Below are 56,056 nucleotides of genomic sequence, written 5' to 3'. Positions count from 1 at the left end.
CCCCACCCACATGGACTGGAGGTCCGAGGCCCGCTTCACCAGGAGAGGGCGCTCCAGTACATCGGCCAGATGGCGGCCGAAGGCGCTCTTGCCGGTGCCGGGAGGGCCGTAGAGACAGAGGCGGCCCTCGACCCCCGTCCTGAGTCCGCGCTTCACGGCTTCAAGATCGCAGTCCGTTTGGAGCAGTTCAGGGCGGTAGGTCAGGCTGTTTCCCATGGCCGAGGTCTTCTTCATGGGGGCTCCCATGACCTCCATGGTGTTGGCCACGACCCGGGTGAGCAGCTTGTCGACGCCCTGGTTCTTCAAGGACTTGGGCAGGCTCTGCACCACCCTGACGGCCCGGGCCACCACGGCCGGGGCCAGGTCCTCCTGGGCCACCAGGGGTTCCCGACACATCTCTCCGAGGGAAAGGTCGCCCAGGCAGGTGTCCAGGATCCGGGCCCTGACCTTCCGGGGTGGGATCTCCATGGCGAGCACGTAGTCGAAGCGGCGCAGATAGGCCTCGTCCATGGTTGAGGTGCGATTGGTGATCCAGATGGCCGGGATGGGGTTCTCTTCCAGGATCCGGTTGATCCAGCCCTTCATACCGGATTTCTCTGCCTGACGTCCCAGGATTCCCTCTGCTTTTTCGGGCTTCTGGAAGACATCCTCCACCTCGTCAAAAAGGACGAGCGCCTTGCGGTTCTTCCGGAGGGTGGCCTGGGAGAGGCGGTAGGCCTGAAAGCGCTTGGGGCCGGGAATGGGCTGCCCTTCCATGTTCTCCGTGGCGACTTCGAAAAGCTGGGTTCCCAGGTGCTGGGCCAGGGCGCGGGCGAACTGGGTCTTGCCGGTGCCCGGCACACCGTGGATGAGCACATTCACGCCCTTCTGGCGGCGCTTCAGAGCCCCCCCCAGATGGGCGGTCAGGATACCCAGATCCTCATGGAGATGGTGATAGTCGCTGATGCCGAGGCGGGGTTCCGGGGCGAGGGCGTAGCTGTTCGCAAAGATGCAGTGGGGGTCCGCAAGCTTCATCCAGAGCCGGTCCCCCAGGCCTTCCTGGAGTTCGATCTTGGAACTGAAATCCCAGCGGCGGTTCATGTCGACGGCCAGGAGTCCCGAGGTCGCCAGGGCGCTGGTGGGACGCAACGCCTCCTGGATGACGGCGTAGGAGACACCCAGCAGGCGGGCCAGGGCTGTCACAAGGTTGGCTGCGCTGAGATTGCCGAGGAGGTCGAGGGCCAAGCACAACGTTGGTTCCTGGCTATGCAGCACCAGGAGGAGCAGGAGTTGTCTTTCCACGGTGGACAGGCCCAGGAGGTCCCCGATCCACTGCAGGTTGCGGGTCAGGATCGCCCTTTCGGGCGCCTTGGGGGGTTCCACCCCGTTCTTGCGGGAGAGGTCCCGCAGGGTCTCCAGAGCCAGGGTGGAGGAAAATTCCCCGTCAACCTTGCATTCGCCCAGTCCCAGCCAGTCGGCCAGGGTAGTGTCGCTGAAGAAATGGGGCTGGATGAAGTTCTTGTGGCCCCCGAGTTCGGCAAGGGCCTTGAGTGCCCAGTGGCGGACCAGGGGGCGGAAGGGGTTGCTGATGCTGGAGGTGATGATGGCCTTTTTCCGTCTGCCCATGGAGTCTCCTGAGGATGCTCAGTATGGGGAGCTTGGTGCGACATCTGTTGTCTCACGATGGCTTCCATGCTTGCGCTGGGAGGATGGGGTGATGGATGCTTGCGAGACAGAGGTGAGGACGGAGCGTTTCAATCCCCTGGTGGAAACCCTGCGACTGGCCAAGGTGCCTGCCGTCCCCCTGCTGAAGCAGGCGGAAAACTTCGGTCTGACGCCCGAGGAAATGGTTCGGGAGGCGAGGCGCTTCGTGACCTGTGAACACCCTGAGGCGCAGCGCCTGGCCGCGCTCTGTCTGGTCTTCGGCACGGTCTGCAACTGGCAGCCCCTCCTGGGGGCGCTGTTGCCCCATGCCTCTCTGATTTCGGGGTGCTTCTTCAATCGCTTGAGGTCCCGGGATGAAGCCGATCCCAGGTTGGCAGGCTTGGAGGCCCTGAGGGACCTCGTGGAGGACAGTTACCGCTTCGGGTTCAGGGTGCTTCGGCGCTTGGGATGGCCCGGGTCCCACCGGGGGTGGGCGACCATGCCCCGAAGCCTTGAGTGGTTGGACCAGGGCCGGGACCTTCTGGGCATCCGTCTGGATCTGAATGGGGGCGTGAGTCGGGCGGAGGCGTGGGGCGACCTGTTGGTGGATGAGCTCCATCTGAGGGATTGCCGGGTGCCTCCCCGGTTGAGGTGGACCGAAGGCCATGGATACTATGGCGGCGGATCGCGCTCGCTCAGGCTCTTTCGGGTTCAGGGCCTGAGGGAAGTCTTCGGAGGCGATACGCCGGATATCCGGGTGGTCGCAGTGGACTGCCCGACCCTGGAGCGGGTGCCCGGTCCTGCGGAAGTCCTGGTGCTGAAGGATTGTCCCAGGGTGCGGGAAGTCTTCCTCCCGGAGACGGTGGCCCTGCTGCACCTGGAGTGCTGTCATGGGTTGCGCTCGTTCGATACGGGGGATCGGGGCACCCTGGTCTGCCGCACGGTGGTGCTTGCGGACTGCCGAAACCTGAAGGTGCTTCCGGCATACTTCCACGTTGAAAAGAGCATGACCCTGCGGCGTGTGGCGGGCTTTGACCGATGGCCCACCCATCTGTGGGTCCGGGGTAGCCTGCGCATTCAGGATTGTCCTGATATGGAAACGCTTCCTCCGGTGGAGGTGGGAGGAGATCTGGTGATTTCCGGGGCTTCGGGTCTCCGCGCCCTTTCGCCGGGCTCCATCATCGGAGGGCACCTGGACCTCCGGGCCTGCAATCACTTGAAGGCCATACCCAGGGGCGTGCAGGTGGGTGGCAACCTCTATCTGCCGCCCCATCTGGCCGTGAGGGCGTCCGTACCGACCATGGTTCCCTCAGACCCTCTGCTGGAGATGCCCCGGGATCGGTACCCGGAACTGCACGATCTTCTGAAATCGCTCCGCTTCCAGGAACTGTGCCTCCAACAAGACTGGATCGCGCTCCGGGAGGAGGGTGAGGCCATACTCCTGCGGCTCCGCCGGGAACTGCTGGAGAATCCCCGCGTCCTGTCGGAACTCCTGTGGACGGCCTCGGAGGCATGGCGAGACCTCTCGGAGGAGCGCTGGGAAAGGGATCGGGAGTGGGGCTTCCACTGGGATCGACCTGAAGAGGACTTCCCCAGCGCCTGGTTCCAGGGCCTGTTGATGGGGGCAGAGGCGGCCTGAAGTGTAACCGTCAAGTTCCTATCGGAAGCCGTCCAGCCCGGGGGGAGCTGGACGGCTTCTGCATTCTGTTGCCCGGAACCTACGCTGCATCCTCCTGGCTCAATGCCTCAAGGAATCCCTGAAAGGACGGCATCTCGCTCAGGGTCCTGACCGCCGAGAAGAAACGGAGGTTGGGGAGACCCGAGGAGGGATGACGGTGCTTCTCTGTGCTCCGCCAGGCCCTGCGCAGGGAGAAGACGGCCACTTCCTCAAAGCCCTCCCTGGCGAGGCGCCCCAGGACAACGCCCACGGCATGCCCCATGGGATCCCGCTCCCCGAGGGGCACGCTGGCGGAAACCGTGAGGTGGTCCGCCAGGGCAGTGCCCAGGATCCATGCCTGATCCAGTTGTCCCTGGCTGGGGAGTCTCACGCCTTCGGGGTTTTCCAGGAGCTTGGAGGCTTCGGGAACCACTTCCGCATGGGCCTGGAATGCCTGGAAGAGTTGGGCCGCTTCCACGCCCACGGCCGCCTGGACCATGCGGCCCTTGAGGCGCTCCGGGCTGCAGGGCAGGGCGAAGCCGACCCCCGCCCAGGTTCTCGGCGTGGGCTGCTGAGGGCTGGGGCTCTGGGGATCGAAGTGGTTCAGGTAGCCCGGGTGTCTCGCCAGGAAGGCCCGCACCAGGGGTGAGAATCCCTTCTGGCTCCCTGCCCAGTCCAGCCAGGCTTCGTGGTCTACCTTCAGTTCGAAGTGGGCGCAGCGGTTGCTGAAGGCGGTGTCCATGCTCCGGACGCCCGCCCGGTCCTCCAGGCGGTTCCCCGCCATGCAGACCACCGATCCCTTGGGAAGCGAGAATCCTCCGGAGGTGGTCCTTCCCGTGATGAGTTGGAAGAGGGCGTTGCGTACCGAGGGATCGCAGCGGTTGGGTTCGTCGATGAAGAGCACGAAGGGACGCGTGGGATCCAAGGCCGCCGGGGTGGCCCAGCGGGTGACCTTGAAGGCGTGGTCGCCGCCATCGGGGAGGCGGCGCACCAGTTCCTCCACCGTGGGCACCCCCAGGAGGTCCTCCACGTTGAGTTCCGGTGCGCTGAGGGTCACCACGCCAAGGGTGTCGAGGGCTTGGCCGCATCGCTGGGAGGCCCAGGCCACCAGTCGGCGCTCTGTGCCCAGGGCCTGCACCAGGGCGGTCTTTCCGATGCCTGGACTCCCGTAGAGCATCAGGGCCAACCCGCTGTGGGCCGTGGCCACTGCCAGGTCCGGCAGGTCGCCGGGCAGGATGGCCGGCAGGTAGACAGGTTCAATGGCTTCAGCCATGCTTCACTCCGTTTCAGTGCGGGTTTCGATGGAAAGAGCGTCATAGCCAAACTTCGGCTCCGGGAGAACGCCGGTGCTGACGACCAGAATGTCGAAGGGCCACGCATCGGCCCGGGGCCAGAAGACATAACCATCCGTGAGGAGGATGCCGAAGGTCAGGGGTGTCTGCCCCAGGCCCTCCGGGGTGCCGAGGTATTCGATGACGCAGCGCGGGTCGGTGCCCCCACCGCCCTGAAGTTGCAGATCCCTTGAGCGGATGGAGGCCATCAAGTCCTCGGGATGCTCCAGAACCAAGTCCTCCTGGACCGCCGCATCCCAGGTGATCAGACGCACCGGGGAGCCGGCCCCCTGCAGGATGCCCCCCAGTTCACCCAGGAATGCTCCCAGTTCTTCGGGGCTGATACTGCCCGAGACATCCACGAAGACTCCCACCGGGGCGCGATCGTGCATGGGGCCGGGAAGGACACAGCCGAGGGCGGCGGAGCGACGGCCGGGCCGCGAAAAGGTGCGACGCCTGCCGCAGAGCCGCCCATGGAGCTTCTGGGCCAGCTTTACCTGCCAGGGGATCTGAGGGTTCAGGAGGGGGCCCAGGAGCTTCTGTGCCCAGCCCGGAAGACTGCCCGGGGATCTGTCGCCACTCATGGCCTGTTCCGCTGCCTCCAGGAGGTGCTTCCGCCAGTTGTCCCGCAGGGCATCCCGCTCAGCTTCCGTCAGGCTGCCCCATACGTCGAACCAGAGGTCGCCCGGGCCCGGACCCATGATTCGGAAGAGGGCCAGCAGGCGGTCCCGGGTTGCCTCGTCGCAGGCTTCCATGGTGGAAGGCATCTCGCCCCGGATTCTTTCAGGGATGCGCCGGAGTGCGTCCCAGGCCTGCTGGCGGGTGGATTCATCGAGGGCCTCGGGGTCCATTCCGCGCCCCACGGCCTGCCCGAGGGCGACCTTCTCGCCGCGGGACATATGCTCGACGGCATCCCTGATGCAAGCGCCATCCCCCAGTCCCAGATCGCCGAGGTCCGCCGGGAGGCGGTCGTAGATCAGCTCGGCCGGGAGCCCCCTGAACTGGGGATCCAGCAGGGGTTTGAAGGCCTCCGGGATGGACAGGAAGCCGTCGTAGAATTCGCTTTCATCGATGAGTTGATTGATGGCGAAGTCGTGGGCCAGGTTCCAGCGCAGGGCCTTGCGGTTGCCGCAGCGGGGGAAGGCGTCCAGGGCCAGATGCAGGGCTTCATGCAGCAGCACCGCCCGAAGGGCCGGAAGCTCCAGAGCCTCCAGGAAGGATTTGCTGAAGGTGCAGATTCCCCGGCCATCCACGCAGGCCGTGCCCAGGCGCTCGTCTTCCGTGACCAGCACCGGCATCCGCAGTACCAGAGCACCCAGGAAGGGAGACTTCGTGACCAGGCTTTCCCGGGCCTTGAAAAGCCGGGCCTTGAGATTACCCATCCCCTCGGTCAGGGGTTGGGGTGGGGTCTGGGATTCCGTGAAAACCGATGCCTCGTCCATGGGAAGAGTATCGGATTCGGGTGGCGACAAAGGGTGTCGCAGTATGGGGTCCACATTGGACTGAGGAAAAGGACCGACATGATGGAGCCCAAATTAAGAAACCAGAACCGAATCATCATCGACGGGTGGTCCAACCCGGACAGCAGGGCTGCCTACGAATACGCTTGGCCCATGGAACCCAAGACGGCGGAACTGTATCGATCAGGTCGGCAGTGTCTGGATTGCAGTGGTTATGCGAAGTTCAATGCGGATTGGGGTCTGTGTGCGGGGAATCGATCTCGCCACTTCACAGAGACGGTGTTTGAGCATTTTACGTGTCCGTGGTGGGAGAGGAGGAGTGAAGGTGGGCATGCTTCTGATTGTCGGAAGGCATTCGGAAGTAGGTAAATGCTGATGTGTGGCAATAGATATTGTTGTAGGCATTAATTGGTTCTACAAATCTATTGATATAGTGGTTTGGTTGTGAGTTGGATTTAAACTTGATTTATGATTAATTTGATTGTTTTTGTGCCTAATGTCTAGTGCTTGTGGTATATGTAGTTTGACTTCGGGAGCCGAAAAATGGATTATCAACTTTTGCAGGGATACCTAGACAAGTCCGCTGAACTTCTTAGGCGAAACTATGTTGCATACTACCCTCAAGGGGGTGGATCGGATCCAAATGAGCAAGATATTACTACTGCATTTGCATGCGCTCTAGCATCTGAACAATATTGTATTTATACAGAAGTCCCGCCTATGGGTGGACGGAAGAAGGGGGCCGATGAGGCGATTGATCTACTCGCTCTTCCGGAAGGCAGATCTTTTGTAATGATTGTCGAAAGCAAGAACGTCGAATCAAGTAAGCAAAGAAGCCAGGTAGCAAACGATCTGGACAAAATAAAGAAGTTCAGGCCTGCAAAGCTTCGCCCAGAAGATCGACCATTCCCAGGGAAGGCTGTGCGTGTGATTCTCGCCATGGGATGGACCAGCAAGCAGGAATGTGAAAATCCATTCGAGCGGACTTCTTATAAGAAGTGGTACGATAAACTTGTCGTCACCTATCCAAATTTGAAACCTTTGAAATCTCTAATTAGGTCGGATATGAATTCTGATGCTAAGCATGGCGGCAAATATGCCTGCCAATGGCTAATGGCTCTTGTGGATGAAATTACTCTGGCTGAAGAGTGAGTTTTCTCCGAATTCCATTAGGAAGGGGATGGAGCGCATTCCTTTTATGTTTGATACTATTTTAGGCAATTTATTCCAAGTAACCTTGTCGTACCCAGATTCCATTCCAGCAAGGCATAGCCCCCCGTGGCATTGACGATAGTCGTTCCCCGTTCCTCCATGTGCCCCAAGCCTTCATGCACATGTCCGCAGATCACCAGGGTCTCATCCCAGTCGCGTCCGCGTAGATGCTGTGCCAGCGGCCGGTGGCCGATGTGCTCGCCATGGGCTGCTCGGTCCAGGCAGCCATAGGGCGGGACATGGCTCAGGTATATGCGGGGGCTTGGATTGGCGTGTAGCTGAACCTGGAGTTCCTCATCCAGTTCTTCCTCCTCCCATTCCCGACTCCATCCCCATGCGCCGAATTCTGCCGGGATGCCTTCGAGGCGTACGACCTGTCCGGCCAGGGCAGGGGGCAGGCGGAGGAGCGCGGGGTCACTGAACCCTTCGATTTCATGATTGCCGCGCACAAAGGTCGTGATGGCGAAGTCGCGAATGAAGCGGGAGCGGTAGGTCTGCCAGAACTCCCGCTGGGCCTCCAGGCGCGAGGTTTGGCCTGAAATCCTGGGGAAGTCCGGCAGGATGTCACCGCAGAGAATGATCCAGTCGGGGCGCGTATCGTCGATAATGTCGGAAGCCTCCTTGAAGCCTTTTCCATGCAGGTCGGCAAAGGCGAGGATGCGCAGGCTGAGTGTATTCATGCTTTCAGCTTAATGATCCTGGTGCGACGTTGCTTGTCGCACTACTGGCATCAAGCTGTCCCTGGAGGTGCTTCTTTGCCGCAACTGATCCAGCACATCGATGACATAGCCCGGGCCAAGGGGCGGGATGTCCTCTTCGTCCGCTTCACCCGACTTGCGGAGCTGGATGCCGGGCTCTCCGAGGATGACTGTCTGGAACGGGAAGCCCTGATCGCCTTCCTGGATGAGCAGGGGATCTCCTGGGAGCCTTGTGCCCCTCTCAGCACCTCTGGGTGGATCTGCGGCTATTTCGGGGATATCTACGTCGATACCCCGTACGACACTGAAGGTTCCCAGTACCAGGTCCTCCAGGCTCGCCTGGAGTTTCCGGACGGCACCCTCCGGGATCCGCAGGTACGCTTCCTTCTCCTGCCGCTTGCAAGCTGTCCTGAACCCCAGGCAAGACCAACATGGGAGGACTTGTGAATCCCGGTTGTGGCAGACCATCCGTCATTCCTTCCATCGCAGTCCGTGCTGTCCGGATGCCAAGTCCGACCTGAGCACAGGCTCCATTCCTGGAGTTGCCTTGAACATCAATGAGTCGTTGGAAGCGCTGCTTAGCGATCTTCGGGCTGTCAGTCGGTCCAATCCGAACGAGCGGCTGCCCAAGGAGGAGCAGATGCGCAGTTGTCTCTAGGGGAACTGCTCGGGCGGGATTGGCTATCGGGTCATCCCGCCCAGCAGTTCATCCACCAACCGGGGCACCTCGCAAGAGGCCAGCCCCTTCCTTGTCTCCTTGAATTGCGATCGGATCCTCGTCTCTTCCGCATTGATTTCGAGGGTGTGGGCCTGGCGGGATGCCTGTTGGACGAAGCCGGCGGCGGGGTAGACATTCCCCGAGGTCCCGATGCAGATGAAAAGCCCGCATCGGCTGAGCGCCCGGGTGATCTCGCCCATCTTCATGGGCATCTCGTCGAACCACACGATGTGCGGTCGCAGGGAGGGCTTTCCGCAGGCGGGGCATGGGGTTTCCGGCAGGCAGTCCTCCATCCATGGATGGCTCTGGAGGCACTTGAGGCAACGCACCCGGCGGAGTTCGCCATGCATGTGGATCAGCTTCAGGGAGCCCGCGCGGTCATGCAGGTCGTCCACATTCTGGGTCACCAGCAGGAAATCCCCGGGCCAAGCCTGCTCCAGTCGGGCCAGGGCCAAGTGGGCCGCGTTGGGGCTGACCTCGAAGAGCTGCCGCCGTCGCTGGTTGTAGAACTCGTGGACGAGGGCGGGGTCCCGGCGGAAGGCCGTCGGGTGTGCCACTTCCTCGATGGCGTGGTTCATCCAGAGCCCGTCGGCGTCCCGGAAGGTGGAAATCCCGCTTTCCGCGCTGATGCCCGCCCCTGTAAGGATGACGATGGAAGTGTCGGCGGGGATGTGCATGGATTCTCCTGTCCAGGCTTGGAGTATCCGCTCTCGGTGGAGACAATTCATGTCGCACATGAAATTTGAAATGCAATTGGGTGCGACTTTGGTTGTCGCCTGGAAGGGCGCATGGTATAGGATGTTCTGAAAAGTCCATCCTGCCGTGATCCCCCGATATTTCTTGGGTGTCCCGGTATATAAGTAATGATGGCAAGCTGGCATCCCTCCCGTAATTTGATAACTATCCAATTTGTTTTACAAGTATCGGTCCAAATATTTCGCTATTCATTAACGAAGTCTTAAGTTGATTATTGATTATATTTGAGGCTATAAAATGGTTCAGGAAGTGCATGTTCATCATCCAACTTTCAGCGACTGGCAACCATGGTCAGAGCTCTGTAAAATCACTAAGCTGGATCAACCAGGGGTGTATGCCATTGGTGTTTCAGATGAAGATTTGAGTAATCGTAAATTTTCAATATGTCCTGAAATTCGATATTTTGGGATGACTATATCTAAAGGTGGTTTAGCAAGTCGATTGTCTCAGCTTCATGGGGCACTATTTGATAAGAATGGCCCACACGGTGTCGCATGGCGATTCCGATTTGACTACCCAAATGCTGTGCATTCTATTGAAAGATTCTTTATCAGCGTGGCCCGCTTTGATTGCAACCCGAAGATGAAAACTCCAGGTGATCTTCGAATGATGGGTAAAGTCTTGGAATTCGAGTATGCCTGTTTTTCTGATTATATGGAAGTATTCGGGCATATTCCAAAATATAATGACACTGATTTGCGTCCTAAGAAATACTACGGCATTGGGCCCAACCTATCGTTCAATCCGGACCCAATAGTCAGAACCTTATGAACTTCCCCCTCCATCACGGTTTCTGTTCTCATTGAGGGATCCCATGGCACAAATGCCTGCTGTTGCTGTTGAGCCCATATCGGTCGACGAGGGCAGCGTGCGCGCCCTGCTGATGGCGCTACGCGAAACTGGGTCCCTTGGGATGCTCAAAGAGGATCTGCGGCGGATCCTGGCGGCTCGGGCCGATACGGTCCGAAGCGTGCTGCAGGAGGACCCCCGCCGCAAAGCCAAGGCCTTGGACAAGAAGGTGGAGCGCTGTCTGGCCAGCCTGGAGAGGGACAAGGCGGTGATCGAGCGCCGCAAGGAGGCTTCGAGCCGGAAGATCCGCTTCGTGCTGACCCAGGGGCCCGAATGGGATGAACACATCAGCGGCGATGCCCGCCTGGCGCTCAAGCTCGCAGGGATGACCCTCTCGCAGACGGGCACCAGGCTCTGGCATGAAAAGCTGGAGGTCATCGAGCAGTTTGCCAACCGACACATGACGGATCGGGACCGGAGACTCTTTCATCAGCTCGATTCGGCCGTGAAGGTCTACGGCGGTGTGGAGGATCCCTGTGAGTCCACCCTGGAGGCGGTGCTGGTGCCGCTCCTCCAGGCCATCGAGACAAAACGGATGGTCCGGGTGGAGTACCAGTCCCCGGGGGCGGTGAATACCTTCCTCATGGACGTGAGTCCCCACTCCCTGACCCATGACTTGTTCGCCGGAGGCGCCTATCTCCTGGTTTGGGATCCCAAGGGGGATTCACCGAAGCAGCTCCGCCTGAACCGGATCAGCGAAGTAGAGATTCTGAAAGACCGTGCGAAATTTCCTGACAAGTGGCGCATGAAGAACGCCGTGGACTACCAGATCGGGGCCTGGTGCAGCGGGGATGATCCCTTCGAAGTTGTGGTGCGGATCTGGGGGGCCTCCTGGATCAAGTCTCTGGAGGAGGCACCCCCGGCCCTGCCTGGCTTCCTGCCGGCTCGTGAAGAGGAGGGGAGCCTGTTGGTCCGCTTCAAGGCCAACTGCGAGGAGGGCCCCATTCGCTGGATCCTTCAGTTCGGAGCCTGTGCTCAGGTGCTGGCCCCCCTCGCCCTTCGCCAGCGGGTCCGGGAGGAACTGGAGGAGACGCTCAAGGGATACCGGGACTGAACAGGGAATTCTTAGTGCGACGGTTGATGTCGCAACCGTGGGCCTACCCTGATGGTGGAATGTTTGACACATTCACCGGGTTTAACGCCCCATCTATCAGGAGGTCCCATGTCCCAAATCGAGAAGCTCATCTCTGACTTGGTCGAAGAGCTTGAATCTCGTTTCCGCCACTTGCCCGATGGCTTCCATTCAACTTGGGACTACACGGAGACCGGCAACGCCTTCTCCCATCCCGTTACCCTTGGGCTGATCACCGCCGCCCTGGGGCGCTTGTGCCCGGACCTGCTGGTCTCCATTGACACGCGCTTCAATACGGATGTCAAATTCCAGCCGGACATCACCCTCCTGGATGGTGAGCTCAACCCCTGCCTCTACATTGACTATGAGAGCCCCAACTCCTCGGATGCCCGCATCCCGTCGAAGGATGTGGATGCCTATCTGGCCTTTTCCAGGTCCATCCGTGAGCGGATCCCCTACATCATCATGACCACCCTCCCAAATGCCCAGACTCCTAAGTGGCAGCTCCGGTACTCCGGGAAGGGGTACTACAACGATGGATTCGGCAAGCGTCTCGGAGCCATCCGCGCAAACCCCTTCGAGTTCTGGTATGCCCACTACCGCCAGGAACTGGCTGGGCGGGATATGGAAGGCATTCATTTCCTCAACATCTCGGACCGGGAGATCCAGCGCTGCTCCGTGGTCCAGGAACCCGCTGCAGAGGCCTGATCCATGCTCCTTTCCCTGACGACCACCCACCAGCCCGCCACCGACCTGGGTTTCCTGCTTCACAAGAACCCCGACCGGGTCCAGAGCTTCGAGCTCAGCTTCGGCCGGGCGCTGGTCTTCTACCCGGAGGCCACGGCGGAGCGCTGCACGGTGGCGCTGCAAGTGGAGGTCGATCCGGTGGCCCTGGTGCGGGACCGCCGGGGTCCGGGGGGTGCCGAGGGGCTCCTGGATCAGTACGTCAATGATCGCCCCTATACGGCCTCCAGCTTCCTGAGCGTGGCCATGGGCCAGGTCTTCCGCAGCGCCCTCTCGGGTCTCTGCAAGGATAGGCCCGGGCTGGTGGGGGACCCCATCCCCCTGCGGGCCTGTCTGCCGGTGCTTCCCTGCCGTGGTGGTGAGTCCTTCCTGAGGCCGCTCTTCGAGCCCCTGGGCTACCGGGTGGAGGTCACCCGGCTCCCCCTGGATGAACGTTTCCCGGAGTGGGGCGAGAGCCCCTATTATTCGGTGGCATTGGAGCAGCTGATCCCCTTGAAGGATCTGCTGGCCCACCTCTACGTCCTCATTCCCGTGCTGGATGACGACAAGCACTACTGGGTCGGGCAGGACGAGATTGAAAAGCTGCTGCGCCGGGGGGAGGGATGGTTGGCCCAACATCCCGAAAGGGAGCAGATCACCCACCGCTACCTCAAGCGGCAGCGGAGCCTGACCAGAGATGCCCTGGAGCGCCTCTGCTTCGAGGATGGGGAAGACCCGGATCAGGTCCAGAACGCCCAGGAGGCTACCGAGGCCAGACTGGAAGCCAGTCTCAGCCTAAATGAGCGGCGGATTCAGACCGTGGCGGAGCTTATCGTCCAGAGCGGCGCCAAGCGGGTCGTCGATCTCGGGTGTGGTGAAGGGCGCCTGCTCCAGGCGCTGATGAAGGCCGGTTCCTTCGACGAACTGCTGGGAATCGATGTGAGCTGCCGAGCCCTGGGCATCGCCCACAAGCGCCTCCATCTGGATGAACTCCCCCACAAGTGGCAGGGCAAGGTCCAGGTGGCCCAGGGCGCCCTGACCTATCGGGATGATCGGGTGAAAGGGGTCGATGCCGCCGCAGTGGTGGAGGTCATCGAGCACATGGAAGCCGACAGGCTTGAGGCTTTCGAACAGGCCCTCTTCGGCTGCGCCCGGCCCCGAATGGTCGTGCTGACCACGCCGAATGCCGAGTACAACGTCCGGTTTCTGAACCTGGTGCCTGGACGGCTCCGGCATGACGACCACCGCTTCGAATGGAGCCGAGCCGAGTTCCGGGCCTGGGCGCAGGGCGTGGCGGAAAGAAACGAATACGAAGTCGAGTTCAGCCCCATCGGGGCAGAAGATCCTGAGGTGGGGGCACCGACCCAGCTGGCGATCTTCTCCCGCTCCTGAATGAAAGCGAAGCCCATGAACACGCTCACTATTCCCGAACTCTCCCTCGTCCTCCTGGTGGGGCCGAGCGGATCCGGGAAGTCCACCTTTGCCCGCGCCCACTTCGGGTCCACCGAGTGTGTCTCCTCGGACTTCTGCCGGGGCCTTGTCTCCGATGATGAGAACGATCAGGCCGCCACTCCGGATGCCTTCGAGGTGCTGAACCTCATTGTGGCCAAGCGCCTGGCCGCAGGTCGGCTGACGGTGGTGGATGCCACGAACCTCCGCCCTGAGGACCGGAAGAGGCTCATCGCCCTCGCCCGGGAGTACCATGTCCTGACCGTAGCCATCGTCTTCGATCTGCCCGAGCGGGTCTGTCAGGAGCGCAACCGGGAGCGTCCGGATCGGAATTTCGGTCCCCATGTCATCCGGAACCAGATCCAGACCCTGCGGCGCTACCAGCGTGGCATGGACCGGGAGGGCATCCGGCAGATCTTCACCCTGGGATCGCCCGAGGAGGTCGCCGAGGTCCAGATCCAGCGCCAGCGCCTGTGGACCAACCGCAGGGACGAGTCAGGTCCCTTCGATATCATCGGCGATGTCCATGGCTGTTACGAGGAGCTCTGCCTCCTGCTGGAGCGCCTCGGTTACTCCCTGGAGGAGACACCGGAGGGACCCTGTGCCAGCCACCCGGAAGGCCGCAAAGTGATCTTCCTCGGCGACATCGTGGACCGCGGCCCCAGGATCATGGATGCCCTGAAGCTGGTCATGAACATGGTGGCGGCGGGAAGGGCCTTCATGGTGCCGGGCAACCATGAGGCCAAGCTCCTGAAGAAGCTCCAGGGCCGGCAGGTCACCCTGACCCATGGCCTTGCCGATACGGTGGCCCAATTGGAACAGGCTGATCCGGCCTTTCTGGAGGCGGTCCGGAAGTTCATCGATGGCCTGATCGGCCACTTCGTTCTGGATGGCGGCAAGCTCGTGGTCGCCCATGCCGGGATGAAGGCGGAGATGCAGGGGCGGGCCTCCGGGGCCGCCCGGATCTTCGCCCTCTACGGGGAAAGCACCGGCGAGACGGACGAATACGGACTTCCGGTGCGCTACGACTGGGCGGCGGACTATCGCGGCAAGGCCATGGTGGTATACGGCCACACGCCGGTGCCGGAACCGGAGTGGCTGAACAACACCCTCTGCCTGGATACGGGCTGTGTCTTCGGGGGCAAACTCACCGCGCTGCGCTACCCCGAGAAGGAGCTGGTTTCGGTGCCCGCCCGGAAGGTCTACTTCGAGCCGATCCGTCCCCTTCAGGCTACGGAGGATCCCAGCCTCAGTGCCCAGCAGGCATATGACAACCTGCTGGACCTGGAGGATGTCCTGGGGAAGCGCCTGGTGCATACCCGGCTCGTGCCCAAGCTCACCGTCCGGGAGGAGAATGCCCGCGCAGCCCTGGAGGTCATGTCCCGCTTCGCCCTCAGTCCCAAGTGGCTGATCTACCTTCCCCCCACCATGTCGCCCACGGAGACCAGCGAGCGTTCCGGCTATCTGGAGCACCCGGCAGAGGCCTTCGCCTACTTCCGGAAGTACGGAGTGAAGCAGGTTGTCTGCGAGGAGAAGCACATGGGCAGCCGGGCGGTGGTGGTCCTCTGCCGCTCCGAGGAGGTGGCCCAGCGGCGCTTCGGGATCCAGGGGGATGGGCCAGGGGCCTGCTATACCCGCACGGGGCGGCGCTTCTTCACGGACCGGGACATGGAGGCCGCCTTCTTCGGACGCCTCCAGGCGGCCTGTGAATCCACCGGCTTCTGGGATCGCTTCCAGACGGACTGGGTATGCCTGGATTGCGAGCTGATGCCCTGGTCCGCCAAGGCCCAGGAACTCCTGAAGCGGCAGTACGCCCCGGTGGCCACCGCCGCCCAGGCTGATCTCCAGGCGGGCCTGGACCTCCTGCTTCAAGCCCAGGGCAGGGGTCTAGACCTCTCCCGGGAGGTCGAAGGCATCCAGGGTCGCCTGGCGATGGCCCGGGCCTTCCAGGCTGCCTACCGGCAGTACTGCTGGCCGGTCTCCTCCCTGGATGACTTCCGCCTCGCCCCCTTCCACCTCCTGGCCACAGAGGGCGCGGTCCACACGGACCAGAATCACCTCTGGCACATGGAGATGCTGACCCAGCTCTGCTCGGGGGATCCGAAGCTGATGTTCACCACCGCCCACAGGACCGTGAATCTGGAGGACGAAACCGAGGTGGAGGCCGGCATCCAGTGGTGGGAAGCCCTCACGGGCAAGGGCGGGGAGGGGATGGTCGTCAAGCCCCTGGACTTCATCAGCCATGGCCCCAGAGGACTCAATCAGCCTGCCGTGAAGGTGCGGGGCCGGGAATACCTCCGCATCATCTACGGCCCGGATTACACCGCCACCGAGCATCTGGAGCGGCTGCGGAGTCGCGGCCTCAGCACCAAGCGGAGCATGGCCCTCCGGGAGTTCGCTCTGGGCATCGAGGCTCTGGAGCGCTTCGTGCGGCGGGAACCTCTGCGTAAGGTCCATGAGTGCGTCTTCGGGGTGCTGGCCATGGAAAGCGAACCGGTGGACCCCAGGTTGTGATGCGACGGGGAAAGTCGTTCCATTGACCCGATGCTATGGGCATGACACGCAAAACCCTGGACTGCCTCTTTTCGGTACTGATCTGGCCCCTGATGCTGAAGGTCACCCTGGCGGGCTTCTTCGGGCTCCAGGTGGGCTACGTGTTGTGCCTGCTGGGGGAGTTCACCCTTTTCGGCGCCTGCCGGATCGTGGCCATAGGTTTGCGGCCAGCCTTGAGAACAAGCGCGGGGGATAAGGTCCCGCCGAACCGGGAACGTCCTTAGGAGGGACCATGTTGCGCATTCTGATCCTCGATTCCGACGATTTCCTGCCCACGGACCAGGGACGGGATAAGTGGGATTTCGCGAATATGAAACCGAAATGTATGGAACTGGAGCCGAGCTTTGATATCGTCGGCGTGATCAAGGGCACGTCACTGGAGATTCGCAAGCATCGCTCCGGTGGCCTCAGCAAATTGGCCCTGGGAGACGACTGGGTCGAAGTGCTGGGCGGTCGCAATCCAGGCGGCGGCATCGCAATTTCCTCTGCGGCCTTCTTGTCCGATATTGGGGAATTCGAGTTGGAACGATTCCTGGTGGGCCCTGAAAACAGGCCGGTTCTTGAAGCGGCGAATGCCTTTGTGGACGGGAGTGGCATCTTCCGGAATGGTCTATCGCCGCTGTTCCTTTCAGGCCCACCAGGTGTCGGGAAAACGCACCTCCTGGTAGGCATCGGCAGGGCTCTTCTTCAGGCCAAGCCACTCTCCAAGGTGATCTACCTCAAGATGGACGCCTTTTTTGATCGGCTGAGCGAGGCCATCAAGAGCAAAAACACCACCGTTCTGCGCCGACAGTTCCAAGCGGCGGACCTCCTTCTCCTGGAGGGGTTGCACATACTCTTCCTGATGGAGCGCACCCAGGAAGAGCTTCGCCAAATCTTGGAAGCTGCCATGGAAAGCGGCACTCGCGTGGTGGCCTCCAGCGATATTCCCCTTCAGTCCCTGCGGTCAAAGTTGCATCCCCGACTATTCGACCTTCTCACCGGAGGGCTGGCGTTGGAGGTGCAGCCTCCCGGCCTGGAAACACGGAAAGCGATCCTTCGAGGCCTGGTGGAGGCCGAATCGTCTGTGGAGGTTCCCGCTGTCTCAGAGAGGGCGATTGAGCTGATTGCGGAAAGCGTAGAGGGCAGCGTCCGGGCCCTCAAGGGGCTGCTGAACCGGGTGCGGTTCGAGGCGCAGTATCGGGGGGCAGAGCCTTCCCCCGAGGAGATTGAGCGCATGCTGCGTTTTTGATTCAGGTTTTCCCTCTAGCGAGGGCCATATTGAAGACGATGAATGGGAGACATAATGACCCTGGCAAGGAAGACCCTCACGTCGGAGGAGGCTGCCGCCTACACCGCATCCCTGGAGCGGCGGGCCCGGACCCTTGGGGTTGAACTGGAACATTGGGTCCTCGGCCCTGGCAAGCAGAACGATATTCGCCTGGGCAAGGGTCCACGGCATGCCATAGTCGCCTTCGCCCAGGAGGCGGCCGAGCGCGGTGCGACTTATGGGCAGGTGCTTGGCATGACGGTCTATCAGGGCGATGGCAGTCGGTACAAGATCCGCACCCCTGATCTTGCGGGGTTTGTGTGTGCCAACGGCTATTGCACCATTGCCCCTCCGGCCCAGGGTGGATCACTTCCCAAAGGTTCCACGGCGGTTCAGAGCACCAGTGGCCCTGGCCAGGAACCGAAGCCTTGCCCCCCTCTCCCAAAGGACCGGATAGCGATTGAGATCCATACGGCTGACATTCCCCTGGCTCAAGTTGCCAAGGTGGCCTGTGCCCCGTGCGTCTCGGTCAGGGACATGCTTTCCCATGCGTACCGCTGCCCGAACTTCGATGGCATCTGCACAACCATGAGGTGGGAGCCTGCCCAGGGTCACATCCCCCGTGGGTTCCTGGGGGCTACCGGTTCGCCCTCGGAGGTGGAACTGGTTCTGGTCTTCGCGGAACCCGGGGATCCCAGTCCCGGAGACCATGCCACGATGGATGAAGCTATACAGCACGCCTACTGGGCCTTTCGGGAGGGGCAGGGCCTGTTTCACAGGAATGCGCGGAAGCTCTTCCAGTTGTGCTGGCCTGACCTTTCCTTTGATGAACAACTTCGCAAGGTCTGGATGACGGAATCGGTCCTCTGTTCGGCCATGGTCACGACAGGACCTGTGCCGAAAGCTGTGGAACAGGAGTGCGGGAGTCGATTCCTCCGGCGTCAGTTGGCCCTGTTCCCGAACGCAATGGTCGTGGCCCTCGGAAGCAAGGCACAGCACAGGCTGGATCGCATCGGCGTCTCTCACCACAAGGCTCATGCCATTGCCCCTCCGGGGTGCAACCAGCAGGCGGCCTACCCCTCCTGGGTCAAGGTCGCGGAGGCCCTCCGGGCGCGGCGCGGAGAAGCGGAGCATCTGCATGCAATGGGCGGGTGAAGGCTTCATAGTCGCCCGGGCATGTCCCCCGGGGAGCAGTCGCGTCAGATTGACTTGCGACAACCATTGTCTGCATGGGAGAGCGATGATTGGACCTAAGGCCCATGGGGCTTGGCCCGGGGTAATCATTGGGAGGTCGCTGCGTGTCCGAAATGCGATTTGAGGTTCAGATCGAGAACTTGGCTTCCTTGGCGGATGTCCGGGTGAGCCTGGTGCTGGATGGCATCACGTACCGGGCTGAGCTGCTTGGGGCGGATTCGCGGTCGTACCGGGGTCGCTTGGTGGAACCCTTTGAGCAGGCCTTCCGCAGTGAGTTGCCTCTTTTTGTGTTGGGCATGAGTTCGTACCGTTATGTGCGCGAAGGCAAGGCCACCGGCTTCCTATGGAAGGCAATCCAGGGGGAGTTGGAGCGGATCCATCGGCGGGCTCGCCTGAAAGCGGATCTGGATGCGGCGAGGGCTCTTTGCCCAGGTCACCTGGAAGCCCGGGCGCAGGATGCCCAGGCACGCCGTCAGCGCCTGGAAGGGGAATTGGATAGGCTTCGAGGTCGTCTCAGGCCCCTCGCCCAGGAGTTGAAGGACCGGGTTTCGCGGATGAGGAGGGAGATCCAGAAGTCCGTCAAGGCTGGGTGGATCAGCCACTGCGATAGTCTGGATCTGTTGCGCGATCAGGCCTTGATGGAGGCTACGGTGGCCGCGGAAGCGGGCGAGGTCGATGGCAAGTGCCGGGTGCTGCGCTCGGAGATTCAGGATGTCGAGCAGGAGATCTGCAGGCTTGAAGACGACTTCAAGGCTGAAACGGGTTTCGCCCTGGAAGAGGTGCTGAGGCATCTCGACAGGGCCTGATTGCCGGGTGGGGTGATGAATGAAAGTCTGGCCTGGACCTTTCGCTGCCTCACCCTCCTGGGGCTGGGGCCCGGAGCCTGTCTGGCGGAAATGGAAGCCAATGGTATTCCGCAGCGGACGGCCCTGGAAGTCATCCTGTCCAGTTCGCCGGGGGAAGCCCGGAGTTCCGCCCTGGGCAAAGCGAAGTGCGGGGCGCGCCTTGCCCAGGCCCGCCCCGAGCTCTTTGGGGTTCTGGCGGAATTGCTGGAAAGCGAGGGTATCCATCCCCTCTCCATGCTGAACTGGGAGGGTTGGAAGCCGGACTTGGCCCTCAGTCTGCTCCAGTCTCACTGGCGGGGGCCCGGCAGGCCACCCTTGCCCCTGATCGATCAGGGCTGCGTTCCCTGCGCGGGCTTGCGGATGCTGCCACGCGGCCTCCGTCTTCAGCGACTCAGGCTCGCCCGTTGCCCGGACCTGCGTTGGCTACCCGAAGGCTTGGAGATCCAGGACGGGTTGGAATGCAGAGGCCTCGGATTGCGCCAGATGCCCGCCAACCTGAACTGCGGAGGCGATGTCCTCCTCGCCGATCTGCCCTTACTGGAAGGGTGGGGGGAAGGCATTCGGATCGGGGGGGATCTGGTGCTGAAGTCAATCCCCCGTCGAGCCGCCCCGCCGGTGAATCTCTGCCTGGGGGGAACCCTGCGACTGCCGCATGGCTGGGCTCCGGTGGGATGGACAGGCAGGATTCTGGGGTGGTGGGGAAGTCAGGTGGCTTCCAGGACTGGATGAACGAGGCGTGCTCCGATTGGTGGGGAGTGTTCCGGGCAGGCCTCCGTGGTTTCAGTTCGACCTTGGATGAGCAGGTCTCCTCCGAAACCATGCTGGCCCCCCGCCTGGTCTACTTCTACCTGCCCCGGTGCTGAACCATGCTCTGAGAGGGTGAACCGGAGGTCCTGGAGCGAGGGAGCCGAGTGTTATTGCAAACATTACGAGTACCCTTCCCCCTAACTCAGAAGACAATCCAGACGCCCAAGGGTGGCTATGGTCAGGTTCAGTTGTTCTTGGAGGACAGCCTGTACCTTTTCGGTGGCTGCGCGGTGCAATTCGATCCATTCGCGAAGGGTTTCGATGTTTGGCTCCCACTCGTTCCAGGTTTCTTGGGCAATTCGTCCGGCCTCCTGGTCCAGCGCAGTGCGTAGTGTGGCCCGGCGGTCCAGACGATTCTGGTCGATGCGGTCCTGCTCCACGAGGTCATAGATCATGCTTCCCAATTCCACAATCGCGGCGACCACGTTTGAGGCGATTTCAATCTTGAGCGCACCTTCTGCAGACTTGGCCTCGGAGAGGGTCTTGAAGCCTTGTCTCCCCGCGGTTTTCTGGTAGGTTTTGAAGTTGCCCGCCTGCTTCATGGCCTGGAGTTCCTCCCGGGCCTTCTTCATGGTTATTCCAAGCCGTTCTTCCTGGAATTCGCGCAGCAGGGTCCTGGTCTTGCCCAGAATCTGGCCTGCGGCTTGAGCCACTTTGGGTTTCCCGAAACGCTGGCCGCGCTTGGGGGCGGGGTCCTCGTCGAACAGACCCTGTGCATGAGATGCACTCTCCGAGCGCGCACGGGCCAAATATGCAGCTTGTATGTCCTCTGCTAGTTTCCCAACCCTGGCCGTATGCTCATCCCACCATCGGGAAACGGCCGGATCAAGCTTTTCTGTTAGATGTCGTACGGCCTGTTTCGCATTCTCAGGTTGCGCCTTGGCCGCGGCAAGGATTTCTTCCTCTAGACAAGCGTCCAGCGACGCTCGGGCGGCCTGTTCCAGGGTATCAAGCTGTTCGAAACTAAGGGCATGGCGTTCGTAGTCGGCTGAAGCCGTTGCGAGGCCGAGGGCGAGGTCCGTCTGCCGAGCGAGGGCCTCATCTCGAAGCCGCTCCAGCTTGGAGGAGAGATAACGTTTCCGAGCGGCTGTGCGCAGGGCTTCCAGGCGAGTCGGAAGGCCAAGAAGGGCCGTCACCAATGCCTCGATGCCATCCCAGGTGCGATAGGCCGTACCGTAATCCTCCGGCCTTGGTGAGAGTTGGTTCTGCACCCGCTGGAAAGGATCGGCCACTACTAAGAACGGCTCAAATCCTTTTGGTGAAAGGCCGACGCGCTGGAGGAAATCGCCCCATTCCGATTTCTTACGCTTTAGAAATTCGGCGTATCCCTCCGGATCCTCCGATGGATCCACAGAGCCCTCGTCAAGTTTCGCTACCACAGGGATCACGGCTTCCGTCATGGCTAGCCCCCGGCCGGCGAAGGCCTGACCGTTTAGCACTGAAAGTATGGATTCGCGGTCACCTGTGAGTAGTTGGGGTGGTAGGACCAGGAGGATCACGTCGGTGAGGGTGACGGCTTCCCGAGCAAGCAATTCATGCTCGGGGTTCCCGCCCGAAATGCCGGGCGTGTCACAGAAACGGCATCCCAGGGCATCGATTTCACGCGATTCGAAGGTCTCCCTCCGGGCGCTGACAGTAAGCCAATCAGGAACACCTACTCCGCCCTCAACCAGCAGGCGCTTGAGGAGGCTGCTTTTGCCTGAGTCGTAAGAACCGAATAGTGTCACCCTCGGTCGGTCCACCACCGTGAGCACCTGCCACTCCGCCTCCACAACCTCCACCGCGGCGTTTCCCACAGCCTCACGGAGGGTCTGGAGTGCAGACTCCTCCCACCCACTTTCATGCATCGACATGGCTCGTCTCCTCTTCCTTCTCCAGCCCGAGCCTGTCCCGAGCATCGATCATAATCGTTCCCAGGCGCTTGATCCGAGCGTCGAATCGGCAAGCACTCTGCCGGGCTTCTGCGGCCTCGATTCGCAATTGGGTAGCCAGGGTTTGCATCTCTTCCTGGTTCAGGGTCAGGTAGGCTTGCACACCGCTGGCATCTCCCGAACTCAGGATGGTAGCGCGTAGTTCGTCTCTCGACCGACGCAGGAATTCCCAAGCATCCTTGCGGGCTTTCTCTCGCTTCCCCGCCTGCTTATGCGACGCGACCCAATCCGCGGCGTCGAGCGCGACTCCGATTCCCGAAAGGACGACGCTGAATTTTGAGACCTTTGAAGCCAGTTTTACGGCACCCCAGGGTTTAAATTTGACGCCCAGGAACTTTCCCACCTTGTAGATCACGTCCCGGCTACCACCAATTTTGGCGACAGTTTCCAGCGACTTCCACCAGGGATGCCCTTTCGCTTGAGGGTCGAGTCCACTTGCATCAAAAGCCGCCTTTAGCCCGGGGAAGGCCTGCTTGAATTCCACGGAGCCCAGTCGCCGTCCCAACTCCTCCATGGTCCGACGGACCCATCGGTCAACTTCGGCCCGGGTGGTCTCCTCCCAACGGGTGAAGTCCTCACGAAACTCAGGGGTTGTCCACCAAGAGGCCAACACCTTGGCTGAAGCCGCGAGTTCTTTGTCGTTCGCGGCCCCCATGGCCTCCGCGATCATGCCCCCAATGTGTTCGTCGAGGAGACGGTCAAGGCGCGCAGTCAGATTGCGTTCCAGGCGTTCGCTCTCGGAGGTGGCTGATTCCAGCGCCGAGGCCAAACTGCACAGAGCCTGATCGGTCTGGTGCGCAACTTGTCGTGCTTCGTTCGCCTCACATCGAAAGCGTCCAGCCCGGGCAAGGCCTCCCTCCAACAGGCTTATATCCAAACCCAAGCGCTTGGCTCGTTTGCCGGCCGATCGGACTGCCTTGATGAACAAGGTGATGCCATCCCAGTCGCGGAATGGGTCGAACTCGGTGGCGTTGACATCCTGGCGGTTCCCAACCCGCCCGAATGGATCGGCGGCCATGCAAACCACTCGCGCCGGATCCACTTCGATGCCTCTTCGCCGCAGAGCCTCCATCAGTTCCTTCTGTTTCCGTTCGCAGGCGCGGTCGAACTCCTCGGGAGCGTACTCTGGGTCCGGGCCTAGTTCATCAGCCCGGTTGATCACGAAGAGGGCCCGCTCAAGTTTGGGTGCGAGCCCCTTCCCGAGGTTTCCTTCCAGGACAGGGCAAAGTAAATCGAGGGTTGAACCAAGCAGATTGGGTTGGAACAGACATACCAGGTGTGTCGCATCTGGGATCGGATCCGCGGCGGTCTGAGTGTCCTCGGCGCGAAGGCTCTGGAAGCCGGGGGTGTCCACGAGAGTGAACCCTTCCCATGCGTGTTCTGTCACTTGGCTGGTCGTCGGGTTCGCACGTACGGTCGCATCGGGGGGAACGGGCTCGCCGGCATCGATGAGGAGGCGCTTGAGGAATGAAGTTTTGCCGGTGTTGTAGTCGCCCAACAGGTGAAGCCGAGGCCGGCCTGTCTGCAAGATCAGATCGAGGTCTGCCACGGATTCAGAACCTCCGGGGCATTCCAACAGAGTCTTCCTTGCAGACGTCAGCCATGCCTTACCAGCACCAGCCTTGGGGTGGTCCAGCGTGAAGAAATCCCGCAGGGAGTCAAGGATACCCTCCAAGGTGGTTCTACGACTGAGGGCGCGAACGGGTTGTTCGGGGGCTTGCTGAGCCACGAGTCCTTCAGGATCCATGATCCAGTCCTCGCCCCTCCAGACCAGCCCTCCGGAATCGGTTCGCCCTGGGTGGGAATGATTTTCCACGGCCAGGGCAGCCTCATTGATGACCGTCTGAGGATCCCGTTCCGGTAATGCCTTGCGAAGATTGTGGAACTGCGCTCTGGCCTTTTTCGTGGCCTGTAAGACCAGTCGCGCGGCTATCGCCTCCCGTAGGGGGTGGGAGAGGGTCTGGCCAAGAGCTTCGATCCCTTTCTCGGCAGCGACCTGGGTCAGTCGTTCGAAGTAGTTGCCGAAGGCGTTGTCAACGCTCCGCTTCGCGGAGTGCAAGGCCTCCCGGCGGGCGCGCGCCCGGGACTCTTCAGCCTTCCGCGCGGCCTTGCCGCCGAACCAGTTAAGCAAGGTAGACATTCCTGCCAGCACACCGGCTGCGACAACATATGCTCCCGCAGTCCATCCGAAGGGGTTCCATGCATTGGCCGCAGCCACTGCGAGCCCTCCTGCAATCCAGGTTGCCCCGGCGCCGCCAGCTCCCACGAGTAACCCGGCCACGCGTGAAATGTTCCCGGCCCACGCCCATGCCTTGCCCGCATTCCCCTTCACGGGATCTGGCTGGGCTTGGATGAGGCAAGCCAGGTCGATGCCAGTGTCCTTCAGGGTGAGGTTCACTTTGCGTTCCAGGAACTTGCCCGCCTTGGCGAGCACCTCATCGGCGGCCTTCTGTGTGGCGGACTCATCGAAGACCTCTGTCGCGAATGCCTCGCTGGATAGTTCCTCGCGCCGATCGAAGGAATCCAGCACAGCGCGGTCGGCCCGGGCCAGAGCGGAACTTCGGAGTTTGCCGAAGCTTGCCTCGAACATTTGGCGGCAGTGAATCTGGAACTCACCTTCCTCGGGCACAGTGAATGGAGCGCGGCGCAAACGCTCCAGTTCCGAGAGCAGGTCATCCTTGATTCGAACATCGCTCAATCCAGCGCGAGCCTTGCCCTCGGGAGGATAGCCGAGGGTCTTGAGCAGGGAATTTGCGGCGGCCTCCATGACCTTGGATAGCTGCTCCGCTTCGTTTTCGGTCTGGGCCAGTTCCGCCTCTAGGCGGTCTACCGCGCCTCGGACCTGGGCCACCAACATACCCAGGCGGATCCCGGCCGCGTCTCGCTCCAGGGCCTCCACCACAAGAGCTTCCAATACGGGGAGGTTGGACCAAGCGAGCAGTCGCGCCTGACCATGTTCGGCACGGTGCCGTGCGAACGTCGTGGCATCCGGCCCCAGGAATGGTTCTCGGGCGCGGGCCATCAAGGCCCTCTTGGCGCTTAGCGCTACCACCGGTATCGATCCCAGACCGAGGCTGGTCAGCCCATCCCTGATGTTGCCCTCATGCTGCTGCACAGCCTGTGAGAGGTTGCGCCGCTGGGTTGCGAATTCAACCCTGGGCGGGAAGCGCCAGTGCTGATTACGGCAGTTCAGGACCGCGATTGAGGGCTTGCCGTAAGCGTGGATCCATTCCGCAACCTTGGCGAACTCGCCCTCCTGCTGACTTTGGCTGTCGAAGCACAAAAATACGAGGTCTGCGGTCTCCACCGCCAGGCGAGCCTGGGCCTCCAGGGAAGTTCGTTTCTCCGTGCGGCCCCAACCGTTGATCCCAGGTGTGTCGAGTAGCCGGCATCCGGACCAAGCCACTGGGCGCACCTCAACAGTCCAGTCGCTTTCCCCCTTGGAAACGGTCTCTCCGGTACCGTGGGTCAACGCCTCGATTAGGCTGCTCTTGCCCGCGCCGGTGCGCCCGAAGAAAGCCAAGTTGAGGGTAGTCAGGCAGGCTCTCTGACGTTCAAAGAGACGCTGGATCTCAGCTTCACGCTCCCCTAGCATTCGGCAAAATGCATCGGCCGCGGATGAAGCCCCAGCGGTTTGCCAAGGTTCTACCAACTCAGAAGCCTTCCGTAATTCCATTTGGACCGAGTTGAACTTTAATTCAAGCGATTTGATGGCTCCTTTGCCATCCTCGATCGCTTGGCTGATAGCCTCTACCAACGGTCGAGGTTCGCCCATCTTCCGCTGCTTAATCATGAACATCTCCAATTATTTACAGGGTATGAACGGGTTTCCCAGGGTTACAAGATGGTTCTGATACTCAACCGCGTTGAATTGCTCCATGGGAGCTATCAACAGTGGTCCGCGACAACGTCAAGGAATCTCCCGTTGGTTAGTCATGTCCTGTTTGCAACCATAACGATTGGTATGTATTTAGCCAAGCATCAGTTTGGTTGCTGCGAGGAGTATCCCTACGATTCCTCCTACCAACGCTACATTTAGCCGGATGTGTTGCAAATCGGTTCCCACCTTCTCCTTGATCTTGATTACGAGGTATTCATCTGGTCGCTTGGCCAACCTGCTGGACACCATGTGCCCGATGACATGGTGGTGCCGCTGGGCGAGGTCAAGGATGCTAGCGCGGACCCAGGCGTCCATGCGGGCCCGGGTGTCGGGCTACTGCCCCGGTTCCCCCAGGAGTTGATCCAATAGTCGGCCCAGGGTCTAGCTGAGGTGAGCCTCGGGATCAGCCAACTTGGCCCTCAGGGTCTCCTGGAGGCGGGTCAGGACGTGCCCCAGGAGGGGAACCAGATCGGCGTTGTCTGCTTGGCCCTTTTTCGTGTCGGGCCTATTGGAATAGTTCCGCGCTGGCAAGCGAGGCGTCCGAGGACGTCCCACCCACGATCAAGACCTTACCGTTCGACAGCAATGTAGCTGTATGGCTTTCCCGGGCGTGGGCCATGGCATTGGCGACGGTGGTGAAGGTGCCGGTGCTCGGGTTGTAGAGTTCCGCGCTCCCCAGGGAGCCTGAGTTGCTGTAGCCCCCGGCGATCAGAACCTTTCCTCCGGAAAGGAGTGTGGCCGTGTGGGCCAGCCGGGCGGTTCCCATCCCTCCGGTCGAGGAGAAGGTGCCCGTGGCGGGGTCGTAGAGTTCGCTGCTGGACGCGATGCTGGTGTCCATGTTGTCGGTGCTCCCCCCGGAGATCAGCACCTTGCCGTTGCTCAGGAGAGTGGCTTGGTGGCACCTGCGGGCGACTCCCATGGATCCGGTCGAGGAGAAGGTCCCGGTGGAGGGGTCGAAGATCTCTGCGGTCGTCAGGCCGGTACCGCTGCTTGATTGTCCGCCGGTGATGAGCACCTTCCCGCTGCTCAGGAGGGTTGCCGTCGCATAGGATCGGTCAGCGCTCAGGCTGCCGGTCGTGGTGAAGTGCCCCGAGGAGGGATCATAGAGTTCGCCCGATATATCGCCTCCTCCCGCCACCAGGATCTGCCCGTTGGAGAGCCGCGTGGCTGTGTGTCCGTAACGGGCGACGTTCATCGCCCCGGTGGCAGTAAAGGACCCGGTCGTTGGGTCGAATCTTTCCGCGGAGGTCAGAATGGGGGGTTGACTGCTAACCCCCAGCCCTCCAGCGACCAGGACTGTGCCATCGGACAGAAGGGTCGCGGTCGGGGATTCCCGTTCCGGTTGGGTCATGGTGCCCGTGACGGCGAACTGCCCCGTCGAGGGGGTATAGAGCTCTGCGGCAGTGGCATTGGCACCTCCCACCACCAGAACCTGTCCATTGTTCAAAAGGACAGCACGGTAAGAACTCCTTCCACTCGCCATGGACCCGGTGGCGGAGAAGGTGCCCAGTGGGTCTGTGGAAGACGTCGAGGTCCCACTGGTGGAGGAAGCCCCTCCACAGCCCACTATGGCTGCGGAGATCGAAATGGTAAGCATTGCCCAGTAGATGGATTTCAGCATGGCCTCTCCTTGTGACATAGGTCATGGATGAGGGTGCATCTGTCGGAGCGACAAGCGCTGACGCTTGTTGGATCTGGGAGGCTAGCCGTCAAAAGTGTTTAGCTTGGCGGGTGACTGGGGGGCCAGACTGACATGCATGGACATGGTTCTGTCGAGGAAGCCTTGAGAGGCCAGGCAGGACGAAAGGCCCCGTAGACTTACTTGGGACTTCGGCTGCCGCCCCTGATGAGGACTATAGCCCCAGCGGGTCCCACCCGATGCGCATGGCTTCATCCAGGCGTTCCTGGCGGGTCTCGCCGGAGGCGATCTCATCGGCGACATAGGCCCAGAGGCGGCTGAGGCGCGCCTCGCGGGCGGTGGCCTCGATCCAGTCGTGCGACCAGTCCGGCTCGCCGCACTGGGCGGAGGCTACCGCCAAGGCTTGGATGTACTGCTCGAAGTGGCCGTATTCATATGCCACCGCAGTCAGGCGGTCCAGGACACAGGCCTCCGGCCGGAAGCATCGGATCGTGTCACCCGCAAGGGTCTTCACCTCCACGGTGGCGGTGGCCGGATCCAGCAAGGCACTGCCGATGCCCAGGGGGCCCATGGGGAATTCAATGGGAACGCTCTCGACCCATACATGCCGGCCCGAGATGGCCTCTATTCCGTCGGGGTTTACCTTCTGGACCTGGTAGGCCGTCAGGAAGTCCGGCCCGATGAAGTCGAGATCGGCGGTATGGAACACGCCGTCCCGTCGGCCGGTCCAGACCTCGACGACTGCGCCGCCCACCAGGATGGGGTCCACCCCGAGCTTACGGAAGGCTGCCAGCAGGGCTTGGGGAACATGGATGGGGTAGGCCCGGTACATCGCGCTCTCGCGGCTCTACTCGGGTCGGGGCCGGGCACCCGCCTGCTTGATGCGGGTGAGGTCTTCCCGGGCAGCCTGGGGGTCCTCCAGGCGCATCAGTAGCTCCCGTTCGATGGGGTCCCGCTCCTTGACGGACGCCATCCCCGACACCTTGGCGGTGTAGGCCTGGATGACTTGGTCAAGGGTCAGGGGGGGCATGTGCTCCTCCTGGACAAGTGTGGGCGCCCCGGGGCGGGCCGTCCATGGGTCACTTTGAGACCGGCACTTCGGGTCTTGGGGGTAGGGCGGAGAGGCCCACTGTGATTGGGTTATGAGTGGCTGTTCGTCGTGAGGCCGTTCGTAAGGAATGGCTTCTAAAGCCTTTCCCTGAAAAACCCTACGCTCAGACCCTACGCTAAGCCAAAATGGCCAAGTTTCGACGCGTCTAAGTGTTGAAAACGCCTTAACGCAAAACAGCCCCGAAACCTAATGGTGTCGGGGCTTTCCTTCGGTGGTGGCTGGAGACAGACTCGAACTGTCGACCTAGGGATTATGAGACCCTCGCTCTAACCACCTGAGCTACCCAGCCGGAAAGTCTATGCTAGCGCGGGTTGGCGCCCATGTCCACGGTCGATTTTGGTTTTGCGAGGATGCGTTCGTAGAGGGCTTCGTACTGGTCGATGACGGGGCCTTCTGCGAAGGTGTCCAGGGCCCGAGTGCGGGCGGAGTCGCCGAGGCGTTTTCGCAGGGATGGATCCCTCAGCATCTTCATGACATCCTGGGCCATGGCCTCTACATCCCCCAAGGGCTCCAGGTAGCCGTCCGTGCCGTGGCGGATGACTTCCGGAAGGCCTCCCACGCGGCTGGCCACCACGGGTACCCCGTAGGACATGGCCTCCAGGGCGGCCAGGCCGAAGCTCTCGGTGGCGCTGGGGAGCAGGAAGACATCCGAGCAGACCAGCACGCTTCCGATGTTGAGCTGCTTGCCGGTGAAGCGGACCTCCTGGGCGAAGCCCCTTTCCCGGGCGTAGGCCTCAGCTTCGGGCCGGTCAGGGCCATCGCCTACCATGACGAGGCGGCAGGGGTGTTCCTGCCGGACCCGTTCAAAAACCTTGACCACGTCCAGGACCCGCTTTACTGGACGGAAGTTGGAGATGTGGGTCAGGACCGCACACTCGCGGGGGGCCAGCCAGGATCGGCAGTCGGGGCGGGTCTCCGGCGGCGGCGTGATGAAATTGGGAATGACATCAATGGGGCGATCCACCTGGAAGGTGCGGAGGGTTTCGTCCTTCAGATACTGGGAGACGGAGGTCACAGCATCGCTGGCCCGGATGGCCAGACGGACCATGGGGAGGTAGCTGGGATCCGAACCCACCACGGTGATATCGGTGCCGTGGAGGGTCGTGACCACCTTGAGTCGGTCCTCCAGGGCCATGCGGGCCAGGAGAGCGGCACTGGCGTGGGGAATGGCGTAGTGGGCGTGCATGACTTCCAGGCCGTGCTTGTCGGCCACATCCGCCATCTTGGAGGCCAGGGCGATGGAAAAGGGCTCGACCTCGAAGAGGGGGTAGGATGCGGCTGTAACCTCGTGGAACCAGACGTGATCCTCGAATCCCTGGAGGCGGGGAGGCAGGGACTGGCTCAGCAGGTGGACTTCGTGGCCCCGGGCGGCCAGGGCCTTGCCCACTTCCGTGGCCACGACGCCGGATCCGCCGAAAGTGGAATAGCAGGAAATGCCGATGCGCATGGTTCAACCTCTCGTGGGATTATGATGGGCTCTGTCCAAGGAAGACTTCATGCCCCTCATCGTCCTGATCGTCCTTTACCTGATCAAAGCCCTGGTGCTGCTGATCTTCATCTCCAGCGTTCTATCATGGTTCCATCCTGATCCCAGGAATCCTTTTGTGAAGCTGGTGCGAACGGTCGTGGATCCCCTGGTCCACCCCATCCAACGCATCATTCCGCCCTTCGGGGGAATGGACTTCAGTCCCCTGATCGCATTCGTTATCCTGCTTCTCCTTCAATCCCTGCTCCAGAAGGGCTTCACCCACTGAGGAGATCATGAAGTACACGCCGTTAGACATTCAGCGCAGGGAATTCGAGAAGGCCTTCAGGGGGGTGGACAAGGACGAAGTCCGCACCTTCCTCCATGAAGTGGCGGGGGAGTGGGAAGAGGTTCTCCAGGAGAATCAGCGGATGCGTGCTGAGGTCCTGGATCTGAGGGAACGCCTCCAGCAATACCAGGAGCAGGACCGGATCTTCCGGGAGACCCTGCTGCACGCTCAGAAGACCCGGGAGGATCTGCTGGAGAGTGCGAACCGGGAGTGCGTGTTGCTGATCAAGGAGGCCGAGTTCAGGGGGGAGGAGATCACCCGAGAGGCCCAGCAGAAGGTGGTGGAGTTCGAGGCCAACCTGCGGTCCATGAAGCTGGAGCGGATCCGTGTCCTCCAGGAGATCGATACCCTGCTGGGACGCGGGAGGCGATTCCTCCAGGAGGAGGCTCCGGAGATGTTCCCCCCGGCTGATGTGACCCGGCTCCTGGAGGATGTCTTCCCTGGAGCGGACTCTCAGGATCCGAGCATCTGATGCCTATTTGACGCCCTTCAGGGATGGGTCTCCCAGCATGGCTTTGACCTCCTCGGCGCGCTTGCCCTTGGGGGCGACTTCCAGATACTTCATGAAGTTGCGCTTGGTGGCCTTCAGGTTGTTCTCGGCAAACTCGCACATGGCCAGCATGTAGTAAGCTTCGGCGAAGCTCGTGTCGGCCTGGATGGCCTGCTGGAAGAAGGGCTTGGCCCCGGCCAGGTCGCCCTTGTTGTAGGCGTCTATGCCCTGGTTGTAGGCAAGGTCAGGGCGGGGGCCTGCGAGGGCATCCAGGGCTGCCTGGTAAGCGCTGGCACTTGCGTTGTCTCCCTTGGCTTTGCTGAGGGAGATCAGGCAATCCAGGACCCGCTGATCCTTGGCGTTGCGGACCAGGGCCGCCTTGAAGTGGGGTTCGGCCTCCCTCTGTCTGCCGACTTCGAAGAGGGTGATGCCGAGCACCCGTTCCACCTGGGCCACCTGGGCTTCCAGTTCGGGTCTCTTCTCGGCGGGCAGGGACTCGCAGGATGTCTTGAGGCTTTTGTACGCTGCTTCGATCAGGGGGAGGGCTTCGGCGTATTTCCTGTCGTTGTAGAGGGCGACCGCCTGGTTGAAGAGCTCAGCGCCGGAGAGTTGGATCGTGGCTGTATTCCCGCTGGGAATGGGCTTCCCGGCTGCATCCACAGCCTTGCCCGAGATCCGTCCCGCAGGATCGGCCCCCAGGGAAAGGCAGGCAACGGCGCTCAGAATGAAAGGGGAAAATCGGCTCATGAAAAGCCTCCGGCATTCAAGGATGCACTCATTGTGGCCGAACTTTGAGAAGGGCCCAGGCCCCAGGTGCGGATCTTGTGGTACGCTCCAGGTCAAGTTGCGGGGTGGACATGAATGGCATGATGCAGAGACCGGTGCGGTTGGCGGCCCGAATCCTGGTGGTCATGGCTCTGGTTGTATGTCTCTCTCCTGCGCTCCGGTCGGCGGATGGGGCGGCCGACGTTCCCGCGCCCACCGCCGCCGTTGCCTTGAGCCATCGGGCCGAACGGCTTCAGAAGGCCCTGCTGTCCGGGGATGCGGACAAAATCCAGGCCGCCGTTCAGGATGTGGAACTGCTCCGCAGGAACTATGGGACTCTGGACCTGCTGCCCCTGGTGGAGGCCATGGCCCTCTGGGCCCGGCAGCAAGGGGAGGCAGGGCGACCCGGACTCGGCCTCAAGGGCATCCAGGTGGCCGATCGCTGGGCCCCCCGCTGTCCCACGGTGCTCTGCACGAGCATCATCCTCCAGCGTCAGGAGGGGATCAAAGGGTACTTCATGAGCCTCTCCGAGGTGCTGGAGCTGACTCGTTTACGCATGGCACATCCAATTCATCGCTGGCTGTGGCTGGTGCAGCACCTTGCCTGGCTCCGCTTCATGGCCACGGCCCTGCTCTGGGGGTGGGCCCTCGCCATGGCCATGCGCTACAGGCGCGTGTTCCGCTACGTCTGGGAGGAGCCGCTCCTGAAGCGCGGTCTTCCGTCGATCCTGGTGGCCCTGGTGGGGGCCTGCCTCCTGGCCTTTCCGGTCCTGGTGGGCCTGGATCCCAGCCTCTGCGCTGCCCTTTGGCTTTGGCTCCTCGCCCCCTTCTTCACCATCCAGGAGGTTCGGGTTGGGGTTCTGGTTCTTGTGCTCCAGCTCCTCCATCCCGCCCTGGCCCTGATGGAACCCCTATCCCATCGGGAGCCTTCCCTGAGTATTGTGGCGCTGCAGGAGCAGCCCTTGCCCCGTCCCATTGGCGATCGGGTGCTCAAGGCCCTGCCGGATGGGGACGCCAGCTTCCTCAAGGGATGGACGCAGCTCCAGGAGCAGAATTGGGCTGAAGCAGAGCTGATCTTCGCTTCCCTGGCCGGGAAGCACCCCGCCCGGGCGGAGGTCCTCAACAACCAGGGGGTCGCCTGCTACCAGCAGGGAAAATACGAGGATGCCCGCAGGCTCTTCGACGAGGCCTACCGGCTCGCAGCCGGGAGTCCTGAGGTGCTCTTCAACCAGAGCGTCATCGCCTTCCGGCAGCTGGACAGCAGCACGGGCTTGGCCAAGCAGGATGAGGCCCGCCGTCTGGACCCCGACAACTTCACCCGCATGAACCTCGCCAGCCAGGCCCGCAGTGAGCAGCGCACCTTCCCCATGCCCCTTCCGGATACGCCGGAGCGCATTGCGGCTCTGAAGGGCCGGAAGGACGCCGAATCCACCTCTCCAGGCCTCGGGGCGCACCTCCTTTTCGCCTCGATCTACCCCATGGTGGCGCTCATCGCCCTCCTCTACAGGGTCCGACAGAGCGTCAGGAGGGCCCATCCCTCCCAATGCGTGCGCTGCGGCGATCCCTTCCACACCACGGATTCCCCGGATGTCTTCGTGTGTTCCAAGTGCCACCACCTCTTCGTCCTGAAGGATGGCCTGCATGGGGAAAGCCGGAAGCTGAAGGTGGAGGAGGTGGGGACCTACCAGGGGGCCCAGCGGATTCTCCATCGCGCCCTCCGGGTGCTACTGCCGGGGCTGGACGGTATCTTCCTCGGGGCTACGGGCAGCGGTTTTGCGGAGTTCAGCTTCCTGACATTCGCCCTCGGCATTGTCTTCGCCACAGGGCGTTCGGTCCGCTTCCCCGGCGATATCCTGCCGGATCCGGTCTCGTCCTGGGTTCCCATCGGCCTGGTCCTCCTGGTGGTGCTCTACCTGCGCTCCTGGCTCAAGTTCCTGCCCAGCAAGAGGTCGTGACATGGCACTCGAAGGCTCTCTCCGCGATTTCGATCTATTCTCCCTTTTCAACATGATCAAGACCCAGGGGAAGAGCGGTACCCTCGTCCTCTCCCGAGGGCAGGAGTTCGTCAAGATCTTCTTTGACCAGGGGGATGTTGTCGGCTGCGACTCCAACCAGGTCCGGATCGAGGATCGGGTGGGTGCCATGCTGGTGCGTCTGGGCCGCCTCTCCGGAGACGAGCTCCTCACGCTCATCCAGCTTCAGCGACAGACCCTCAAGCGCATGGGCACGCTGCTCCTTGAGTCCGGCAAGGTCACGCCGCAGGACCTCCAGGACGCTCTGTTCAACCAGGCCATGTCCATCATCTACCGCACCTTCCGATGGGTGGAGGGGGACTACCGTTTCGATTCCATCCTGCCCCTCGAAATGGACCGCGAGAACTTCCCCCCCATTCCCGTGGATACAGTCCTGATGGAGGCCGCCCGGGTCATGGATGAGTGGCCCGAGGTGCAGCGCCGCCTCCCAGAGCACAGCACGGTCCTGGTGAAGTCCGAGAAGGCCCGGGCCATGCACCTGGATATGGAACGTGACCTTTCAGGCGTTTTCGAGGGAGGAGAGACTTTCGGTGGGCAGGCCTCCGGCCTGAACCACGAGCAGGAAACGGTGCTCACCTACTTCAGTGAGCCCCAGACCATTGCCGGGGTGCTCCAGATCACCCGCTATGACGAACTGGATACCTGCAAACGCATCGCCGAACTGATGGACGTCGGCCTTCTGGAGGTGGCGGTCGAGGCCACTCCGGTGCCTCCTCCTGCCTGGGGAAGTGCCCCCGCTGCCCGGACCGCACGTCATGAGCCCGCCAAGCCGCTATCCTGGTTCTGGGCCATCGTCGCCGTGCTGCTGGCGGCGCCCTTGCTGACCTACGTGCCCAAGACCCGGCAGTCCTTCAACCAGGGACTGGCAAGCCTCCAGCGGGCCGATCTCCGCACTGTGACGGATCCAGCAACCCGGGACCGCAAGGACTGGGCCCTGCGGCTGGCCTTTCCGGAGGATGGCGGGAAGGAACTGGCCATGCGCCTGGGCATTCCCATGGAATCCGCCCAGAACCCTGTGCCTGATTTCCTGAAGCGACCCGATCCCATCACCCCCTGAAATCCGGCAGTCGCCGTTCCAGGAAGGCCGATAGGCCCTCCTGGCGGTCCAAGGTTCGCTCCAGGGAGCCGAAGAGTCTGGCCTCCAGCCGGAGCCCTTCGGATAGCGGCAGTTCGGAGCCTTCATTCACGGCCTGGATGACGGCTGCGAGGGCCAGGGGGGCCCGTCTGGCGAGGGTCTGGGCCAGGTTCAGGGTCTCCTCTTCAAGCTGCTGGGGGGCACAGACACGGCCCACCAGGCCCATGCGGAGGGCTTCCTCGCCGGTGACAGGGTTCCCCGTGAGCAGGAGCTGCAGGGCCTGGGCGCGACCGATCAGGCGGGGCAATCGCTGGGTGGCGCCGTAGCCCGGGAGGATGCCCAGTCCCACCTCGGGACATCCCAGGCGGGCCGCCGAGCTGGCGATGCGGATGTGGCAGGCCAGGGCCAGTTCCAGTCCTCCGCCGAGGGCCCAGCCCTGGATGGAGGCCACCACCGGCCTGGGGAAGGCCTGGATGCGGTCGAGGATGGCCTGGACTCTGAGCGCCGCAGCTTCGGCTTCGCCGGGGCTGCGATCCTGGATGCCCTGGATATCGGCTCCGGCGGCGAAGGCCTTCTCTCCGGCACCAGAGATCACCACCACCCGGACCTCGGGGGTGTCTTTCAGTTCCGCGAAGGTCTGGTCCAGCTCCGCTAGCAGGGCTCCGCTCAGGGCATTGTGCTTCTCCGGGCGGTTCAGGGTGATCCAGGCGATGCCGCCTTCCACGCGATTCAGCACGAGCGACATGGGCGCCTCCGGGCACCATTGTAGACTGGAGGAATGGAACCCTCCGCCCGACTCAATCCCCCCCATCCCTTGAGCTACCGCGAAAGCCTCCAGGCCTTCCTTCGGGAGGACTGGGGCACCCAGGACTGGAGCAGCGCTTCGGTACCGGATCGCCGGGTGGAAGCCCGGATCGTGGCCAAGGAAAGCCTGGTGCTGGCGGGGCTGGAGGTTGCACGGGAGGTCTTCCGAGCCGTGGATCCCAACCTGGAGGTCCGCTGTCTGGCCTTGGACGGCGAAGCCGTGGTGCGGGGCAGGGAGGTGCTGCACCTCTCGGGTTCCAGTCGCGCCATTCTCATGGGCGAACGGGTCTCCCTGAACCTCCTCCAGCGTCTCAGCGGCACGGCGACCCTGACCCGGGCCTTCGTGGACGCGGTGGCCGGTACCCGGGCGCGGATCCTGGATACCCGCAAGACCACGCCGGGGCTCAAGCTCCTGGAGAAATACGCCGTGCGCTGCGGGGGGGGCTTCAACCACCGCCTGACCCTGGGGGACGGTCTGATGCTCAAGGAGAACCACATCGCAGCTGCAGGAGGCATCGCCCCGGCGGTGGCCATCGCACGGGAGGTCGCCCCCAGCCTGGTGCGCATCGAGGTGGAGGCCGAGACCCTGGAGCAGGTGCGGGAGTGCCTGGCGATTGATGGCGTGGACGTGGTGTTGCTAGACAATATGAGCAACGGGCAGATGGCGGAGGCTGTGGGGCTCCGGGACCAGTCCGGACGACGACTCCTCCTGGAGGCCAGCGGGAACATGAGCCTGGAGCGGGCACGGTCCGTGGCTGAGACCGGCGTGGACTTCATCTCCGTGGGGGCCCTCACCCACAGCGCCCCGGCGGCGGATCTCAGCCTGAGGATGGCTTGATGGTGGACCGGGGGCTTTTCTGTAACCGCACACTCAATCTGCGCGCCATCCGGGCCATCGGCTACGACATGGACTACACCCTGGTGGAGTACCGGGTGGACGCCTTCGAGCGCCGGGTCTTCGAATATGCCCTGGAACGCTTCATCTCCATGGGCTGGCCCGTGGATGAACTTCGCTTCGATCCCTCCATGGTGGCCCGGGGCCTGGTCATCGACACCGAACTGGGGAACGTGGTGAAAGCCAACCGCTTCGGCTTTGTGAAGAAGGCCATGCATGGCACCCGGTCCCTGGACTTCAACCATCAGCGCCAGGCCTACGCCCATAGCACCGTGGAGCTGGCCGAACCGCGCTGGGTCTTCCTCAATACCCTCTTCGCCCTTTCGGAGGGATGCCTCTATGCCCAGTTGGTGGATCTCCTGGACCAGGGGCGGCTGGAGGGCGTGAGGAGCTACTCCGAGCTCTACCGCAAGGTGCGGGCGGCGGTGGACGCCCAGCATTTCGAGGGGAAGCTGAAGGCCGAGATCGTCTCCGATCCCGAACGCTACGTGATCCTGGATCCGGATGCGGCCCTCACCCTCCTGGACCAGCGGGCCGCCGGGAAGAAGCTCCTGCTCATCACCAACTCCGATTGGCACTACACCTCCTTCATGATGGCGTATGCCTACGATCGCTTCCTGCCCAGCGGCATGACGTGGCGGGATCTCTTCGAGCTGGTGATCGTCAGCGCCCGCAAGCCCGACTTCTTCACCTCCCGGAACCCCTTTTTCGAAGTGGCGACCCCCGAGGGGCTTCTCAAGCCCTGCATCGAGCCTCTCCACAGCGGCCACGCCTACTACGGTGGCAGTGCGAGCCAGGTGGAGGCCCAGATGGGCCTCTCCGGGGATGAGATCCTCTATGTGGGGGATCACATGTTCGGGGATGTCCATGTCTCCAAGAGTGTGCTGCGGTGGCGGACGGCCTTGATCCTCCGGGAGCTGGAGGGCGAGGTCGCAGCCCTGGAGGCCTTCCGGGGACAGGAGTTGGAACTGGCGGCCCGCATGGAGGAGAAGGAGGCCCTGGAGGCCCGCCTTTCCCAGAGTCGGGTCGATCTCCAGCGGCTGCGGGTCGGGTACGGCCCGGCGCCTGCTCTGGACGAAAAGGCTCTGGAGGCTCAGATCCAGGAATACCGGAACTCGCTGCGGGCCCTGGACATGGAGATCGCCCCCATCGCCAAGGCGGCCATGGAATTGACCAATTCCCGCTGGGGGCTGCTCATGCGTGCGGGGAACGACAAGAGCCACCTGGCCCGCCAGGTCGAGCGCTACGCGGATGTATACACCTCCAGGGTCTCCAACTTCCTGAAGTCCACGCCCCACATCTACCTGCGTTCCGCCCGAGGCAGCCTTCCCCATGATCCCAGCGCCCCCGGTGGACCGCCCCTGGCTCCCACGCTGGAGTAGAAAGCTTCTCCCTCAGGGTTGGGTCTCCCAGCGTTGGCGATTCAGCCACACCAGGACTTCCTTGCCCTTCTCGTCCTTGCCAGCGTATTTCATCTTCTTCGGTCCCAGCTTGTCGCGCTTGGTGACCTTCACGCCGGGGCCTTCGCCCTGGGTGAGGAGACGGGAGAGCCCTTCAACGCCTCCGAGGTTGGGCAGGAAGGGCAGGGGAAGGGCGGCCAGATCCGGGGCCGTCTGATCGATGTTCTGGCGGGGGATCTGGACCCGGTAGCCCGTGGATCGCTCACCGGTCACCAGGGCGAGGCGTTCGCCCAGGCCATGGAGTTCCAGCACCAGGCGTCCGCTGGCGGGGTCCAGGAGGATGGCCAGGGTTCCCTGGCCTTCGCCATCGGCTCCGGCATAACCCCAGCCGTACTGGGCCCTCAGCGTGGCTGGGGGCTGGGCTGGAGTGCTTTGGACAAGGGCCGGCAGCAGCAGGATGGGAATCAAGGGGCCTCCTCTTCTTCTTCGTCCTCAAGGTGCTCGTCGGCATCGTTCTGGGAGTCGCTGGGGCTGACCTGCTTCCCGATACGGATCCTCAGATCCCGGACTTTCAGCTCCAGCTCCTTGCGTTCCGGGAAGGCATGGGCCAGAGCCCGCTCCCACTGCTCCAGGGCCTCCTGATCCCGCCCCAGCTTCAGCAGTACTTCGCCGAGGTGCTTGCGGGTCTCGGGGCTGTAGGGGTTCAGTTCCGCAGCCTTGCGCAGGGTGCTTTCGGCCTCCTGGAATTTCCCCTGCTTGAAGAGGACCCAGCCCCAGCTGTCCAGGGTGGATCCATTGTTGGGATCCTGCTTGAGGGCTGCCTGGATCAGGGAGGCCGCTTCGTCCAGGTTTCCATCGTGCTCGATCAGGAGATACCCGAGGTTGTTCTGGAGGGTGGGATGATCGGGGGAGAGGCTCTGGGCCTCCCGCAGGACCCCCATGGAATCCCTCCACCGCCCCAACTGGTCCAGGGCGTTGGCCTGTAGCAGTAGAAGATCGATGCTCCTGGGAGAGGCGATCTTCCGGGCCTCCTGGAGGGCCTTGAGGCACTCCTCCCAGCGCTGGAAGTAGGCCCAGTGATTGGCGGTGGCCTCCCGCTCCAACTGGAGCAGGGCCCGTCTGGTGTCGCCTCCCAGGGACCAGCGCTCCTCGAAGAGTTGGGCCGGAAGGGGCCTGGCCAAGCCGAAGACATCCTCGTCTTTGAACTGCTTCAGGCCCTCCCGCAGCATCGTGCGGGCGGGCTTGAGGCGCTTGAGGCGGATCTGGACCACAAAGGCCATGGACTGCAAACGGGCATTGGTGTCGGAATCCGGAGCCCAGCCTTTGATGAGATCCAGGGCCTCCTGGGGGCGGTCGGTCATGAGGACGCAGGCCGCCAGGAGTTCCCGGGCGGTCGTGAACATGGCTTTCGGTTCGGTGTCCTGGAGGGTCTTGAGGAGGGTTCGAAGTCGCGCTTCCGCCTCCGGGATCCGTCCCAGATTCATGAGGCAGAGGGCCGTGTAGTAGGAATTCCGGGGGGTGCCCTTCAGGGTTTCCGCCTGGTTCAGGCTCTGGAGGGCGCCGGAGAAATTGCTGGCCCTAAGCCTCACCAGGGCAATGTTCTCCCAGATGCCGGGTTCCTGGGGCAGGTGCTGGCCCAGGAGAAGGAAGCTTTCTTCCGCATGTCCCAGGAATCCCTGCTCGGCTTGCTCCCTGGCCAGATCTTCCAGCATTTTTAGATACTTGGGTTCCGCCTCGAAGGGCGAGGCCAGGGCCATGATGGCTTCCCGACGGGGCTCGTAGCGCTTCAGTCGATCGGCCCAGAAGGCGGCCCGCTCCCAGGCCATGTCTCCCAGGGCTTTCCCGCGGATCATCATGCCGGGGCGGAGGCGTCCCAGGTGGACCCAGGCATGAAGGGCCTCGGCATCATCCTTGGTGGCTTCGCAGATCTCCCCCAGGCGGTACCAGAGTTCTACATCCTGGGGCAGGAGCTGGGTGGCCTTCAGCAGGGCATGCTTGGCCTGGGGCAGGATCTCCGGTTTGCTCTGGGCCTGGATGCAGCGGAGGATGCCCAGGTGGGCCCACGCCTCCGCGTTCCTGGGGGCCAGTTCTGTAGCCCGCAGGGCGGGACCGGCGGCAGCCTGGGGATCGTCTGCCTCCAGGAGGCACTCCGATAGGCGGAGGTGGGCCTCGGCGCTGTCGGGCTGGAGTTCGATGACCCTGCGGTAGAGGGTGGCGGCTCCACGGGGATCCCCATTTTCTCCTTCCCGCTGCATGGCCCTGGCCTGGAGCATCAGGACCCGGGGGTCATCAGCGCTGTGGAGGCAGGGAACACCGAGCGCGAGGGAAGCAGCCAGGATCAATTTTTTCATTTCGGACACTTAGGAGCTCGCGGGACAAAGGGGACCGCTCATTGGGTCGGCTTCACCCGATTGTAATAGTGAAAAATTGCATGAATGGAATTTCTTGACGATTTTGAATGCGAGGACGGATGATATGACTACATTCGGTTTTGCTCGTTCCCACTGGCCTTTCCGGGGGATCGAGGGTGACAAGTCATATTGATAGCTGGGGGACAGGGCACAAGGTTTTGCTGGATGAATTGGATCGGTGAAAACGCGGGTTACCTTTCGGAATCCAGGTTCTTACGGGAACAGCGGTTTTGCCAGCTCCTTCTCCGCCCCAAACCAGATAATGGTCTGAGTGGTTTCACTGCTTTTTCCCTTCACGTTAGTCCTTCCTATATCCAGAATGGAGGCCCCATGGCAGCTCAGATACTCGACGGAAAAGAGATCGCAGGGAAGCTCGGCGAGCAGGTGCGCGCCGAGGTCAAGGCCTTCACGGCCAAGCACGGCGTGACCCCCATGCTCACGGTGGTGATCGTGGGCGAAGACCCCGCCTCCAAGGTCTATGTGGCCAGCAAGCACAAGACCTGTGTCGAGCTGGGCATGAAGTCCGAGGTGGTCCGCCTTTCCGAGACCGCCACCGAGGAGGAACTGCTGGCGGTCATCGACCGCCTGAATGCCGATCCTCTCAACCACGGCATCCTGGTGCAGCTCCCCGTTCCCAAGCACATCGACTCCGAAAAGGTGCTGGAGCGCATCCGCCCCGACAAGGACGTGGATGGCTTCCACCCCGTGAACGTCGGCAAGCTCTCCATCGGCAAGGAGCACCTGGTGCCCTGTACCCCCTACGGGGTCATCAAGATGCTGGAGATCTCCGGCATTTCCGTAGCTGGCAAGAACGCTGTGGTCATCGGTCGCAGCAACATCGTGGGCAAGCCCATGGCCGCCCTGCTGCTCTCCCGCAGCGCCACGGTCACTGTCACCCACTCCAAGACCAAGGATCTGGCCTCCGTCTGTGCCCAGGCCGACATCCTCGTGGCGGCCATCGGCAAGCCCGAATTCGTCACCAAGGACATGATCAAGCCCGGCGCCGTCGTGATCGATGTGGGCATCAACCGCCTGCCTACGGGCAAGCTGGTGGGCGATGTGAAGTTTGATGAGGCCTCCGAAGTCGCCGGTTACATCACCCCCGTCCCCGGTGGCGTGGGTCCCCTCACCATCGCCATGCTGATGTACAACACGCTGCGTGCCGCTGAACTGCAGCTCCAGAACTAGTTCTCTCCCCGACCCCCTGGTCGGTGGCAGGTTTTTCCCCATTCCCCCCTTTTGGAGGATTCCATGAAGAGTGATGTCGAAATCGCCCAGGCAGCGACCATGCTGCCGATCACCAAAGTTGCCGCCGAACTCGGTCTGACCGAGGACGATATCGAGCTCTATGGCAAGTACAAGGCCAAGGTTTCCCTGAAGGTCTGGGACCGCGTCAAGGAGCGCCCCAACGGCAAGCTCGTCCTGGTGACCGCCATCAACCCCACCCCCGCCGGTGAGGGCAAGACCACCACCACCGTGGGTCTGGGCGACGCCTTCCACAAGCTGGGCAGGAAGTCCATCATCGCCCTGCGCGAGCCCTCCCTGGGCCCCTGCTTCGGCGTCAAGGGTGGCGCCGCCGGCGGCGGTTACGCCCAGGTTGTGCCCATGGAGGACATCAACCTCCACTTCACCGGCGACATCCATGCCGTGACCACCGCCAACAACCTGCTGGCCGCCATCATCGACAACCACATCCACCACGGCAACGAGCTGGGCATCGACATCCGCCGCATCGCCTTCCGCCGCGTTGTGGATCTGAATGACCGCGCCCTCCGTTCCACCATCGTGGCTCTGGGTGGCAAGGCCAACGGCATGCCCCGCGAAACCGGCTTCGATATCGCCGTGGCTTCCGAGTTCATGGCCATCCTCTGCCTGGCTGCCGATCTCGAGGACTTCAAGGCCCGTGTGAATCGCATCGTCGTGGGCTATTCCTACGCCGACAAGCCCGTCACCGTGGCTGACCTGAAGGTGGCCGGTGCCCTCACCGCCCTCTTCAAGGACGCCATCAAGCCCAACCTCGTCCAGACCCTGGAAGGCACCCCCGCCTTCGTTCACGGCGGCCCCTTCGCCAACATCGCCCACGGCTGCAACACCCTCATGGCCTCCAAGTTCGCCCTCAAGCTGGCCGATGTGCTGGTGACCGAGGCTGGCTTCGGCGCCGATCTGGGTGCCGAGAAGTTCATCGACATCAAGTGCCGCTTCGCCGGCTTCCAGCCTGATGCCGTGGTCATCGTAGCCACCGTCCGCGCCCTCAAGATGCACGGCGGCGTGGCCAAGGCCGATCTGGGCAAGGAGAACGTGGAGGCTCTGGAGAAGGGCCTGGCCAACCTCCAGAAGCACATCGAGAACGTGCAGAGCTTCGGCCTGCCCGCCGTGGTGGCCGTCAATGCCTTCCCCACCGACACCAAGGCCGAACTGGATCGTCTGGTCCAGATCTGCACCGGCATCGGCGCCGAGGTCTCCGTGTCCGAAGTCTGGGCCCGGGGCGGCGAGGGTGGCGTGGATCTCGCCAAGAAGGTGGAAGCTGCTTTCGCCAAGAAGGGTGACTTCAAGTTCCTCTACGACGTGAACGCGCCCATCAAGGAGAAGATCAACACCATCGCCACCAAGATCTACGGTGCCGACGGCGTCAACTTCACCGCTGCCGCCTCCAAGACCATCGATCAGCTGACCGCCATGGGCCTGGACAAGACCCCCATCTGCATGGCCAAGACCCAGTACAGCTTCAGCGACGATGCCACCAAGCTTGGCCGTCCCTCCGGCTTCAAGATCACCGTCCGCGAAGTTCGCGCCTCCGTGGGCGCTGGCTTCCTGGTGGCCATCGCCGGCGAGATCATGACCATGCCCGGCCTCCCCAAGAAGCCTGCCGCCGAAGTGATCGACATCGATAACAACGGCGTTATCGGCGGACTGTTCTAGTCCGCCTCGGGCCCCTGAGGGGGCCCAAGGCTTGAACACCCTCTGGAGGGAAGGGGCCCGAACCTTGCCCCTTCCCTCAGAGATCCCACCTGAAGAGCATGTCCGCCCTGGGCTCCCTGACGGGCCCATGGCAGCGATGCGCCATGGTGGACCACTTGCCAATTCAGTCGCGGTTCCTAGCATTTGAAGGAGGGCTTCCGGTGGAGCATCTCGGGACATTTCAGCAGTCGTTGCAGGCCAAGGATGTTTTCAGCGTGACCTGGGAGCTGGTGCCAGGGCGCGGGGCCCGCGAGAAGGCTCAGGATGTGGTCTTCGCCTCGGCGGAGAAGGCTGCCAAGGGCGGCAGGATCCACGCACTGACCATCACGGACAACCCTGGCGGACATCCTGCGCTTGCCGCCGAGATGCTGGGTGTGGAGATCAACAAGCTGGGCATCGAGCCCCTGGTGCACTTCACCTGCAAGGACAAGAACCGCAACCAGATGGAAGGACTCCTCCATGGCATGGAGCGGGCCTCCATCCACAACCTGCTGGTGATGACCGGCGATTACACCTATTCGGGCCATCTGGGCCGGGCCAAACCGGTCTTCGACTACGATCCCACCCACCTGCTCACCCTGATCACCGATATGAACCAGGGTCTGGAAGTGCCCACCATGAAGGGCACCGCCCGTCTGGCCCCCTCTCACTTCTTTGCGGGCGCTGCCGCCAGTCCCTTCAAGGCTACGGAAGCCGAGCTGGTGACCCAGTACTACAAGCTCAAGAAGAAGCTGGACGCCGGGGCCCAGTTCATCGTGTCCCAGCTGGGCTACGATGCCCGCAAGTTCCACGAGCTGCTCCAGATGGTGAAGCACATGGGCTATGGCCACATCCCCGTCCTGGGCAACATCTTCATTCTGCCCCTGGGGGCCGCCAAGCTCATGAACCGCAATGGCCTGCCGGGCTGCGTGGCCACGAACGAGCTGGTCGCGGCCCTGGATGCCGAATCCAAGGCGGCGGACAAGGGCAAGGGCCTGCGCCTGGAACGGGCCGCCAAGATGTACGCTTTCATGAAGGGCATGGGCTTCGACGGGGTGCACATCGGAGGCCACGGCGTTTCCTACGATGACTTCGAGTTCGTCGTGGGCCGGGGCGAGGAGCTGGTTCCCAACTGGCGGGATCTGGTGCACGAGTTCAACTTCCCCCAGGCCGAGGGCTTCTACTACTTCGAGAAGGACGCCAAGACCGGACTCAACACCGAAACCCCTGTGGACCGCTCAGAGCGTCCTTCCTCCCCACTCTCCTACAAGGCCATGCTGGGCCTGCACCATGCGGCCTTCGAGCCCGGCGGCATGCTCTTCAAGCCCATGCAGACCATTGCCGCGGCGGTGGACGGCAAGGCCCTGGAGCACTCCTATACCAAGGTGGAGCACCTCATCAAGGTGGTGAGCAACGAGTGTGAGAGCTGCGGCGACTGCGCCCTCTTCGATCTGGCTTACCTCTGCCCCATGAGTCAGTGTCCCAAGGCTCAGCGGAACGGGCCTTGCGGTGGTGGTCTGAACGGCTACTGCGAGGTCTACCCCAAGGGCAGCCATGGGGAGATGCAGTGCATCCATGTCCGGGCCTACAATCGCCTCAAGAGCCATGGGGCCGAGGAACAGCTCGGAGCCTATCCTATTCCGCCCGTGAACTATGACGCCCGTTGGACCTCCTCCTGGCTCAACTTCTACCTGGGCCGGGACCACTCCGCCAAGCGTCTTGGCATCGAAGCTCCCAAGAAGGACACGTAGGACCCATCCAGCTTTTCTGCGGGGGCCTGTTGTAGTCTGAAACCATGAGCGAGCTTACCTTTCAGGATGCCTTGGTATTCACCGGTGGAGGCACCGGGGGGCACTACTTCCCGGCTGTGGCCCTGGCCGAAGGGGCCCGGGTCCGCTGGCCCGAGCGGCCCATCGCCTTTGTGGGCGCCTGCCGGGGTATTGAGGCCAGGCAGCTGCCGCAGTCCTCCTGGCCCCATCTCCTGCTGGAGGTGGAAGGCTTCCTTGGGCGTTCTCCTGTGCGGGTCCTGAAATCCGCCCTGAAGCTTTGGCAGGCCCATCGCTTCCTGGTGCGGACATGGAAGCGTGAGCGTCCCTGGGCGGTGGTGGGCACCGGGGGCTATGCCAGCGCCCCGGCCCTCCTGGCGGCCCGCTCTCTCGGTATTCCCTACTTCATCCATGAGTCCAACGCGGCTCCCGGAGCCCTGGTGCGCTTCCTGGCCAAGGGCGCCCGTCGGGTCTGGTGCGGCATGGAGGCGGTGCAAGGGTGCCTGCCAGGGGCCAAGTGCCTGGTGGTCGGCACTCCGGTGCGGGCTGGCTTCCTCCGGGAGTTCAAGCCGTTGAAAGAGCTTGCGCCTCCCTATCGCCTCCTGGTCCTCGGGGGGAGCGGCGGCGCCCGGGCCATCAACCGGGCGTTGGTTGAAGTGGGGCAGGGGCTTCTGGAGGAGCACCCGGGGTGGGAGATCCTCCACCAGACCGGACCGGCCCAGCTCGAAAGCCTGAAGGGAAGCCCCCTCCATGCCCGTCACACCCTGGTGCCCTTTCTGGAGGGCATGGACGGGGTCCTGGAGGGAACCAGTCTTCTGGTCTCCAGGGCAGGGGCCAGCACCTGCTCCGAGCTGATCGCCTGCGGACGCCCGGCGATCCTGATCCCCCTTCCTACCAGCGCCGGGGATCACCAGCGGATGAACGCCCTGGCCATGGCCTCCGAGGGGCGGGCGGAAGTGGTCGAGGAGGGGCCGGACTTCGTTCCACGGCTTCGGGAGGCCATGGCCAGACTCATGGGATCCGCCGAAGGCCGGGAGGCCCTTTCCAGACCGGAGCGCAATGTTTCCATCCAGCGCTGCCTGGAGGACCTGGCTTCTGGGCTTGCAGGCGCCCAGGCCCCTGTCATGGAGTAGGATCGGCGGGAAAATCAGAATCAGCCGGAGATGGACGGGGAGGCGCGGGGATCATGAAAGCCCACCAATGGGCGGACACTCAGGCCGCCTGTCCTTCCCGGAACCAAGGCTGAGTGTTCTGGTTAACCGCAGCATCCTCTTTCCCGATTATCGGCTTTGCTCAGCCGAAAAAGACATGAGCTGGGATACCCAGGATGAAAGGGATGAAAAGCCGCTGACAGGAGGCTCGGCGCTCTGGCCAGGTTCAGGAAGGGCAAGGGGGCGTAGGCACACATACGTGCCACAGCCCCCTTGCCCTTCCTGAACGCGTGCGGCTTTGCCGCGCGCCCCCGCATAGCGGGGCGGGCCAGATCGCCTTTGTGAGCCATCGTTGTCCGCTGATTGCTTTATCCTGTTCGACCGGGCATCCCAGCTAATTCATTGCTTTTCGGTGCCTGCCAAAAGTCTTACCAGCCCTTTGGGTTTGGCTGAAGCAAACCGATAATCAGGTCCTCTTTTATCCCCGTGAATCTTGTCCATCCCGGGCCAACATGCTTTTCTCCCCGGGCAAAGCGGAATCCGTGGCCCTTCATGGAGATCACCCCCCGGCATATTCAGATCCGGGGGATGGCTTCGATGCAGGACAGGCTACTGCTCGGCGCTGAGCAGGGTGCTGGGAATGGCCAGCCCCTTCCTGGCCAGTTCGCGGTTGACGAACAGCTTCATGGCGACGGAAACGGCGGTGGCCAGCAGGAAGATCACCGAGTAGACCTTGGTCATGGCGGCGTAGCTGCCGGTCGCCTGGTGGAGGTAGGAGGCCAAGCCAGAGCCCACCAGTCCCGCCAGGGCCCAGGCGGTCAGCACGTAGCCGTGGATGGCGCTCACCTGCTTGGTGCCGAAGAGATCGCCGATATAGGCGGGCAGGGTGGCGAAGCCCCCGCCGTAGCAGGTCATGATCAGGTAGAGCACCACCTGGAACATGAGGACGGCTCTGAGGCTGGGCAGGAACCAGAAGGCCAGCACCTGGATGACAAAGAAGGCGATATAGGTGTTAGGGCGCCCGAAGGTGTCGGAGAAGGAGGCCCAGGCTAGGCGGCCAAGGCCGTTGAAGAGGCCGATCATGCCGACCACGGCGCTCGCCGCCAGCACACCCATGCCGGTCACTTCCTGGGTCATGGGGGATGCCACGGAGAGGACCGAGATGCCGCAGGTGATGTTGATGAACATCATGAGCCACAGTCCGAAGAAGGGCCAGGTTTTGACGGCTTCGTTGGCGGTCATGGGCCACAGATCCATGGTGGGCTTCTGCCTGCCGGAGGCCAGGGCTTCATCCATGCCCGCGGGCTTCCAGCCAGCGGCCGGGGGGGCCAGATAGCTGGCCGAGGCCAGCATCACGACCAGGTAGACGATCCCCAGGATCAGAAAGGTGGCGGAGATACCAACGCTCTGGATCAGCTTGGCCATGACGGGGGCACCAAAGAAGGCGCCGAAGCCGAAACCCATGATCGCCAGACCGGTTGCCAGGCCCCGGCGATCCGGGAACCACTTCATCAAGGTGGAGACGGGTGCGACATAGCCGGTGCCGAGACCGATGCCTGCAATGCAGCAGGAGAGATAGAGCAGCCACAGGCGGACGCCGTTGTTCACCACCAGACTGGAGGTCACGGCGCTCGCCGCGAAGAGTCCAGCGGCCCAGAAGACCGCAGCGAGGATGCCAGCCTTGCGGGGACCATGCTTTTCCACAAAGTGACCCATCACGGCCGCCGAGGTGCCCAGGAGAAATATCGCTAAACCGAAAGGCATTCCCGCCTGGAATTGGGTCCAGCCGAATTCATTGATAAAAGGGTTCTTGAACACGCTCCACGCATAGACAGAGCCAAGCGAGACGTGAATTCCGACTGCAGCCAGCGCGATCAACCATCTGTTTTTCATTGCTTGCCTCCTGGTCTGTGGGTTTGGGGTCATTGTTGAAAATGATATATTTTGTGTGAAAAAATATGTAATAGATGCTTTGACCTGTTGAATGAAGATCCTGCTTGATCGAATGACCAAACCTATTTTGAACATAGTGGATTATATTGAATCAAGTCTTAAATATATGTATTTATTTATCGATAGCTATTTCTCTATATTCAAGGCGGTATCTGGTCATATCGTGAAAATAATCAGTATTACAATGTATTTTAATGATGTAATAACTATGCTTAGATATATGTATTGACGGTAATAGATTGCATGTGTACCAAGTCGACATCCCTGTTTCTCTGTAGGGGCTGCTTTTGTGACGATTGAATGTCATGATTCTGATCTATAGTCTTCCGATGGATCAGGCCCCCTCCCGTATTTCCTGGAAAGGGTTTGAGCCATCCACCTCCCGGTGATCGGCCTGGTCCGGCGGTGTGGGGGTTGGTAATCGATAAAAACATCACTATTTGGGAGTCTGGTATGACCATATGCTTCCCACTACAATGAGGCTTCATGTCGACCAATGCTCTGATGCTCTAACACCCTGGAACCCCTCTGGGCACGTTGCGGCGACTGCCCGTTGTTTCTAAGACTCTGGACGAAAACGCATCCATACATCCCTACACAGTAAGGAGGGCACTATGACTGAGGTGAGCAAGGGACATGCGGGGGAGCCGCATGTTCATCGAGGAGAGGGTTGCGGCTGTCTCGCCGCCGACTTGGCCAAGGCGGAGGAGATCCTCGCGGAACTGTCTCCCGTGGACTCCGGGGATTTGATCCCCCTGCTGCAGCGTCTCCAGGATGCCTACGGATACCTGCCCGCTGACGTGCTTGCGGAGGTGAGCGAGCGCACGGGGATTCCCCTCAGCCGCATGTATGGTGTCATCACCTTCTACACCCAGTTCTCCACCACTCCCCGGGGACGCCACACCATCCGCTGCTGCACCGGCACGGCCTGCCATGTGCGGGGCGCCAAGGATGTGGCCGAGGCTCTCCTGCATGAAGTCGATGTGGAGGTCGGGGGCACCACCGCCGACGGCCGTTTCACCTTTGAGAACGTGGCCTGCCTTGGAACCTGCTTCCTGGCCCCCGTGGTCATGGTGGACGACGAATACTTTGGCCAGCTCACGCCTGCCAAGGCCCGGGCCATCGTGAAGAACTATTCCTGAGGAGACGGCCATGTCCGAACAGCAGATTACCAATGTGAAGGAACTGACGGCCTGCCAGGAGAAGTTCCAGGAAGAAACCAATCGTTTCCGGGCTCGGGTCATGGTCTGCAGCACCGGCTGCAGGGCCCTGGGCTCCGAGGCCCTCAGCAAGGCCTTCCACGACAAGCTGGCCGCCGCCGGGCTGGAGCGGGAGATCGCCGTGGTGGAAACCGGGTGTCACGGACAGTGTTCCCGGGCTCCCCTGGTGCTCATCGAGCCCTATGACTTCCTTTACGGCCCTGTGAAGGCGGAGGATGTGGACGAGATCATCCAGACCACCCTGGTGGGCGGCAAGCCCGTGGATCGGCTCTGCGAGATGGTGGACGGCCAGCCCTGTCCCACCCGTTCCGAGATCCCCTTCTTCAAGAGTCAGAGCCGCGAGGTCATGAAGCACTGCGGCAGCCTGGACCCCAAGCGCCTGGATCAGGCCATCGCCCTGGGCAGCTATCAGGCGGCCGCCAAGGCTTTGACCACCATGACTCCCGAGCAGGTCATCGCTGAAGTTCTCGAAGCCGGCCTCAAGGGGCGTGGCGGCGGCGGTTTCCCCGCCGGCATGAAGTGGCAGTTCTGCCGCAATGCGCCGGGCACCGAGAAATACCTGATCTGCAATTCCGACGAGGGTGATCCCGGCGCCTTCATGGACCGGGCCCTGCTGGAGGGCGTGCCCCACCAGATCGTCGAAGGCATGATCATCGCCGCCTACGCCATCGGCGCCAGCAAGGGCTTCGTATACGTCCGGGCCGAGTACCCCATCGCTGTGGAGCACCTGAACATCGCCCTCAAGGCGGCCCGGGCCCACGGGCTTCTGGGCAAGAACATCTTCGGCTCCGGCTTCGACTTCGACATCGAATGCCGCATGGGCGCCGGTGCCTTCGTCTGTGGCGAAGAGACCGCCCTCATCGCCTCCCTGGAAGGCCAGCGCGGCACCCCGCGACCCCGGCCTCCCTTCCCGGCCCAGAGCGGCTACAACAAGAAGCCCACTATCATCAACAACGTCGAGACCCTGGGCAACGTGCCCAGGATCATCGCCGAGGGCAAGGAGCGCTTCGCCTCTGTGGGCACCACCGGCGGCAAGGGCACCAAGATCTTCGCCCTGGCGGGCAAGGTCCGGAACACGGGCCTGGTGGAAGTCCCCATGGGCATGACCCTGCGGGAGATCGTCTACAATGTGGGCGGTGGCGTTCTGGATGACCGGCCCTTCAAGGCGGCCCAGATGGGTGGCCCCTCCGGCGGCTGCGTCCCGGCCGAGTTCCTGGACCTGGCCATCGACTACGATTCCGTGAAGTCCGTGGGCGCCATCGTGGGTTCCGGCGGCCTCATCGTCATGGATGACAACACCTGCATGGTGGACATGGCCCGCTTCTTCATGGAGTTCGTCCAGGAGGAGTCCTGTGGCAAGTGTCCCCCCTGCCGGGTCGGCACCCGCCACCTCAAGGACATCCTGGAGCGCATCTGTGCCGGTCACGGCAAGGAAAGCGACCTGGATGAGATGGAGAAGCTGGGCAAGGAGATCATCGCCGGGTCCCAGTGCGGCCTGGGCCAGACGGCCCCCAACCCCGTGCTCTCCACCATCCGCCACTTCCGGGGCGAGTTCGAGGCCCACATCCGGGATCACAAGTGTCCCGCCAAGGTCTGCCAGGGGCTCTACCAGTTCGTGATCGATGCCGACAAGTGCATCGGTTGCGGCATCTGCGCCAAGAACTGTCCCACCGCGGCCATCTCCGGGGAAAAGCGCAAGGCCCATGCCATCGATCAGCAGGCGTGTGTCAAGTGTGGTGTCTGCAACGAGAAGTGCCCCTACGCGGCCATCTCCAAGGTTTAATCGGAGCCTCTGATGAAAGAAAACACTGAAAAGGGGAATACCGTTCTGGTGAACATTGATGGCCGCGAAGTGGCCGCCACCGTCGGTTCCTCCCTTCTCGACGCTGCCCTGGCGGCGGGTATCCACATCCCCCACATCTGTCATGACCCCCGGTTGACCCCCACGGGCGCCTGCCGCCTCTGTCTGGTGGAGATCGAGGGTGAGCGGGGCTTCCAGACCTCCTGCACCCGCACGGTGGCCCAGGGGATGAAGGTCCGCACCCAGACCGAGGGCGTCCGCGCCTCCCGGAAGAACACCCTGGAACTGCTCCTGAGCGAGCATTGCGTGGACTGCCTGACCTGCGACAAGGATGGCGATTGCCTCCTGCAGGATTACAGCTACGAGTACCAGGCGGACAAGGCCCGCTTCCCCAATGTGGCCCCCGCCGCCGGGGAACCCAACTACACCACCGAGAGCTTCGCCCTGGAATACGACCCCTCCAAGTGCGTGCGCTGCCAGAAGTGCGTCCGCTACTGCCAGGAAGTCCAGATGGCCGAGGCCATCACCATGGCCAATCGCGGTGGCAGCATCGAGGTGAGCACCGGCATCGGGATCTCTCTCAACGAGAGCTCCTGTGAACTCTGCGGCGGCTGTGTCAACGTCTGCCCCACCTCCGCCCTTTACGACAAGCAGGCCAAAGGCCTGGGCCGTTCCAAGGACCTCAAGAAGGTGCGCACCACCTGCACCTACTGTGGCGTGGGCTGCCAGATGGACTTCAACGTCAATCCCAAGACCAACCGCATCGTCCGGGTCACCAGCGAAGTCGGCTGCATTCCCAACAACGGCAGCCTCTGCGTCAAGGGCAAGTATGCCTTCGACTTCGTCCACTCCCCCGAGCGGCTCACCACGCCCCTCATCAAGGAGAACGGCGAATTCCGCGAGGCCACCTGGGATGAGGCCCTGGCCCTGGTGGGCAAGCGCATGACCGAGATCCGGGACCAGCATGGCCCCGATGCCATCGCCTTCCTTAGCTCTTCGCGCTGCACCAACGAAGAGAACTACCTGATGCAGAAGCTGGCCCGCACCGCCGGTCGCACTAACAACATCGACCAGTGCGCCACCACCTGCCACGGCCCCTCCGTGGCCGGTCTGGGCGAGTCCCTGGGCTCCGGGGCCATGACCAATGCCATCGTCGAGATCGAGGACGTCCAGACTCTCTTCCTCATCGGTGCCAACCCCACCGAGGCGCACCCCATCGTGGGGCTGGCCATGAAGAAGGCTCTCCGCAAGGGCGCCAAGCTGGTGGTCTGCGATCCCCGCGACACCTGGATGGCCAAGCGTGCCGATATCCACATCAAGCACAAGCCCGGCACGGACAACATGCTGATCAACGCGATGATGGGTTACATCATCGAGAAGAACCTGCATGATCCCAAGTTCGTCGAGGAGCGCTGCGAGAACTACCCTGCCTTCCTGGAGAACCTCAAGGGCTACACCATCGAGAAGGCGGCGGAGGAGTGCGGCGTTCCCGCCCACCTCATCCGTGAAGCGGCAGAGATGTACGCCAAGGGCACCCCCTCGTCCATCTTCTACACCCTCGGCATCACCGAGCACTCCTGCGGCACCAACAACGTTCGCAACCTGGCCAATCTGGCCATGCTCACGGGTCAGATCGGCAAGCGCTCCTCGGGCATCAACCCCCTCCGTGGGCAGAACAATGTGCAGGGAGCCTGCGACATGGGCGCCATGCACATGGCCCTCTCTGGCTACCAGAAGGTGACCGATCCCGCGGTGCGGGCCAAGTTCGAAGCGGCCTGGGGCGTCACCCTTCCCACCAATGTGGGCGGGCGCGTTACCGACTTCATGGAGCACGCGGGCGAAGGCAAATTGAAGGCCTTCTACTGCTTCGGCGAGGACCCCATCCGCAGCGAGCCCAACTCCACCAAGCTGGCGGAGGACATGGCCAAGATCGACTTCCTGGTTTCCCAGGAGATCTTCATGACCGAAACCGCCAAGCTGGCGGATGTCATCCTGCCCGCCACCTGCTTCGCGGAGAAGGACGGCACCTTCGCCAACACCGAGCGCCGCATCCAGCGGGTCCGCAAGGCCGTCGATGCTCCCGGCCAGGCGCGCCCAGACTGGCAGATCATCAGCCAGGTCGCCACGGCCATGGGCTACCCCATGTCCTACAACGATCCCGGCGAGATCTACGACGAGATGGCCGCCCTCTCCCCGAACTTCGCGGGCATCAACTACGAGCGCATCGACAAGGTGGGCATCCAGTGGCCTTGCCCCACCAAGGAGCACCCGGGCACCCCCTTCCTGCATGCAGGCCGCTTCACCCGGGGGCTCGGGCTCTTCCAGGCCATCCCCCACACCCCGCCTGTCGAGGTGCCGGATGCGGAATACCCCATGATCCTGTCCACGGGGCGCACCCTCTTCAACTACAACATCGCCAACATGACCCGCAAGACGGCGGCCATCGAGCACAAACAGCCCGAGAACTTCGTCGAGGTGCACCGCGATGATGCCGCCGCCATTGGGATCAAGAACGGCGACATGGTGAAGGTGGAAACCCGGCGCGGTTCGCTGGTGGTCAAGGCCCACGTGGCCCGCAAGGTCCGTCCCGGCATGATCTGGATGGCCTTCCACCACGAGGAGTCCAACACCAACCTCCTCACGAACGACGCCTTCGACACCACGACCCGCACAGGTGAATACAAGGCCTGCTCGGCGCGGATCTCCAAGCCCTGAGTTCCGTTGAAATGACACACAAGCGGGCCCCGGTTTCCGGGGCCTGCTTTGTATGGATATAGACTGGATCATCTCGCTCCGGGTTCACCCCGGTTTCAGGACGCCTTCATGGACAACTCAGTCAAGCACGCCATTCCGGTGAGCATTCTCCGCCTCGGCTCCACCGAGGTGGAGCTCGGGCATCGCTCGCTGATCCAGGAGGCGCCCCTCATCATTTCGGTCAACTGGGCCCAGGAATACTCGATCATGCGCACCCCCGGCCATGACGAGGAGCTCACCGCGGGCTTCCTCTTCACCGAGGGCATCATCCAGGGCATGGATGAGGTCACCCTGATGCGCAAGTGCAAGGGGGAGAAGGGTGGCATGGATGTGAGCACCCTGGACACCGGGGCGCCGATCGTCAAGCGGGCCACTTCCGTCAATTCCTCCTGCGGACTCTGCGGCCGGGTGGACCTGGACTCCCTGATCGAAGGCCTCCAGCCTGTGACGGAGGCCTTTCCCTTCCCGGCGGAGCGGCTCCACGAATTGCCCCATCACATCCGGGAGGCCCAGGCCCTCTTCCATGCCACCGGAGCCAGCCACGCCGTGGCCCTCTTCGATGCCCTGGGGCAGGTGGTGGTGGTGCGGGAGGACGTGGGGCGCCACAACGCCCTGGACAAGGTCATCGGAGAGCGGCTCCTGGCCCGAAGGCCCCTGGCTAGTCACGGGGCCTTCCTCTCGGGCCGCGCCAGCCTGGAGATGATCATCAAGGCCGCCCGGGCCGGTTTCCCCATGGTGGCTGCGGTGAGCGCCCCCACGAACCTGGCTGTGGAGGCCGCCGAGCGCTTGAACATAACCCTCTGCGGGTTTGTGCGGGGCAGGGAGATCACGATCTATACGCACCCCGAGCGGATCACGGTCTGAAGACAAGGGTGGCCGCAGTCTCCGGGCGGGAGAATAGACTCCTGCCAGTTCAAAAGATTCCCAACAGGATATGCAGGATGGGCAGGATAAAAGCAGACCCGGTTATCGACTTTGTTCAGCCGGAAAAGATTTGAGCTGGGATGTCCAGGATAAAAGGGAGAAAAATTGCTGACAGGAGGCTCGGCGCTCTGGCCAGGTTCAGGAAGGGCAAGGGGGCGCAGGCACGCCTACGTGCCATAGCCCCCTGGCCCTTCCTGAACGCGTGCGGCTTTGCCGCGCCCCCCCGCATAGCGGGGCGGGCCAGATCGCCTATGTGAACCATTGTTGCCCGCTGATTGCTTTATCCTGTTCATCATTTTGCATCCCAGCTGATATTGCTTTTAGGTGCCTGCCTAAAGTCCCCCTGGCCCCTCGGTCATGGCTGAAGCCAGCTGATGACCGGGGCGTCCTTTCCTGTCCCATTGAATGTGCTTTTTCATGCCTTCTTGAGTCTGCGGCGGTCTGAACGGCTACACTTGGGAGATGCACCAACGGACCTGGTTCTCGCTCATCACGCTGCCTCTGGTAGCGGGCTTCACCTACCCGGTGGTCTTCCAGAAGGCGGCCCCGGCGCTGCGGGCCGAATCCGCCCAGGGCTCCAAGGATCCCCTGGCGGGGCTGGCGGATATCCAGGATGTGCTCTCGCTGGTGCGGGACAACTACGTCGATGTGCCGGATCTGGAGAAGGTCATCCAGGGCGGTGTCCAGGCCGTGCTCGAGCGGGCCCATCCATTGAATGCCTATCTTTCACCCGACGATCTGCGGCTTCCAGACCCAGGGCCCGCGGAGTTCGGCATCAAGGTGGTCAAACGCCAGATCTACGCCCAGATCGTGGCGGTGGTGCCCGGCAGTCCGGCGGCCCGGGCAGGGATCCAGGTGGGGGATGTCCTCCGGAAACTGGATGGCGAATCCATTGGCCCCATGAGCTCCTGGACTCTGGAACGCCGTCTCCGGGGCGCCATCGGATCCAGCGCGATCGTGGTGCTTCACCAGGCCTCCTCCGGGGACCTCAAGACTCTGACTTTGAACCGGGAGCTTCCCGTTCACGCCCCCATCGCCATCCGCAAGGAGACCCAGGCTACGGTGTTGAGCCTTCCCGACCTGACCCTGGGGCGGGCGGACGAACT

Annotated in this window: 46 protein-coding genes, 1 tRNA gene and 1 pseudogene (2 of these 48 running past the window's edge); 29 read left to right on the top strand and 19 right to left on the bottom strand. The window is 62.4% G+C overall.

Annotated elements, in window-relative coordinates; genetic code table 11:
* Positions 1-1,605, bottom strand: the 5' portion of a protein-coding gene (locus HOLFODRAFT_RS0203305) for an AAA family ATPase (protein ID WP_005032776.1). It extends 492 nt beyond the left edge of the window; 1,605 of the gene's 2,097 nt are visible here — the first part of the coding sequence; its start codon is at positions 1,603-1,605; its stop codon lies beyond the left edge, outside the window.
* A 91-nt stretch (positions 1,606-1,696) separates the two neighbouring features.
* On the opposite strand from HOLFODRAFT_RS0203305, the gene HOLFODRAFT_RS0203300 reads away from it, so the two are divergent.
* On the top strand, positions 1,697-3,262 hold the full coding sequence (locus tag HOLFODRAFT_RS0203300; RefSeq protein ID WP_005032773.1) for a hypothetical protein: 1,566 nt from the start codon (positions 1,697-1,699) through the stop codon (positions 3,260-3,262).
* 79 nt (positions 3,263-3,341) lie between these two features.
* Here the strand turns inward: HOLFODRAFT_RS0203300 and HOLFODRAFT_RS22520 are convergent, their stop codons facing one another.
* Positions 3,342-4,553, bottom strand: a complete 1,212-nt coding sequence (locus HOLFODRAFT_RS22520; RefSeq protein WP_005032769.1) for an ATP-binding protein — start codon at positions 4,551-4,553, stop codon at positions 3,342-3,344.
* 3 nt (positions 4,554-4,556) lie between these two features.
* On the bottom strand, positions 4,557-6,053 hold the full coding sequence (locus tag HOLFODRAFT_RS0203290; RefSeq protein ID WP_005032766.1) for a vWA domain-containing protein: 1,497 nt from the start codon (positions 6,051-6,053) through the stop codon (positions 4,557-4,559).
* A gap of 561 nt (positions 6,054-6,614) precedes the next feature.
* On the opposite strand from HOLFODRAFT_RS0203290, the gene HOLFODRAFT_RS24335 reads away from it, so the two are divergent.
* Positions 6,615-7,223 (top strand): hypothetical protein, encoded by a 609-nt coding sequence (locus HOLFODRAFT_RS24335; protein WP_005032763.1) that lies wholly within the window; start codon positions 6,615-6,617, stop codon positions 7,221-7,223.
* Between the two features lie 56 nt (positions 7,224-7,279).
* On the opposite strand, the gene HOLFODRAFT_RS22515 is transcribed toward HOLFODRAFT_RS24335, so the two are convergent.
* Complete coding sequence (locus HOLFODRAFT_RS22515; protein ID WP_005032761.1) at positions 7,280-7,963, bottom strand: metallophosphoesterase family protein; 684 nt, start codon at positions 7,961-7,963, stop codon at positions 7,280-7,282.
* Between the two features lie 75 nt (positions 7,964-8,038).
* On the opposite strand from HOLFODRAFT_RS22515, the gene HOLFODRAFT_RS19065 reads away from it, so the two are divergent.
* Positions 8,039-8,428 carry a hypothetical protein gene (locus HOLFODRAFT_RS19065; protein WP_005032760.1) on the top strand — a complete coding sequence of 130 codons (390 nt, stop codon included), beginning with the start codon at positions 8,039-8,041 and terminating at the stop codon, positions 8,426-8,428.
* A gap of 234 nt (positions 8,429-8,662) precedes the next feature.
* Here HOLFODRAFT_RS19065 and HOLFODRAFT_RS0203270 read toward each other — a convergent pair whose 3' ends face one another.
* Entirely contained in the window at positions 8,663-9,376 is a 714-nt protein-coding gene (locus HOLFODRAFT_RS0203270; RefSeq protein WP_005032758.1) for an NAD-dependent deacylase, read from the bottom strand.
* Between the two features lie 316 nt (positions 9,377-9,692).
* Here HOLFODRAFT_RS0203270 and HOLFODRAFT_RS24330 point away from each other — a divergent pair, with 316 nt between their 5' ends.
* From HOLFODRAFT_RS24330 to HOLFODRAFT_RS24750, 11 genes are all read left to right on the top strand, one after another.
* On the top strand, positions 9,693-10,226 hold the full coding sequence (locus HOLFODRAFT_RS24330) for a hypothetical protein (protein ID WP_148300341.1): 534 nt from the start codon (positions 9,693-9,695) through the stop codon (positions 10,224-10,226).
* Positions 10,227-10,323: 97 nt separating this feature from the next.
* Positions 10,324-11,358 carry a helix-turn-helix transcriptional regulator gene (locus tag HOLFODRAFT_RS0203260; protein WP_158412904.1) on the top strand — a complete coding sequence of 345 codons (1,035 nt, stop codon included), beginning with the start codon at positions 10,324-10,326 and terminating at the stop codon, positions 11,356-11,358.
* Positions 11,359-11,466: 108 nt separating this feature from the next.
* The gene (locus HOLFODRAFT_RS0203255; protein ID WP_005032753.1) at positions 11,467-12,084 is read left to right on the top strand and encodes a hypothetical protein; all 618 of its coding nucleotides are present in this window, start codon (positions 11,467-11,469) and stop codon (positions 12,082-12,084) included.
* A 3-nt stretch (positions 12,085-12,087) separates the two neighbouring features.
* Positions 12,088-13,491: a 3' terminal RNA ribose 2'-O-methyltransferase Hen1 gene (locus HOLFODRAFT_RS0203250; protein ID WP_005032750.1), complete on the top strand. Its 1,404-nt coding sequence runs from the start codon at positions 12,088-12,090 to the stop codon at positions 13,489-13,491.
* 15 nt (positions 13,492-13,506) lie between these two features.
* The gene (locus tag HOLFODRAFT_RS0203245) at positions 13,507-16,062 is read left to right on the top strand and encodes a polynucleotide kinase-phosphatase (RefSeq protein ID WP_005032748.1); all 2,556 of its coding nucleotides are present in this window, start codon (positions 13,507-13,509) and stop codon (positions 16,060-16,062) included.
* 41 nt (positions 16,063-16,103) lie between these two features.
* Positions 16,104-16,325 carry a hypothetical protein gene (locus HOLFODRAFT_RS0203240; RefSeq protein ID WP_148300340.1) on the top strand — a complete coding sequence of 74 codons (222 nt, stop codon included), beginning with the start codon at positions 16,104-16,106 and terminating at the stop codon, positions 16,323-16,325.
* 8 nt (positions 16,326-16,333) lie between these two features.
* Positions 16,334-17,332 (top strand): DnaA/Hda family protein, encoded by a 999-nt coding sequence (locus HOLFODRAFT_RS0203235; protein ID WP_005032743.1) that lies wholly within the window; start codon positions 16,334-16,336, stop codon positions 17,330-17,332.
* Between the two features lie 54 nt (positions 17,333-17,386).
* Entirely contained in the window at positions 17,387-18,505 is a 1,119-nt protein-coding gene (locus HOLFODRAFT_RS25030) for a hypothetical protein (protein ID WP_005032741.1), read from the top strand.
* A gap of 143 nt (positions 18,506-18,648) precedes the next feature.
* On the top strand, positions 18,649-19,350 hold the full coding sequence (locus tag HOLFODRAFT_RS0203225; RefSeq protein ID WP_005032739.1) for a hypothetical protein: 702 nt from the start codon (positions 18,649-18,651) through the stop codon (positions 19,348-19,350).
* A 15-nt stretch (positions 19,351-19,365) separates the two neighbouring features.
* A complete protein-coding gene (locus tag HOLFODRAFT_RS0203220) occupies positions 19,366-20,118 on the top strand; it encodes a hypothetical protein (protein WP_005032736.1) in 753 nt (250 codons plus the stop codon).
* Positions 20,115-20,252 (top strand): hypothetical protein, encoded by a 138-nt coding sequence (locus HOLFODRAFT_RS24750; protein WP_005032734.1) that lies wholly within the window; start codon positions 20,115-20,117, stop codon positions 20,250-20,252. Before HOLFODRAFT_RS0203220 ends, HOLFODRAFT_RS24750 begins: the two co-directional genes overlap by 4 nt.
* An 81-nt stretch (positions 20,253-20,333) precedes the next feature.
* Here HOLFODRAFT_RS24750 and HOLFODRAFT_RS0203210 read toward each other — a convergent pair whose 3' ends face one another.
* From HOLFODRAFT_RS0203210 to bshA, 9 genes and pseudogenes are all read right to left on the bottom strand, one after another.
* The gene (locus tag HOLFODRAFT_RS0203210; RefSeq protein ID WP_005032732.1) at positions 20,334-22,049 is read right to left on the bottom strand and encodes a GTPase domain-containing protein; all 1,716 of its coding nucleotides are present in this window, start codon (positions 22,047-22,049) and stop codon (positions 20,334-20,336) included.
* Entirely contained in the window at positions 22,036-25,920 is a 3,885-nt protein-coding gene (locus HOLFODRAFT_RS0203205) for a GTPase (protein WP_005032730.1), read from the bottom strand. The genes HOLFODRAFT_RS0203210 and HOLFODRAFT_RS0203205 overlap by 14 nt, the downstream gene beginning before the upstream one ends.
* A gap of 177 nt (positions 25,921-26,097) precedes the next feature.
* A pseudogene (locus tag HOLFODRAFT_RS25705) lies at positions 26,098-26,325 on the bottom strand (DUF445 family protein); the annotation flags it as partial.
* 63 nt (positions 26,326-26,388) lie between these two features.
* A complete protein-coding gene (locus tag HOLFODRAFT_RS24745; protein ID WP_158412903.1) occupies positions 26,389-26,538 on the bottom strand; it encodes a hypothetical protein in 150 nt (49 codons plus the stop codon).
* On the bottom strand, positions 26,513-27,628 hold the full coding sequence (locus HOLFODRAFT_RS19055) for a Kelch repeat-containing protein (RefSeq protein WP_005032725.1): 1,116 nt from the start codon (positions 27,626-27,628) through the stop codon (positions 26,513-26,515). Before HOLFODRAFT_RS19055 ends, HOLFODRAFT_RS24745 begins: the two co-directional genes overlap by 26 nt.
* Positions 27,629-27,860: 232 nt before the next feature.
* On the bottom strand, positions 27,861-28,478 hold the full coding sequence (locus tag HOLFODRAFT_RS0203190) for a hypothetical protein (RefSeq protein WP_005032723.1): 618 nt from the start codon (positions 28,476-28,478) through the stop codon (positions 27,861-27,863).
* A gap of 15 nt (positions 28,479-28,493) precedes the next feature.
* On the bottom strand, positions 28,494-28,676 hold the full coding sequence (locus HOLFODRAFT_RS0203185; RefSeq protein WP_005032720.1) for a hypothetical protein: 183 nt from the start codon (positions 28,674-28,676) through the stop codon (positions 28,494-28,496).
* A gap of 293 nt (positions 28,677-28,969) precedes the next feature.
* Positions 28,970-29,046, bottom strand: a tRNA-Met gene (locus HOLFODRAFT_RS0203180).
* A 12-nt stretch (positions 29,047-29,058) separates the two neighbouring features.
* Positions 29,059-30,204, bottom strand: a complete 1,146-nt coding sequence (bshA, locus tag HOLFODRAFT_RS0203175; RefSeq protein ID WP_005032718.1) for an N-acetyl-alpha-D-glucosaminyl L-malate synthase BshA — start codon at positions 30,202-30,204, stop codon at positions 29,059-29,061.
* Between the two features lie 49 nt (positions 30,205-30,253).
* On the opposite strand from bshA, the gene HOLFODRAFT_RS0203170 reads away from it, so the two are divergent.
* Both HOLFODRAFT_RS0203170 and HOLFODRAFT_RS0203165 read left to right on the top strand, forming a co-directional pair.
* Positions 30,254-30,511: a YggT family protein gene (locus HOLFODRAFT_RS0203170; protein WP_005032716.1), complete on the top strand. Its 258-nt coding sequence runs from the start codon at positions 30,254-30,256 to the stop codon at positions 30,509-30,511.
* A 7-nt stretch (positions 30,512-30,518) separates the two neighbouring features.
* Entirely contained in the window at positions 30,519-31,043 is a 525-nt protein-coding gene (locus HOLFODRAFT_RS0203165) for a DivIVA domain-containing protein (protein ID WP_005032714.1), read from the top strand.
* A 3-nt stretch (positions 31,044-31,046) separates the two neighbouring features.
* On the opposite strand, the gene HOLFODRAFT_RS0203160 is transcribed toward HOLFODRAFT_RS0203165, so the two are convergent.
* Positions 31,047-31,808 (bottom strand): tetratricopeptide repeat protein, encoded by a 762-nt coding sequence (locus HOLFODRAFT_RS0203160; RefSeq protein WP_005032713.1) that lies wholly within the window; start codon positions 31,806-31,808, stop codon positions 31,047-31,049.
* A gap of 110 nt (positions 31,809-31,918) precedes the next feature.
* Here HOLFODRAFT_RS0203160 and HOLFODRAFT_RS0203155 point away from each other — a divergent pair, with 110 nt between their 5' ends.
* Together HOLFODRAFT_RS0203155 and HOLFODRAFT_RS0203150 are read left to right on the top strand one after the other, a co-directional pair.
* A complete protein-coding gene (locus HOLFODRAFT_RS0203155) occupies positions 31,919-33,781 on the top strand; it encodes a tetratricopeptide repeat protein (RefSeq protein ID WP_148300339.1) in 1,863 nt (620 codons plus the stop codon).
* A 1-nt stretch (position 33,782) separates the two neighbouring features.
* Positions 33,783-34,916: a DUF4388 domain-containing protein gene (locus tag HOLFODRAFT_RS0203150; protein WP_005032708.1), complete on the top strand. Its 1,134-nt coding sequence runs from the start codon at positions 33,783-33,785 to the stop codon at positions 34,914-34,916.
* Here the strand turns inward: HOLFODRAFT_RS0203150 and HOLFODRAFT_RS0203145 are convergent.
* Positions 34,906-35,679 (bottom strand): enoyl-CoA hydratase/isomerase family protein, encoded by a 774-nt coding sequence (locus tag HOLFODRAFT_RS0203145; RefSeq protein ID WP_005032706.1) that lies wholly within the window; start codon positions 35,677-35,679, stop codon positions 34,906-34,908. The two genes, HOLFODRAFT_RS0203150 and HOLFODRAFT_RS0203145, sit on opposite strands and share 11 nt — an antisense overlap.
* Before the next feature lie 33 nt (positions 35,680-35,712).
* Between HOLFODRAFT_RS0203145 and nadC the strand changes: the two genes are divergently transcribed.
* Together nadC and HOLFODRAFT_RS0203135 are read left to right on the top strand one after the other, a co-directional pair.
* Positions 35,713-36,576, top strand: coding sequence for a carboxylating nicotinate-nucleotide diphosphorylase (nadC, locus tag HOLFODRAFT_RS0203140; protein WP_005032703.1), 864 nt, complete (start codon positions 35,713-35,715; stop codon positions 36,574-36,576).
* Positions 36,576-38,015, top strand: a complete 1,440-nt coding sequence (locus tag HOLFODRAFT_RS0203135; protein ID WP_005032701.1) for an HAD-IG family 5'-nucleotidase — start codon at positions 36,576-36,578, stop codon at positions 38,013-38,015. The genes nadC and HOLFODRAFT_RS0203135 overlap by 1 nt, the downstream gene beginning before the upstream one ends.
* A 12-nt stretch (positions 38,016-38,027) precedes the next feature.
* Here the strand turns inward: HOLFODRAFT_RS0203135 and HOLFODRAFT_RS0203130 are convergent, their stop codons facing one another.
* Both HOLFODRAFT_RS0203130 and HOLFODRAFT_RS0203125 read right to left on the bottom strand, forming a co-directional pair.
* Entirely contained in the window at positions 38,028-38,501 is a 474-nt protein-coding gene (locus HOLFODRAFT_RS0203130) for a hypothetical protein (protein WP_005032699.1), read from the bottom strand.
* The gene (locus HOLFODRAFT_RS0203125; RefSeq protein WP_005032697.1) at positions 38,498-40,384 is read right to left on the bottom strand and encodes a tetratricopeptide repeat protein; all 1,887 of its coding nucleotides are present in this window, start codon (positions 40,382-40,384) and stop codon (positions 38,498-38,500) included. The genes HOLFODRAFT_RS0203130 and HOLFODRAFT_RS0203125 overlap by 4 nt, the downstream gene beginning before the upstream one ends.
* 390 nt (positions 40,385-40,774) lie before the next feature.
* Here HOLFODRAFT_RS0203125 and folD point away from each other — a divergent pair, with 390 nt between their 5' ends.
* From folD to HOLFODRAFT_RS0203105, 4 genes are all read left to right on the top strand, one after another.
* A complete protein-coding gene (folD, locus tag HOLFODRAFT_RS0203120; protein ID WP_005032695.1) occupies positions 40,775-41,632 on the top strand; it encodes a bifunctional methylenetetrahydrofolate dehydrogenase/methenyltetrahydrofolate cyclohydrolase FolD in 858 nt (285 codons plus the stop codon).
* Between the two features lie 63 nt (positions 41,633-41,695).
* Positions 41,696-43,363 (top strand): formate--tetrahydrofolate ligase, encoded by a 1,668-nt coding sequence (locus HOLFODRAFT_RS0203115; protein ID WP_005032693.1) that lies wholly within the window; start codon positions 41,696-41,698, stop codon positions 43,361-43,363.
* Positions 43,364-43,506: 143 nt separating this feature from the next.
* Positions 43,507-45,132 (top strand): methylenetetrahydrofolate reductase C-terminal domain-containing protein, encoded by a 1,626-nt coding sequence (locus tag HOLFODRAFT_RS0203110; RefSeq protein ID WP_084053735.1) that lies wholly within the window; start codon positions 43,507-43,509, stop codon positions 45,130-45,132.
* A gap of 44 nt (positions 45,133-45,176) precedes the next feature.
* Positions 45,177-46,280, top strand: coding sequence for a UDP-N-acetylglucosamine--N-acetylmuramyl-(pentapeptide) pyrophosphoryl-undecaprenol N-acetylglucosamine transferase (locus tag HOLFODRAFT_RS0203105; RefSeq protein WP_005032689.1), 1,104 nt, complete (start codon positions 45,177-45,179; stop codon positions 46,278-46,280).
* A gap of 627 nt (positions 46,281-46,907) precedes the next feature.
* Here HOLFODRAFT_RS0203105 and HOLFODRAFT_RS19050 read toward each other — a convergent pair.
* A complete protein-coding gene (locus HOLFODRAFT_RS19050) occupies positions 46,908-48,191 on the bottom strand; it encodes an L-lactate MFS transporter (RefSeq protein ID WP_005032686.1) in 1,284 nt (427 codons plus the stop codon).
* A gap of 674 nt (positions 48,192-48,865) precedes the next feature.
* Here HOLFODRAFT_RS19050 and nuoE point away from each other — a divergent pair.
* From nuoE to HOLFODRAFT_RS0203070, 5 genes are all read left to right on the top strand, one after another.
* Positions 48,866-49,393 (top strand): NADH-quinone oxidoreductase subunit NuoE, encoded by a 528-nt coding sequence (gene nuoE, locus HOLFODRAFT_RS0203095; protein WP_005032683.1) that lies wholly within the window; start codon positions 48,866-48,868, stop codon positions 49,391-49,393.
* Between the two features lie 10 nt (positions 49,394-49,403).
* Positions 49,404-51,254 (top strand): NADH-quinone oxidoreductase subunit NuoF, encoded by a 1,851-nt coding sequence (locus HOLFODRAFT_RS0203090; RefSeq protein WP_005032682.1) that lies wholly within the window; start codon positions 49,404-49,406, stop codon positions 51,252-51,254.
* A gap of 12 nt (positions 51,255-51,266) precedes the next feature.
* Positions 51,267-53,987: a formate dehydrogenase subunit alpha gene (gene fdhF, locus HOLFODRAFT_RS0203085; RefSeq protein ID WP_005032679.1), complete on the top strand. Its 2,721-nt coding sequence runs from the start codon at positions 51,267-51,269 to the stop codon at positions 53,985-53,987.
* A gap of 108 nt (positions 53,988-54,095) precedes the next feature.
* A complete protein-coding gene (gene fdhD / locus HOLFODRAFT_RS19045) occupies positions 54,096-54,890 on the top strand; it encodes a formate dehydrogenase accessory sulfurtransferase FdhD (RefSeq protein ID WP_005032677.1) in 795 nt (264 codons plus the stop codon).
* 522 nt (positions 54,891-55,412) lie between these two features.
* Positions 55,413-56,056, top strand: the 5' portion of a protein-coding gene (locus HOLFODRAFT_RS0203070) for a S41 family peptidase (protein WP_005032675.1). Its footprint extends 595 nt past the window's final position; 644 of the gene's 1,239 nt are visible here — the first part of the coding sequence; it begins with the start codon at positions 55,413-55,415; its stop codon lies off the right edge, out of view.

Source organism: Holophaga foetida DSM 6591 (assembly GCF_000242615.2).
Classification (GTDB): Bacteria; Acidobacteriota; Holophagae; order Holophagales; family Holophagaceae; genus Holophaga; species Holophaga foetida.
The sequence above is the reverse complement of the archived record's forward strand: the minus strand, read 5'-3'. Positions and strand labels throughout refer to the sequence as shown.

What these genes read in the sequence shown, in the direction of transcription:
- HOLFODRAFT_RS0203300 (WP_005032773.1), top strand. Translation starts at nt 1,697, where the DNA reads ATGGATGCTTGCGAGACAGAGGTGAGGACGGAGCGTTTCAATCCCCTG.
- HOLFODRAFT_RS22520 (WP_005032769.1), bottom strand. Translation starts at nt 4,553, where the DNA reads ATGGCTGAAGCCATTGAACCTGTCTACCTGCCGGCCATCCTGCCCGGC.
- HOLFODRAFT_RS0203290 (WP_005032766.1), bottom strand. Translation starts at nt 6,053, where the DNA reads ATGGACGAGGCATCGGTTTTCACGGAATCCCAGACCCCACCCCAACCC.
- HOLFODRAFT_RS24335 (WP_005032763.1), top strand. Translation starts at nt 6,615, where the DNA reads ATGGATTATCAACTTTTGCAGGGATACCTAGACAAGTCCGCTGAACTT.
- HOLFODRAFT_RS22515 (WP_005032761.1), bottom strand. Translation starts at nt 7,963, where the DNA reads ATGAATACACTCAGCCTGCGCATCCTCGCCTTTGCCGACCTGCATGGA.
- HOLFODRAFT_RS0203270 (WP_005032758.1), bottom strand. Translation starts at nt 9,376, where the DNA reads ATGCACATCCCCGCCGACACTTCCATCGTCATCCTTACAGGGGCGGGC.
- HOLFODRAFT_RS24330 (WP_148300341.1), top strand. Translation starts at nt 9,693, where the DNA reads ATGGTTCAGGAAGTGCATGTTCATCATCCAACTTTCAGCGACTGGCAA.
- HOLFODRAFT_RS0203255 (WP_005032753.1), top strand. Translation starts at nt 11,467, where the DNA reads ATGTCCCAAATCGAGAAGCTCATCTCTGACTTGGTCGAAGAGCTTGAA.
- HOLFODRAFT_RS0203250 (WP_005032750.1), top strand. Translation starts at nt 12,088, where the DNA reads ATGCTCCTTTCCCTGACGACCACCCACCAGCCCGCCACCGACCTGGGT.
- HOLFODRAFT_RS0203245 (WP_005032748.1), top strand. Translation starts at nt 13,507, where the DNA reads ATGAACACGCTCACTATTCCCGAACTCTCCCTCGTCCTCCTGGTGGGG.
- HOLFODRAFT_RS0203240 (WP_148300340.1), top strand. Translation starts at nt 16,104, where the DNA reads ATGACACGCAAAACCCTGGACTGCCTCTTTTCGGTACTGATCTGGCCC.
- HOLFODRAFT_RS0203235 (WP_005032743.1), top strand. Translation starts at nt 16,334, where the DNA reads ATGTTGCGCATTCTGATCCTCGATTCCGACGATTTCCTGCCCACGGAC.
- HOLFODRAFT_RS25030 (WP_005032741.1), top strand. Translation starts at nt 17,387, where the DNA reads ATGACCCTGGCAAGGAAGACCCTCACGTCGGAGGAGGCTGCCGCCTAC.
- HOLFODRAFT_RS0203220 (WP_005032736.1), top strand. Translation starts at nt 19,366, where the DNA reads ATGAATGAAAGTCTGGCCTGGACCTTTCGCTGCCTCACCCTCCTGGGG.
- HOLFODRAFT_RS24750 (WP_005032734.1), top strand. Translation starts at nt 20,115, where the DNA reads ATGAACGAGGCGTGCTCCGATTGGTGGGGAGTGTTCCGGGCAGGCCTC.
- HOLFODRAFT_RS0203210 (WP_005032732.1), bottom strand. Translation starts at nt 22,049, where the DNA reads ATGTCGATGCATGAAAGTGGGTGGGAGGAGTCTGCACTCCAGACCCTC.
- HOLFODRAFT_RS0203205 (WP_005032730.1), bottom strand. Translation starts at nt 25,920, where the DNA reads ATGATTAAGCAGCGGAAGATGGGCGAACCTCGACCGTTGGTAGAGGCT.
- HOLFODRAFT_RS19055 (WP_005032725.1), bottom strand. Translation starts at nt 27,628, where the DNA reads ATGCTGAAATCCATCTACTGGGCAATGCTTACCATTTCGATCTCCGCA.
- HOLFODRAFT_RS0203190 (WP_005032723.1), bottom strand. Translation starts at nt 28,478, where the DNA reads ATGTACCGGGCCTACCCCATCCATGTTCCCCAAGCCCTGCTGGCAGCC.
- HOLFODRAFT_RS0203185 (WP_005032720.1), bottom strand. Translation starts at nt 28,676, where the DNA reads ATGCCCCCCCTGACCCTTGACCAAGTCATCCAGGCCTACACCGCCAAG.
- bshA (WP_005032718.1), bottom strand. Translation starts at nt 30,204, where the DNA reads ATGCGCATCGGCATTTCCTGCTATTCCACTTTCGGCGGATCCGGCGTC.
- HOLFODRAFT_RS0203170 (WP_005032716.1), top strand. Translation starts at nt 30,254, where the DNA reads ATGCCCCTCATCGTCCTGATCGTCCTTTACCTGATCAAAGCCCTGGTG.
- HOLFODRAFT_RS0203165 (WP_005032714.1), top strand. Translation starts at nt 30,519, where the DNA reads ATGAAGTACACGCCGTTAGACATTCAGCGCAGGGAATTCGAGAAGGCC.
- HOLFODRAFT_RS0203160 (WP_005032713.1), bottom strand. Translation starts at nt 31,808, where the DNA reads ATGAGCCGATTTTCCCCTTTCATTCTGAGCGCCGTTGCCTGCCTTTCC.
- HOLFODRAFT_RS0203155 (WP_148300339.1), top strand. Translation starts at nt 31,919, where the DNA reads ATGAATGGCATGATGCAGAGACCGGTGCGGTTGGCGGCCCGAATCCTG.
- HOLFODRAFT_RS0203150 (WP_005032708.1), top strand. Translation starts at nt 33,783, where the DNA reads ATGGCACTCGAAGGCTCTCTCCGCGATTTCGATCTATTCTCCCTTTTC.
- HOLFODRAFT_RS0203145 (WP_005032706.1), bottom strand. Translation starts at nt 35,679, where the DNA reads ATGTCGCTCGTGCTGAATCGCGTGGAAGGCGGCATCGCCTGGATCACC.
- nadC (WP_005032703.1), top strand. Translation starts at nt 35,713, where the DNA reads ATGGAACCCTCCGCCCGACTCAATCCCCCCCATCCCTTGAGCTACCGC.
- HOLFODRAFT_RS0203135 (WP_005032701.1), top strand. Translation starts at nt 36,576, where the DNA reads ATGGTGGACCGGGGGCTTTTCTGTAACCGCACACTCAATCTGCGCGCC.
- HOLFODRAFT_RS0203125 (WP_005032697.1), bottom strand. Translation starts at nt 40,384, where the DNA reads ATGAAAAAATTGATCCTGGCTGCTTCCCTCGCGCTCGGTGTTCCCTGC.
- folD (WP_005032695.1), top strand. Translation starts at nt 40,775, where the DNA reads ATGGCAGCTCAGATACTCGACGGAAAAGAGATCGCAGGGAAGCTCGGC.
- HOLFODRAFT_RS0203115 (WP_005032693.1), top strand. Translation starts at nt 41,696, where the DNA reads ATGAAGAGTGATGTCGAAATCGCCCAGGCAGCGACCATGCTGCCGATC.
- HOLFODRAFT_RS0203110 (WP_084053735.1), top strand. Translation starts at nt 43,507, where the DNA reads ATGGTGGACCACTTGCCAATTCAGTCGCGGTTCCTAGCATTTGAAGGA.
- HOLFODRAFT_RS0203105 (WP_005032689.1), top strand. Translation starts at nt 45,177, where the DNA reads ATGAGCGAGCTTACCTTTCAGGATGCCTTGGTATTCACCGGTGGAGGC.
- HOLFODRAFT_RS19050 (WP_005032686.1), bottom strand. Translation starts at nt 48,191, where the DNA reads ATGAAAAACAGATGGTTGATCGCGCTGGCTGCAGTCGGAATTCACGTC.
- nuoE (WP_005032683.1), top strand. Translation starts at nt 48,866, where the DNA reads ATGACTGAGGTGAGCAAGGGACATGCGGGGGAGCCGCATGTTCATCGA.
- HOLFODRAFT_RS0203090 (WP_005032682.1), top strand. Translation starts at nt 49,404, where the DNA reads ATGTCCGAACAGCAGATTACCAATGTGAAGGAACTGACGGCCTGCCAG.
- fdhF (WP_005032679.1), top strand. Translation starts at nt 51,267, where the DNA reads ATGAAAGAAAACACTGAAAAGGGGAATACCGTTCTGGTGAACATTGAT.
- fdhD (WP_005032677.1), top strand. Translation starts at nt 54,096, where the DNA reads ATGGACAACTCAGTCAAGCACGCCATTCCGGTGAGCATTCTCCGCCTC.